The organism is Serratia entomophila (assembly GCF_021462285.1).
In the GTDB taxonomy this organism is placed as follows: Bacteria; Pseudomonadota; Gammaproteobacteria; order Enterobacterales; family Enterobacteriaceae; genus Serratia; species Serratia entomophila.
Map to the genome: position 1 here is coordinate 57,672 of NZ_CP082788.1, position 57,671 is coordinate 115,342.

The following is a 57,671-nucleotide window of genomic DNA, read 5'->3' on the forward strand; positions in this document are numbered from 1 at the left end:
TGCAAAGCGTCCATCATTTTGTATCTGAAGCAATACAAGTTGAATACCATGTAAATAGGTTTGTTTTTTCTTCTCATCGGAGAAGCCCTGATAACGTATGTCACGATCAAAATCAAAATGTTCTGACTGTAGCGTCGTGTTGGCAGGAATGTTATTATGCCATTGATGAGGGGGAGGGGGAGCCATATCCGCCACTGCCCGTTTACGTACTCGAGGTTGAGCAGCATCCTGGTCACTCTTATCAGAGAACGGCCTAACATCGGTTTGTTGCTGTAATGGTGATGAATGACTCACTGGCTCAACCTTCCTCTCATTCGCAGCAGCATTCCCCCATGCAGTGTCAACATTGTTGGCTGCCACTTGGCGCTGCTGTGCTTGAGAAAGTGTTACCTCATTGATTTCAATGTCGTTTTTATTTCTTCCTGATTGCCAGGCTCTTCGTCCCCCTTTAAAAGCGGCCGTAGTGGCGGTATCGAGCACTGAATCAAAAATCATCGACTTCACGGAGTCCATTTTTATTTTTTCACTTTGCTTTCCTTCCACCACGTGTTGATAAACCGCGCTGAATGTTTTCTCTCTATTTTCGACACGTAAATTATGCACGCCTGCACCTGCGGTTATCCCGGTGCCAGCCACAAGTTTCATCACGCCAGGCACGGGTGCCGTCAGTAAATTAAAGCCAAGTTGCTTAAGCTTTTTTCCCAGCAAGCCATAAATTGCCTTATAGGGCTTATCATGGCCCGGCATGGTATAATTATTAACCTTATTGACATTGTACGGTATTTTTATCGAGGCCTTCAGCACCTTATAAGGTAACCGGAAGAGCTTGGACACGTTGAACGATACCGTATCCAGAGCCTGCTCAAAGGACAACTCAATAACAATGCGGGTGACTCCTTGTGAGATCCGCCGTTGTCCCCATTTTACAATATACTCAACAAGTCCCTTCTCTAAAGCAACATATTGCTCCGGACTCATCGGTAATCGCAATTCACCATTACCGGCATTTTCAAGCTCACCGGCAAGCCGGGTGGCGAAAAGATACCCGGCCGGATCTCCGGTTGAAAGGGTCCCCGCTAATAGCCCCTGTTCCTTCAGGGAGGCAAGTACCTGCTGTGCATCCGGCGGCGGATAATTACCCACGCTCCGTTCTTTGGCGAGGTTTGCCCAATGTTTGGCAAGGCGTGCGCCCCGTGAATGTTCATCCAGCGGTCTTTCGGTCAGCCGTGCAGACGCTGCCGACAGACTTTCCTTCACCTTTGTCGCCCACAATTGTGCATAGCCGGCCTGTATTTTTGCTTCGCTAAAGTCGCGGGCGGGGTATTCGGCTGCCTGAAGGGCGTTGCTCAGGGCGGCGATACTCGCCGTGAGGTCACCTGCCAAATCCGGCAGTAATTTATCCACGGCCTTCAGAGAGGAAACAGCGGCAGGCAAGCGCTCAACTGACATTTTCAGGACAGCAACCTGCTGCCGCCTGAGCAGATTCTGAATACCCTCTTCCGCTTTTCCCAGACGTTCCACCAGGTTGCGGGCACTGGCGATATCACCGCCCAGCAGCCGCTCCAGCGTCACCACTTTTACCGCCCGCTGGTTTTCGGGGTTTTCCTGCTTAAGGCTGGCGCTCACCCATTCCCTGAGCTGTGCATCCAGGTCCTCCTCACCCGGAGGGTTGCGGCGTTCTTGTTCGTTTCCCAGCTCATCCGTCACGGCGTAAGAAGCCAGTATCCCCTCAATTTTTTTCAGCTCACCCACTTTTGACAACAACGCAGTGCTGGCGCACTGGATTTTGATGGCCGGCTGCTGCCACAGCCATAAAATGCTTCTGATGATGGAATCGGTAACGACCTGTTCGGGATCCTTCGCAGGGGTTTTGGTGGAGTGACCATGCTGTGCGATCCGGACAAGCCGGTGCGCATGCACTTTCATTCCCGCAACTGCAGTTTGCGCTTGTAATTTTGTCTTAACAAAATCCATATTCTGCCACATGTTAATCGGCACTTTTGCCAAATCGCTAGGGAGGCTCTGAAGATAGGCGGCGACATGACTAACGAAAGTCTGTGAATCGCCCTGAAGCTCACTGGCTTTTTCTGCTTCGTTCCGTATAGTCGAGGAAGAGGTGCTCTGCCCCATGTTAATCGACACTTTTGCCAAATCGCTGGAGAGGCTCTGAAGATAGGCGGCGACATGACTAAAGAAAGCCTGTGAATCGCCCTGAAGCTCACGGGCTTTTTTATTGGCTTTTTCTGCTTCGTGCTGTGAAGTCGCAATCATCGCATCGACGGTGGCTGACTTACCGGCCTCCCACGCCGCTGTCCGGGCCTGCATAAGGGAAGCCCAGGCGGCATGACCTGACGTCTCTGCCGTCATTCTCCCCAGCGCCTGTATCACCGTATTTTTATCACTGGAGGAGAACGCGCCGGTAAGCTCAGCGACCAGCATGTCGTGCCGTTTTTCCGGGGTACTGTAGTCATCCATAGCATGCAGGGTATGGACAACGCGGATCAGTGTCTGCATGGTTGACTCCAACCGTCTGGCCAGCGACTGAGCCCTACGCCGGCTCCCCAACTCGGTCCCCGCGGCTTCCCCTACGTTTTTTCGTGGCAGCTCATGCTTAACCCAGCGTTTTATTACTTCGTCAGAAAACTTGTCCGTCAGCCGCTCTATTTTGCCTATCTGTTCCAGCAGCCACCGAGAACCCAGCGGCCCCCCAACGCTTGCCTGAACGTACTGGCGGGATTTGGCCGCCGCCAGGTCGTCACGCAGCTGCGTCAGTAATCCCTCGTCAACCTCGGGCACCTGGCTGTTATACCCTTTTAGCCTGAATTCCTGGGCTTCTTCCAAGTGTGTTTCACGAATAAAAGCGAATAAATGGTCATTGTTACTTCCGGCCGACAAGTCTCCCCCCTCATCAGGCGGTGAAACACCCACGCCGCCCTGGCTGACCCGTTGAAATACTGGGTCAGCATTATCTCTTTCGGTTTCTTTTGAGTGTGTTTCTTTTTCCTTCGACTCACTGGAGTAAGGCATAAAACTGTCCTCACGATTGGATTATTGACGACTGGACTCTGAAAAGCGCTATGACCGAATGAAAGTTAAGTGTCTTCTTTTTACCATGCGGATAATGCAGCGATACGACGCGACAATATCGCACTCTGCCATCATCTCTTCCTGTGGCTGCATATTCAGTGTATTCGCTGGTATCTGACCTACGCTAATGTGACAAAACTATTAGTTACACTCTGACCTAAATACTTGACAGAGCCGAATTATCGAAAACGTAGATACCTGTGTTTCAGCAGCAGGCAGATTCAGCAAACGGGCAATTTCATACATATAGGAAGTGGTGCTGGACGGGCCGGAAAACATCGGCAGCTTTTTATCCATGTTCTGCTGACGCCAATTCACCACCAACGGTTTTTCTGCCCCTATTGAGGTCATCGACTTATCGTTGATAACGAAACCGCCGTACCCCGATTCATGTTCGTCGCGTTCCCTAAGGGAAAATGAATGGCGTCGATACAGCGGCGGCTTTATCGCCTGCAGCATGCCCTTAAACTTGAAGCCTGTACCTTTATGCTGGTCGCTGCTTGGCCGGCTGCCAATTAAATCCGTGGACGTTTTGATACCCAACGCTTCCGCGGCGTTCCAGTCGGCGTATTTTAGCCACACCCAGCCGTGAGGCTGAGTGGTGATCGGCTTCGACATGACCGGCGGCGCTCCCGCCGTTGAGCTGGCAAAAATATCCAGACGCGGGTTGGCTTCTTTGCTGTTCAGCAAAGACTCATTAGCCTCCCCTCCCAGCTTGCGCAATGTCTTCAGCGGGCGAAAAAAGCGGATATAGCTGTATGCCAGGCTGGTCAAAACGCGGGCGTTAACCTTGCTTTCATTCAGCAGCGCGTTCATTTGCTTTGCCCATTTCGCGTTATCGCTTTCCCACCCTTCCAAGAAACCTATCCCGGCATCCTGATTGGTTTTCGTTATAGTAAATGATGGATCTCTAGCTTGATAAATAGCCAGTTTTTCCAGTATTCTGCGTAAAAAAGAACGAGCAATATATTCTACTGCCGGAAATTCAAGGAGATCGTTACCCAAGTGGTTAAACTCAAACGCCTGGTTTTCCTCAGATATTTTTTCAACGCTCTGCGCGACCACACTCTCTTTTAGAGATTTATCTGCTGCTGGGAAAAGTGTGTGAACTTTATCGTAAATATTATTTTCAATATTCCATTCATATTCTGCAGCCCGTAATATTGCTTTATTAAATTCTTCGATCGCCAGCTGTAACTGTGGTGTTTTAGTCGGCATAAATATACCTCTTTTAAATAAATGACGGGGTGTAAATGCAAACTCACCACTGATTAATATTAATTAGCGTGCGGTATGCTTTTAAATTTTCACATCAGAATTTATTTAAATACCAGTCAGGTCTGTTTTATCAACCGCGTTGATATAAACACGGTAGCCATCGGGCGTGACCGCCGCAGCTTCACTCTTTTCCCATTCATTAAAAACAGTGTTCATCGGGGCAAGATATTCTGTCGGCGTCATACCGTAAACCCGCAACGACACCCTGATTTCAGCCGCACTCCCGTCTGAATTGGCAACCGGTGAGGAGTCCAGATTAACGTGCGTCATAGCAAGACAGGCATCATAATCGCCCCCTAGCGCCACCCTCAATTGCTCCCGCAGTGCATCTGTAATGACCAGTGGAGAAAGGGGCGCTTTTGGCTCAACGGTGGTAGACAAGGATTTCACCGGGGTCATTTCCTCGCCTTTATCACTCAGGCTAATCGGCACAGTGACACAATAGTTGAGCGAAAGACGTGGGCGATTGCCCAGCGACTGCCAGAAGTTACCCAGGCTATTCAGGTTTTCTTTGGGCGGCATAACCTGCGTGTAAGCCCCGGGGATATCGGCTAACTGGCGGTTGTTAATCAACGCCGCCAGGACCTGGGACATCACCTGGATAGCCTGGTTGTCGGGCTGGCTGTCCGGGTTGTCGGCATCCGTGGCGGGGCCGGTTGATTCCCAATACGTAATAAGGTAGTTGCACTTCACGTTGACCCAACCGGGTAATAACCGTCCTGCGCCGGCATTAAACCCGCGGGACTCTGCAGTACGCAGCTGCAGGTCTTCGTGGATATCATAAAGAAACACGCTTATCGCGGCATCTGCCTGCGTGGCATCCACATCCGGTAAATCAAAGCGGATTGCCACGGCCTCATTCACATAAGCGCGCAACATCTTATTCATCGCGTTATTCACGTCGACCAGCGTTTGATAATTAGACATACTCATTCCTCTGCATTAATAGTAAGTCATCACTGTCCATGATGGTGTTGTGTGTTCTGGCTGTTTAGGCAGCAGGTTACAGCGCAAGCCGCCCTGTTTTAGCCAACTCACGGGTTAACGCCGCGTCGATATGGCTGTGACTGACTTCTTGATTGCCACTTTCTTCAGCAAAGAAGGTGGCTAACAGGGCAATGTTCCTGATATTTGCGCCGGTGATATTTGCTCGCTGCGCTAATTTTTCAAAATCAACGTCCGGTGAAACCTTAATGTGCTTCGGCCATATTTTTTGCCACATTTTATGCCGCAACGTTTCATCCGGATAAGTAAAGCGGGTAATAAAGGTAAATCGCCGATTAAACGCACTGTCGAGGTGACTGCGGTTATTGGTGGATAAAATAACCAACCCAGGAAAATTCTCCAGCCGTTGTAACAGGTAAGACACTTCAATATTGGCATGACGGTCATGAGCATCTTTGGTTTCACTGCGCTTACCAAATAAGGCATCGGCCTCATCAAAGAACAAGATACCGGCATCCTGCTCTGCCAAATCAAAGATACGGGAGAGGTTTTTCTCGGTTTCACCAATGTATTTATTGATCACCGTGGAGAGATCTACCTTGATTAAATCCACCCCCAGGGTATGGGCGAGCACTTCCGCCGCCATGGTTTTCCCGGTTCCCGAGTCGCCGTAGAACAGCGCGCTGATCCCGACGCCGTAGCCCACCTTATCTTTAAAACCGCCGGCCAGGACTTTTTCCCGATAGCGGATGGCCGTCAACATCTCCTGGAGTTGCTGCAAGAGACTCTCTGACACCAACAGGTCGTTTAACGTCCGCTTCGGCGTAATACGTTGCGCTAACGCGCCAAAGTTCTGTTGGGTGCGTAAATTGAGCGCCTGACGAATATCACACTGTTGCAGAACATCCGCCGGGTCACGTTGCTGCCGATACAGTTCGGCCTCTTGCACAATCAGCGGCAGACTTTCCGGGGTAAAGGTGTAGCGCTGGCTTAAACTGATAAGATCAATATCCGCCGCGCGTCGTTCAGGCAGACAACCCATGAGCAGGTGCGTTTTTTCCTCCTGCGTCAACACCGGCATCTCTGTCTGCAAGGTGGGCGTTTTTTTCAGCCATAAAGGCGGGGCATAGGGTTCGACCAGGCACACCACCCTTAATCCCGGCTGGTTCAGGTGCTCAGATAACCTCTCCGGCAGTGACGTGCTCTTTTCCATCCGTGCCTGCAGGTTGCGGATCACCATTCCCGCGCCGCGCATACGGGCTTCGCGCATCAGACAGGTTAAATGCAGTAGCAGCGCATCGTCATCACTCTCGGTGCACTTATCGATATCAACCTGCAGCGTCTGCCGGTTTTCAGAGGCAAAAATGCTCGACACCGCATGGGCTCTGGCGCTACCCGGCATGCCGCGCAGCAACACCACGGGGCGCGGCTCGATATCGTCAGTCAGTAACACGCCTGCCAGCGCGTGTTTTAAGCCGGCAGGATAAAAAGGCAACGCCGGGGGGATTGGCCATTCAGCCCATGACGCTAACGCCGGCGCCAGATAATGATGCCCGAGTAAAAAATGGTACACACTGCTGTCGGTCATAAAGCGGGTGTGGCTCCATGCCGGATTTTTTTTATTCTCCTCAATCGTTAATAGCTGACAGCTCATTAACGGTGCCCGATGCAAAAAACTGGCTTGCTGTGCCCGTCTCTCCCTATCTGAAGGACAAAATAGCGTTAAGGCCAATGAAAAACTGGGCAGTTGACTTTGCTTTCCCCCCTGGATCCAGGAAAACAGCTCATAATAGCGACTGTCAAAATGGGGCAGCAATCCCAATAACACCGTGTCTCTTTCAAAATCAGTGAGTTCGAAACGATTAATCAGGTCCGTTAAGCCTTCGGTTAACAATGGCTGCCCGTTTTCCGTCCGGTAAATCGGCGGCGTGGCAGCGGCCCAATGAGGCCTGCCGACAGGGTGTTTCATTCGCGCCTCAACCTCCTCTTCGCTAAGCAGAAACGCGTTAAAATCCTCGTGACGTGCTGAATGGCGGTAATAATAATGCTGTAATAGCAGATCGATGCGTTCCAGCTCGCTGAATAATAGCGATAGCTGGCAATCACCCTGCGGAATAAACGCGGGCTGAAAGGTTGAAGAAAGCGTCATGTTGATATCCGATAAGAAGAGAAAATAGCGGCTGTTTTATCCTGTGAAATCGGTTAGCGGCCAGACGATAGTCAGTGGCTGTTCAGTCCAGGGGAAAGACGCCAGCGTCATTGGCCACGGCCAATCTCTGAGTAAGAAATCATAGGGTTCCGGCCGCACACTAATTTGGGGGAATGCTCCTTCCATGCTGATTTCACCTGCCCGCTGCAAGAACAACTGCCGAATATCCATCAGGCTCAATTTTTGCCAACCGGGAAGTTGTTGGCCGATAGCGGCCAGCCAGGCGTCAATCTGTTGCAGTTGCAGCAGACTCAGCGGTGTCGGCGGCGTTACGGAGGTTGAGCCGGACACCCCACATAACACCAGATTCAACATCAACCGGTCCTCCGTCGGGTTAACCTCCCCCCAGACCAATCGATCGAGACCGTACACGGCCTGCCACCGCGCCGCATCGCTGACAAACCGCTCTTCCTCCCGCAGACCCAGCAGGGAAAACAGCTGAGGCAAAAGCGGCCACAGAAGGAGCAAACCGGCATTGCTGATATCCTGACTCGGCGAGAGCTGTTCATTCGGCGAGCGGAGACCGCCTTCCCTCGGTTGCATCGTGCACCGAGATGTTGTCGGCATCTCCTCACTCCCCGGCAATGTGGCGTTATCCCGCAGTAGTGCAACCCGTTTGGGATCGGACGGCCTCTCCTTGCCCTGCGGCAACGTGGCATGATCCCGCACGGTATGCTCCTCCTCGCCCTCCAGCAACACGGTGTTATCGAGCGGTAGCTCAACCTGCTGGAGGTCTGGATGCATCCCTTCTTCCTCCCGCATGGCGTCATCATCCTGCAGTTGTAAACAACGACTCAGATAAGCATCAACCAATTGCACCCCCCGCCCTCCTTTCAGTCGATGAATCACCTGGCGCACGGCGGGTTGTCGCCATAGTGGCAACAACCAACGCATCACGACCAAGGGGGAATAGGCTCGTTGCTCGGGCAATGCGCTATCGGAAGGCCAATTGCCGGTCATTAACCGCGCAAGCTGTTCAGGTGGAATTTCACCCTGAGCAATCGCCTTTGCCCAGCTAATCACTTGACTGGCTGGGGGGGTATGCTGACTCAGCCAGTCATGTCCTTGCGCCTGATGCTGCAGGTAGCACAGCGCCGCTATCCCTAAACGGCTGGCGGTCACCCGGCTATAACAAGTATCCACTAACGCTGACGAGTGCTTATCTTCCCTTTGTAGCAGTCGTTTTAATAAACCCCGCAAATACTGGGGTTGCCCGTTTTGTAACAATTGCAGCAACGAGGTCTGTTGCAGGCAGCAAATAGCCAATGGGGTGAGCGCCTCAGGATTACTTTCAACGTGCGCCAGCAACTCGGCTGGTGTAGCATGAGCAAGCCGTGTGTTTTGTGTATGAGCCTGAGTGGCTAACTGTTCCATACATTGCTCTAACGCCTGCGCAAATCGTTGGTTAAACAGCGTCGAAAAGTGTCCTTCCGGAATAACGCCTAAATTAAGCACCAGTTTGGTAATATGGATGCTCTCCTCTGTCCGATGCTTATTTATAGCCAGGGATAATAATTTACTGATATTCTCCCTGGTAAATAAATAAGCATGTAGCCGGTGTTTCTCTGGCGACAGAGAAACCACATTAACACGACACTTTTGTATAGTAATACTGGGAGTATATAAAAAATTTCTAGTCATTATGGTGCGGAAACCAATGATGCGCTGCCACTAATACTGCTAGAATTTATTAAGCTCTTCCTTTGGTATTCTAATGAAATACCCTCAGCAGCTTTCGTTGATGTCCAAGACATCATGGTTACCGCTGATGATGAACCTCCCGTCATTGCTAATATTTGATTGGGAGAGACTGAATTCAATTTGATATCACCACTAACTGTGGACAGATAAAAAGCTCCTCGACCGTATACATATGCAACGCAGCCATTAGAATAATTACAAAAGAATGCGCAAAAGTAACTGCTGTACACATAGAAAGTGGCATTATGAAGTCCACACATCACGTTTATCCAGGCGGTGCTCTTTAGCCCCACACCGTTCGTATTGACCTGAATACCATTCCCGGCCTTGACGGCAACGCCAGTGCTGGTAACACTAATACCATTCCCGGCCTGTACGGCAACGCCGGTGTTGGCAACACTAATACCACTCCCGGCCTGTACGGATAAGCCCGCCGCAGCTAACGTCAATCCGCCGGCATTACCCGTAGTGACGCTAGCAGTCCCGTTCGCCAGTTTTACGTTCACGCCACTACCATTAACCGCAACGCCATTCCCGGCCTGTACGCCTACACCGTTGCTGGTGACCTGAAGCCCCTTACTTGCCTCCGCCTTGACGGCAACGCCAGTGCTGGTAACACTAATACCACTCCCGGCCTGTACGGATAAGCCCGCCGCAGCTAAATTCAATCCGCCGGCATTACCCGTAGTGACGCTAGCAGTCCCGTTCGCCAGTTTTACGTTCACGCCACTACCATTAACCGCAACGCCATTCCCGGCCTGTACGCCTACACCGTTGCTGGTGACCTGAAGCCCCTTACTTGCCTCCGCCTTGACGGCAACGCCAGTGCTGGTAACACTAATACCACTCCCGGCCTGTACGGATAAGCCCGCCGCAGCTAAATTCAATCCGCCGGCATTACCCGTAGTGACGCTAGCAGTCCCGTTCGCCAGTTTTACGTTCACGCCACTACCATTAACCGCAACGCCATTCCCGGCCTGTACGCCTACACCGTTGCTGGTGACCTGAAGCCCCTTACTTGCCTCCGCCTTGACGGCAACGCCAGTGCTGGTAACACTAATACCACTCCCGGCCTGTACGGATAAGCCCGCCGCAGCTAAATTCAATCCGCCGGCATTACCCGTAGTGACGCTAGCAGTCCCGTTCGCCAGTTTTACGTTCACGCCACTACCATTAACCGCAACGCCATTCCCGGCCTGTACGCCTACACCGTTGCTGGTGACCTGAAGCCCCTTACTTGCCTCCGCCTTGACGGCAACGCCAGTGCTGGTAACACTAATACCATTCCCGGCCTGTACGGCAACGCCGGTGTTGGCAACACTAATACCACTCCCGGCCTGTACGGATAAGCCCGCCGCAGCTAACGTCAATCCGCCGGCATTACCCGTAGTGACGCTAGCAGTCCCGTTCGCCAGTTTTACGTTCACGCCACTACCATTAACCGCAACGCCATTCCCGGCTTGTACGCCTACACCGTTGCTGGTGACCTGAAGCCCCTTACTTGCCTCTGCCTTGACGGCAATGCCGTCTTTATCAACCACAATCCCTTTAGTTGCATTGGGTTTTAATTCAAGAAGGCCCTCCGATGAAAGGGTAAACCCATTTGCCGGCCCGGTTTGCCCCTCTGCTCCGCCCACCGCCTGACGTCCCATATTGGCCAGATCAATCAGGTCCGCAAAGTCCGTCTGCAGCGGAATACTGCCCGCCTTAAAGCGCGCCTTCAGCGCATCGGCCTGGGGCAAGGCTCTGCTCTTTGGCTCGCTGTCACGCGCTGTGTCCGTTGTGTCGGCTAAGGTCGCCTGGGTATTCACTGGGGTTTCTGCCGTTTTCTTAGGGGTTTTGTCCGTCATTTTGCTCTCCAGATTCGTCATGATGTTAAAGGGTGGTTTGTACGTCTTTCGGCACGTAGAACAGCTCTTCTCGCAGAATAACGTCTTCATGCCACTGGCTGCCGTCACCGATAACCTCGGTGCGCTGCTCCTCGGTGGCGATGCGCATCAGGCCGATGTCCAGTTGGGTAACAGGGAGATGCCCCAGGGTCAGTATTTGCATCAGCGCAAAAGCATCATCGCCCAGCGGCATGCCACTGTTTTGCCAGCGCGAATAGGTCACCCCAAAGTTGTTAAAGGTGGCGTCATCAAGCCAGTGATTAATCAGGGACACGTGGGCCGGGAACTCCGCCATAATGGTTTCCTGTATCCAGGCAACCAGCTGCTCAGGCACGATATTGGGGTTCTCTATCAGACGGCGATTGAGCACCGCGCTGACCACAAAAGAGAACCTGTCTGTCGTCGCATAGTTCGCCTGGCTAAACGCCCACTGGTAGCGGAAGCTGCTCTCCGCTGAGGGAAAATCCTCTGTGCTGCCGGCCGCTTTTTCGATAAGCAACGTGCCCGCAATCGGATCGACCGCTTTAACGGTCGCCGCAAGCTGCCAGTCAGCATCAAGAGTGGCAGCACGGGTGGCGTTTGCCCCCGGCATGTAAAACTGTAGGCCCGCGGGGCGCAGGACAATGCCATCACCGACGCTGACCATGGCGGGATACGGGGATTGCGCGTTACTCGCCAGTAAGCGCTGCTGTGGATTAGCCGGTTGCAGTTTTGCCTCAGCATAATTCAGCCGGTAATCCATATCCTGCAGCCAGACATTGCTGTTTTGCCAGCGCAGGTTGTGACTCGCCCAGGCCGTCTCAAGCCGTGACAGGGTGTTGTGCAGTTGCTGACTGTTTTCCGTGCTGACGGTAAAACTGTCCCCCTCGGCCTTAATAACCAGCAGCCGGCTGACATGCAGTCGACTGCCCCCTTCAATCGCAATAAGGTCGATAAGCTGCCCCTGGACCACCTTGCCGACACTGCCCGCCTGCGTCAGCGTAATGTCGGGTTCGGCCACCGCAAAACCGGACGGGGTCTGTTCACTGTCAAAGGTGCTGTCCGGGGTCTGGGGCAGCAGCTGACGATGCTCAATCAGGTAAAATGGCAGTTGACCCAGGTCCGGATTATCAGCAAAGCAGATGCTGTCAAGGCCGATGCGCGCCGCAATACGCTTTTGCAGGGCGGAAACCTGGTCAATACGGATATTGATGCGGTCGTAACCTAAGGCGGGTTGCTGCGCCAGATACGCCCGCTGCGTCGCCAGAAAATCAGGCAAATCCAGCGTTAGCGGCAGGGCGGCCCGCTGGGTGCCAAAATACCCCAGCAGATACTGAAGAAAATCCAGTTCGCGGGCATAATTGCCCCCAACAGGCTGCTTATCCTGCGTGAAGATAGCCGCATCCTGCTGCGCAATTGCTTCCAGCGTTTTCGCGTAGGGCTGATGAATAGCCTGCTGCACCATCGCATTCGTATAGGGCCAGCGGGTCCCCCGAATGGCGTCGCCTCGGTTTTTAAATGCCAGTAAGGTAGGCAGCTGTGCCAGCTCTGCCGTACCGTCGGCCAGCAATTGGTCGACAGGCAGCAGAAACTGATGCACCGCGCGCGTCTGGTCGTCAATCACGGTATCGGGCTGCTGCAGGGCATAGCATTCGGGCTGACGCTGCCCGATGGGAATATAAAGCGTCTGATCACGAAAGCGGCCGGCGGGTAACACCGTGGGCGTTGTGACGATCAGGTCTGCCTGTGTCAGGTAACCCGCCATCGCCTCACTCTCCAGCGTGTTGCGAATACCGCCTTTCGACACCAGGGTTAACGGACTATCGTCACCCGCTAGCAGGCTCAGCGGCGGCGCCCCCCACAGCAGAGGGTAATAGCCGTCAGCCACTTGCCAGCGCAAGTTGTCCCCGGTAACGGCCGTAATGTGGCCATCGCCTTTATCGACAGACAAGGTGCTCAGGCTGGCCACGCCGGGGATAGCCAGCAACAGGTTCACCAGCGGGCCGAGGTTGAGGACGTAACCCCCGGAGGTGATCTGCGAGGGTGCCGTTTGCTGCCAGCCGTGTTTCAGCCTCGGCCCCTCAAAGATGGCGTCATCGGCATCACCGAGCGCACGCCGTTGTTCGGTGGTATAACGGGCGACCGCCGGGCGCAAAAACGCGTCAGTGACCTGATAAATCTGCGCCGCCACCTGATTGATATCGCCGATGTTATCGGCCAGTTCAATCGTCATCCGCGGGCTAAAGGTCGCCGGTTGCAGCCAGGTAATACGAGACACCACTTCGCCAAGATTACGGTGCGCCGCAAGAAACTCAGCCAGGCATTGCTCCACTGCCGCCAGGTTCTCGGGCGACAGGGACTGGGTATAGCGGGTCGGGACCAGCGAAAGCCACAGATTCCCCCGCAGTTTCAATTCGTTCACTTCACCGCTGTCTGTCGGCTTCCTGAAGCTGTATTCGCGTTTTTCCGCGTTATACCACCAGTGAAAACGGTGCTCTTTAGGTTCTTGAGTCAGGCTGACATCGCTGAATAAAAAATCCTGCTCAGGGGTGTCCAGGGCCTGAATGTCGCTGCTGTGCACGTCCAGTAAGGCCCGGCGGTAATCCTCTGCCGTCACCGTGTTACAGGTAAGCACCTGTTCAGGACCGAACTCTTCCGGGAACAAGGTGCTCTGGTCTTGATGGGTCAGCAGGTCATTCAGCGACAGTGACGCGCGGTAACTGAGGTCGGAACAGTTCCAAGTCGCGGACTGTAACAGAGTGACGCCCGGATCGTGATCGCCGGTATCCGTCCAGATCTCACCACTGAGCGCAGTGACTTTCTCGTGAGCCTGTTGCCAGAGCGCATCAAACACAATCGCGTCTTTCACCGCCGGGAACAGGGCGTTTTCTTTAGACATGGGTCTCTCCTTCCGGGCACAAAATCAGGACCTCATCATCCCTGGCGGTGACGGTACTTTGTGTTTCCATCGATGTGGGTTTTCCCGTTTCATCAATAACGTCGTGACTAAGAACCAGCGCGTTCACGGACTGCACCAGCGGTGACTGTTGCAGCGTGGCCAGCAGCTGGTAGTAGTCCACCTGATTGCCCGGTGTTACCGCCTGGCGTCGATCGGTCGCCCAGGGCATATAGTCGTGTTGTAACTGCGCCGCGAGCTGACGATAACCATAATCAGGGCGAATCCCCACCACGAACGTCACCCGATAGCGAGCCGTCACATCGATATATTTCGGGTTCTTGAGCGTCGGCGCCGCCCACAGCGAAGTGTACTGCGACAGCCATTGCGCCATCCGGCTCAACCTTCCGTTACTCAATGCCGGGCGCAGCGCGTCATCGTTATCACCATAACGACCGTCAGGGATAACCATCAGCGATTGCACCTCAAGCGCCGGGAGACGACTCAGTTTGTCCACATCGGGAAAACGGACATCAAAAATCTCTGGGTAGTGCTCCATCAGGAGGCTGCGCATATTGTTCCAGGTGATAGCCCGCTGCCGGTGGGCTATCCGGGGCGCGGCACGCTGCAACATCGCCATCTCCGTTTCCCGTGGCTGCCCGCCTACCGAGGGCAGGGGCTGGCGAACGTCGCTGATGGCGGCAACTGGCGTCACAAGCTGGTTGATCGTGTTGGCTGGCAGCGGCTGGGAAAAGTGGCTGTCATCAATCGCCTGCGCCACATTCAGGGTCGCGGTCATCGCATTGGCCAGCACGGCCTGCAGTTGCGGCATGGCCTCGGCGGGCGAGTTCTCGTCCTTTGCCTCTTTATTTTCTTTCAGCGTGCCTTTGATCCAGTAATACCCGGCCTCCAGCGGCTCGTCGTCCTGTGGCAGACCGCTCCCCGGCTGACTGTCTGCCGGCAGCCGCGCCCGCCACAGGTTGCTGACGGACAAGGACGCTGTATTGTCCTGCAGCTCGGCATCCAGCGAGGCCCATTTGGTCCCCTGGTAATACCACCAGGTGACATCCAGCGCCGATGAGGCGCGCACAGACCAGTAAAGCGACAGGGTGTCCTGCGCAGACGTCCCGCTGAACCCCAGATAAAGCTCGGGGGCCTTCTCTTTGGTGTCGGTCCCCTGTCCTGTTGCGGTAAAAAGACGCAGCCCCTCAGCCGGTAGCGTAACGCCCGTCGCGCTGTCGATGGCGGTATACCGTTTCCACGTCTCCCCAACCTGGGCTGTCCAGCACAACTGTTCCAGTTGCTGGCCGGTGATCAGCAGACTGTCGTCAGTCTGATAGGTGATGCTGTTCCCGGCGCTGTCCTGGCCGCCATCCAGCAGGCTGCCGGCGGGTAACGCATACGGGGACGAATTTCTTTGCAGCGTAAAGCTCACCGCCACGCTGTCCGGCTGCGGGGCGCGGGGGGCAAACCCCAATAAATCCCGGTAGTAAAGTGAACGGTGCCGCGCCGGCACCGTGTTCAGCATGGCTCTGGGCGTTTCGAGCAGATGCAGCAACGCCAGCAGGAACGCCTGCTGCACCGGCAGCTTTTTCTCTGCCAGCCCGGGGTACTGATAGATGTCACTCAGCGCTTCCAGCGTGCAGCCGGCCATCCAGAAGTCTTTCCAGTCAGCGTCGGTATGGCCGGCAAACGGCACGGCTTCGGTATATTTTGCCATCAGATTGAGCAGCCCCTTCCCTGTCCGTGGCTCCAGCAGGAAGGTCTGGTCTGTTAATCCGTTGCCCAATATCTGTTTCAGTTGCTCCAGGTCAGACATAATGTTGTCCATTGGTTATGTGATGATAAAGAAGACACGCAGGAGCCCGTTTCCGCCCTATCGGCAGCACGATGACTCACCCGGCGGTGACAAACGACTGGCTGTTGATAAATGTCCCAACCCCGGTGACAGCACTCAGATCCGTATCCGGTTTTCCTTGTGGATCCTGGGCCGGTGTTGTGGGCTGAAATTGCGTCGTAAACTGGCTGCCGACCACAATCATCGGCGCCGGTGCCGTCGCAAACTCAGCCCGCTGCTCGGACGCCAACGCTTTGATGGTGAGCGTCCCTTTTCCCGGGGAAGCGACAAAGGGAGGCTTGATATAGTCAACGGTAAAGGAGACCTGCTTTTCATCCCCAACAATGCAGATCTTTTTCCCCCCGATGCTGGCCTCACCGCTGCCGCTAATTCGTGGCTGGGGCGGTGGCGTGATCGTAATAGCGCCAAACTGCGGGTTGAATGTCAGCGCGTCACCGTCGATGACCACCAGGTTGCTCATAGTAACCTCAGCGTCTGGCCGTCATGAATGTTCAGCGTACCGTCCACCGTCTCGACCAGATCCGAGCCTGCCAGATACACGGTGATCTGCGCCCGAAGACGACTCGCTTCCTGTTTGTCCGGCTGGATAATGACGTCCTTGAGCAGCGCCCGAGGCTCATGGCGCAGAATGCTTTCTTCGATGCGGTTGTGGATGTTGGCCAGCAGTTCATCGGTGATATTCTCAAAGATAAAGTCATGCATACCCCCGCCATAGCTCTCACGCATAATGCGTTCGCCCGGTTCAGTCATAAACAGCACGCGCAGACTCTGCATCACTGCCTCAACGCCCGCCGTCAGGGACACGCCCGTGTCGGGGGAAAACCGCGGTGGAAATGCCCAGCATTGCCCCAGGGTCGCTTTCAAAATGTCGTTACTCATAGCAACCTCACCGTAATAGGTTATTTTTTCATGTTAATTTTCGCGCTGGTGATCTCCACCTGCTGCTTACCCGCAATCGACAGGTTACTGTCAGCCTGCAGACCCAACGTATCGGCCTGCAATTGCAGGGCGTTCGGTGTACTCATAGTAAGGTTCCCCTCGCCGGTTAAAGTGAGGGTATTGTCCCCCGCCATCAGCCTCAGCGTTTTCTCTTCGGTATCGATCATCAAGGCTTGCGTCTGGTCGGCTTGACTCACGATCAACCCCTTACGATTGTTCTTTTCATCCGGTGGGAACGGCGCGGTATTTTTCGGGTTGTGCAACGCCCCCAGGATCATCGGGTAACGCGGATCGCTGTCGATAAACCCCACAACCACTTCATCACCGGGTTCAGGGTAAAAACAGAAGCCACTCGCGTGACTGGCCCACGGCTTACTCAGGCGGGCAAAAATCAGCGAATCGGGCAGATTCAGGGCTGGCAGATGAATGGCAATCCGATCCAGATGCTGGGGATCGGCGGTAAAACCCGCTACCGTGCCAATATGCAGCGACCTCACCGGTGGCGCGGGCTCCAGCATTGACGCCGGCAGCCCAATCACCAGCTCACTGCGCCAGCCATACTGCGTATCAAACTGCTGATTGACCCCGCTCAGCATCGCCGTGCCGTCCAGCCCCGCCCCAAACCCACTCAGGGTGATACTCTCGCCCGGCGCGAAGTCCCGGGTCCCCGCCAGCACAATGTGGCCCTGTACGCCGGTCATTTGTTGATAGTTCAGCCAGGAGTTCGACAGGGTTTGCAGCGTAGCTTCAGGCAGCATGCTGAACGCCAGGGCGTAGTCTTGCCGCCCGGCGGAGGACTGGCCAACCTTACCTGCAGGTTTCCAGGGACGAAACGCGCCGGCCGGGCTTTTTTGCGCCGCCGTGAGCCGCTGTGCGGCAATATCCCATCCCTGCAGTGACAGGCTGTCTGGGGTAAAGCGGTTATCAAAATTCAAATTGATTTCATACAGCGTATAGTCGTGACTGTCGCGAGCAAGCGTCCGTGAGGCCATTGCCGCGTCGGACAGCGGGCGGATCACTACCGTGTCGCTGGCGGCATCAGGCAGCAGCCAGCAATTGGTGGACAGGAGCCGGCTGCGAATAAACTGCCAGTCACTGAGACGAAACTGGAGCAGTTGATCGTGCTTGCTGCTCAGTTGCGCCGCCGATTCTTGCGTCAGTTTCACCCCCGCAGACTGCAGCAACCCCTTCATGACGGTGCTGTCATCCTGCTGACGAAATACCCGGCTATGGGGCAAGAACGTCAGTTTCTGCAACGCGTGGCGGGCCTCCAGCCGCACGGACCATTCTTTCCCCTTCAGTTGCATCTTCTTTTGCACCAGATAACCGTCGAAAAGCGGCTTGTTATCCTGTGCAATCCCCACGCGGACGCCCAGGGTGAAACGACTGACTTCGTGTTGTACCGCGTTATCCGCTGCGCCATGATTATCCGTGGGAATATGCAGCTCCAGCTGCGCCAGCGGGATCTCATTAATAAGCTGCTGTACCCGCAAACGACGGATCCCCAATGTGCTGCGCTGTCCCGCTATGTCCAGGGTGATGTGGCTCATACCTCCTCCCCTTTCGTCGCCCGCAGAAAATCCCCGGTTTGAAAATCATCCAGATTATCCAAATCGTTATCCCAGGCCAGCGACAGGTAATCTACGCTGCTGGCCAGCACCCCGCCGGCGCTGAGCGCCAGCAGCGGCAACGAGGCCAGATCCGGTACGCTGACCAGTGCACGGTCGGGGGCGCTTTGTGTCTTAAGGGATTGCTGAATCACAAAGCTCTCATCCGCCACCAGACTTAACTGCACGGTGGCCCGCAGCGGCGTGGCGTCACGGTCAAACAGCGTGTAGGTGACCGATAAATCACGGGCCCGGCCGGCAAACCATCCTTTATTCTCCCAGCGCATTTTCCCCCAGGTGATGCGCAGAAAATAAGGCGATCCGGTGGCCGCATCCACGGCGCAGAGGGATTTCAGCATCGCCAACTGCGTCTCTATCGGGGTGGTATTCCCGGGCATCTGGCTGTCGAACAACAAGGTGAGGTTGAGGCCGACTGGCTCGGAAATCACATAGCGGTTGCTTTGCGACGCCGTGTTGATGGTGTCTTCGGTATCAAACCGCGTCTGATAATCCAGCTGAATAGTCTCTGGGTTATACATCGCGCTCATGCTGCCCGCAGGGATTTTCCCTTCGCGATCTTTCCAGGCGTTGAGGGTCAGCTTCGATAAACCCCGTTCAAGTAAGCTCACAGACACCCCCTTTCAAGCAGCTGTTCCAGCACCTCTTGTTTAATCCTCTCCACCCACCGCTGATCGTCCCACTCACGGTGCTGCGCAAACGGTAAGGACGGGGCAGAAGGGGCAGGCTCGGTGACCTCAACCTGGACGATCAACTCACGAATTTCGACGGTCATAGTTTTACCCCCAGCATGCGCATATCCTGATAGCGAAGCTCAAGCGTGTTGATGAGCACCTGGTTACTGCCGGCATCCAAATCGCCCATCTGCCAGCGCACCGGCAGGGCATGGCTCAGCGTCCAGGTGGTCACCGGTAATGAAAGCTCGTTCAGCAACATGATCACCACGTTGGCCCACTGCGTGCTTTCCCGGCGCAAGACGCGGTCAAACTGCAGCGTCAGGGGGGAGGCGTTCATCACCCCCCGCTCCAGCACCAGGCTGCCGTGATTCACCTGCTCGGCCAGCCAGAGGTTGCGGACATTCTCGCCCCCCTCCCGGTGCTGGCTCACTTCCAGTGTCCGCGACAGGCCGGATATGCGCTGGAACGCGATATCAAACGGATTGGGTATGTTGTTAAATAAAAAATTGACGAGAAAACGATGGGATACCGCGGGTGTACTCATCATGATTGACCTCCGGTTTGCGCGCTGGCCGTGCCGTCGCGCAGATCCAGCGTCAGGCTGATAGCAATAAATTCCGCGGGGGCCAGCAGCGCCAGACGTACCTGCAGGATCATCTTTCCATGGCGAATATCGTCTTCCGTCATGGTTTCATCCAGCCCGATACTGAGCGAAAAGGCCTCATCCTCCACCGTGCCGAAAAAGGCCCCTGCCAGCCATTGCTGACGCAACCACGTCCAGACCTGGCCCTTTAATTTCATCCAGGTCGGGGCCGTATTCGGCTCAAACAGGTAAGCGCGCGCCAATTTGCTCAGGTAGTGCTCCACGCTGCTGACCAGTAAACGGATCTGGATATAACGCCAGGCCGTGTTCTCCTCATTAAGCAAGGTCCGGCATCCCCACAGACGCACGCCTTTCCCGACAAAACTGCGGATCAGGTTGCAGGACACCCCCTGGTTATCCAGTAATGCCTGAGACGTCAGGATACTTTGGGTTGGGCGGCGGGTTTTGGCCAACGCGATGTTGGCCGGCGCCTTCCAGACCCCGTTATCGTGGGCACTGCGCTGAATGGCCGCCGCGACGGCCGGCAGGGGTGACAACACCACGGGCGCCGACGACTCGTCCTGGTAACTGGTTTCCAGGCGTGGCCACCAGGCCGCCCCGCGCTGACACTGGTCTGCTGAAAAAGACTGTTGGGTCAGCGTCACTGCGGACGCCGGATCCTCCGGTAATTCCAGCAGCGCAAAACGCTGCGGGGCCTGACGACACAGCGTCAGTAATACTTGCCAGCCCTGATACCAAAGGGCATCGGCGTCAACCTCGGCCGCGTCAACCCCCTCGGCGGAAAGCGAGGTCGAACTCACCTCATTGAGCTCACTCAGCTCCGGTACCAGGACCAGGCCGGTCTTATCATCCGCTAACAGCGTCTCCAGCATCTGCGGTGTCTGTAATGCGGCAATCAACTCTTGCAGACGCGCGGCGGGTTCTCCCTTCCCTGGCCCGAGGGGCAGCACATAGCACTGCAGCCCACCGTTTTCAAAGAAATGGCGCAGGGAATACGCCAGCGTCCCACGCTGTCCAAAGAGACTGTTCGCCTGCGTCAGTGATCCCACGCTGACGGGCTGCATCACCGTTACCGGTATCGCCGTATCAGGAGGGGTATAACCAATAAACAGGGGCATCGTCACCGGATCGTCGTTTGACGCCTGCGTTAACAGTGTTTCATTGTACGAAACCCCAGGAAGAACCATAGTCATCACAGTATCCTTATAAAGAGTCGGAAAGGGGGGCCCCCTTTACTGAGACATGTCCTGAGTAAACTTAAGGATGATGAATTCGGCCGGGCGCACGGCGGCCATCCCAACCTGAATGATCATTTTCCCCTGGTTAATCTCGTCTTGTGTCATGGTGATACCTTTACCGACGCGCACAAAATACGCCTCTTCCGCCTTATTGCCGGCCAGGGCACCTTGTTGCCACAGGCGGTAAAGGTAGTTATCAATCGCCGTCTGCACCCGTTTCCAGGTCAGCTGGCTGTTGGGTTCAAACACCATCGGCTGCAGGGCCTTTTTGATGTCGCGCTCTGCCGCATCGAACAGGCGGCGCACCGGGATATACCGCCAGTCATCATCATCTTTCTGTGTGCGGCTACCCCACACGACGAGCCCGCGATCGCTGAAATGACGAATGACATTGATGCCTTTCGGGTTCAGCTCCGCCTGTTGCTCATTGGTGACCCGGACGCTGACATCGCTGACGCCGTTGAGCACCACATTCGCCGGCGCTTTCCACACCCCACGTTCACCGTCTGTCTTGCCGTACACCCCCGCAATCAATGCTGAAGGCGGAAGCGACAGCGGTGCACTCAGGTCACCGGACAGGGATTGCGCAATTTCACCGGCAAATTCAGTGTTAACGACTCGGAGCGCAGCCAGTGTGGTGACAGCCTTTCCTTCATCGTCGAGGTAACCGTCGATGGCAACCTCTGCGTCATCCAGTTTACGGGTGTGCGGCACTTCTACATTCGGGTAATACACCGCCACCTGGGCGGAACCACCGACCGCACTGGGCGCGTCGCCATTGACGCTGTCGGCCAGCAGGAAGTACCCTTTGTGCTGATCTAGTGAGGCAGCCAGCGCGCCATACACCGCAGTACGGTAAGTCTCATCGGGATCCGGACTTGCCAGCAGTGTGATCTCCCCGACCTCGTCGATGAGGTCCGGCAACGCGGCCAATGGGCCGTTATCGTCTGCCTTTTCCAGCGGATAGAGGTAGCAGGGGCCGCCGCCGTTCTGGAAATAGAGCCGCAGGGCGACGGAGGCCGTCGGATCCACGACCTCAGTATCATCAATCTGGTAGGTATATGTCGTTGTCGCTTTAGACGACGCTGTTTCCAGCGCATCGAATTCAGGGGACGGTTCAACCGCCGTTGACGACACGGTAACGCGTGCGGAAGAAGGCACGTTGCTGTCAAACAGGATGGTATAGTCCAGCCAGCTGCCGATGCGGGTGATCACGCCCGCCAGTTCTGGCTTGAGAGGGGTAAAACGAGCGACAAATAACGGCACGGCGGTCGCACTCGCGCTCACCGACATCGCTGGCGAGGCATCTTCTTCAATATAGACACCCGGTACAGATGTGACAGTAGCCATGTTCTTTTCCTTCAGTGAATTATTGCGCGATATCCTGGCTGAACTGCAGGATGATGAATTCTGCCGGGCGAACTGCGGCCAGGCCGATTTTTATGATCATCTTCCCCTGATTGATCTCTTCCTGGGTCATGGTGAGATCTTTGCCGACCTGAACAAACCAGGCATCAGCGGGGGTATTACCGGCCAACGCGCCCTGCTGCCACAGACTGTGTAGATAACTGTCTACGGCGGCCTTGACACGCTGCCAGGTCGGCTGGCTGTTGGGTTCAAACACCAGTTTATTCAGGGATTTTTGAATATCCCGCTCAACCGCGTTGAACAAGCGGCGAACCGGGATATAGCGCCAGTTATCACTGTCCTCCAGCGTGCGGGCACCCCACACCACCGTTCCCTGGCCCGAGAATGTGCGGATCATGTTCAGCGCCTTGCCCTGGTTATACTTACCCTGGAAATCATCGCTGACAGCAAACGCAGGGGTAACGCCATTCACGGCCTGGTTGGCCGGCGCTTTCCACACACCGCGCGTACGGTCGGTTTGGGTAATGGAGGCCGCGGCGATGGCGCTCGGCGGCACCGCCGCCCCCGATGCCAGGGTGCCCCACGGGTAAAATACCGCGCCAAACGGGGAGGTCGGATATTCTTCCATGACCTCATCCGGCTTCGCCGTGCCGGCAATTTTCTCTTTCGGACCGTCAAACAGGCCAAAAATACGGTAGCCCTGGCCCACTACTGTGGTGAACGCGGTATAGGTAGTGGTATCTGTCCCTGCCGCGACAATCAGCGTAATATCATCGTATTGCGCCACCGCGTCGGCGATATTGGCCTCGTTAACCAGATAACATTTACCGCCACCGTGCATAAACCACAGGCTCAGGCTGGTATAAAAAGCGTCTTCCAGCGGCGTTGGGTACTCGACGGTAAATTCCGCCCAGTTGCGGAAAACCTGAATCGGTTTATTAATGGTGTTGGTATTTTCACTGTCGTACGCAAACAGGGGCACGGCGGTGGCGGCACTGTTGACCGAGAAGCTCGATACGGCATCTTCACTGAGATAAACGCCGGGATAAGTGGTTGTCACAGTCATGGCAACATGTCCTCTTGATTAGGCAGTCTGAATGGTCACGCGATCGGCCATGAGCGTGATTTGCTGTACCGCGATTTCGTTGCTGGTCGCATCAAATGACGGGGAGGTCAGTGAGGTCGGGAAGGCGTTGCTCACATTCCAGCTGACCAGCACTTCCGTGCCGGCTTCATTGGTCAGGCTGATCATGATGTCTTTCTTTTCAACCTGATTAAGTTGAATGGCGTTAATCCATTCATACATCGCATTTTTGCCCGGAAATACTCCTTTACTCAGCGTAATGTTAGGGGCCTGTCGCTGGCCGGGCATTTTGAACCAATTGCCGGTCCCGTCCCGGTATTCAATGGTGTCAAAATTAATATCCAGACCAGAAGCACTGGTAAACGGCACCTGCTCATCGCCCAGGGTCACAATAAAGCGATAAGTAGGGATTGGATATTGCACTGCAATGTCGTCTGCGGTAATAGCCATGAGTTAAATCCTTCTTTTTACAATCAATAGTGGGTGCAAATAATCCTTTTAAATTATCTGCATGAAAAACAATTTAATTAACTCCGTTTCCCCTGAAAAAAAGCATGCTACCGCCCCTGATTTACACCAGTTGTTTTTTCATGCTTATAAATAAAAAATACGTCTAACTGTGTTACTTATTTCAGAAAGAGTGCGCTTTCGGCCTCTCTTCTGCGTACCAGGCCGGGCAGCGCTTTACCGCCGGCATGGATCCAACGCCCAAATTCCTGGGCCGCGCCGTCATAATCACCGGCATTGAGTTTTTTCAGCAGCGTTGAGGTTCGGAAATTCCCGACGCCCAGGTTGAAAACAAATGAAACCAGGGCATCAAACTGATTTTGCGTAAGCGGAACATGCACATACTGATTTACTGCCCGTTCACTCTCCGCTACATCCTGACGCAAGAAGGAAATAGCCTGCCCTTCGGTAATAACATCATCCGGACCGACGCCGGCAGTATGACCATATCCAATGGACCATACGTTGGCCGAGCATTGATAAGCACGGAGCCTTAGCCCCTCAAAATGTTTAATGAGTTTAAGTCCATTAACATCGATTATCATTGTAACCTCCGTACCAACAGGTTTATCTGACAGCTGATCGCAGAGATAAAACTACATCACTGAAATATCGCCACAGGCATCCATCCATATTCGAAAATGTATGCATTCAATACAGAAAGATAAATGAAAATATCGACAAAATTGACATTGAAAGTATTTACAGGATATGTGATTTGAAATCATGAATATAAAATATTACAACGACGGCGACATCTACTCTCTAAACCGGATCACTTCATAAAAAGGATCTTGACGTTTGAAATTAATCCCCGCCATATTTTAAAAACTCACTATTGAGCGGATCAATTTAAATCCAAAAAGGAAAAGGCGCCCACATCTGTAAGGTATTACGCATCAAAAGATACTAAGACATACTGACACCCTGTAAAAACAAATCCGCATCTATATAGGGTGCCATAAAATGATGTTTTTGTAGTTATCAACCAATTTATTATAAATTACATTTTTATTTATCTGGTTAAATTTAAATATATATCACTGAAACACTAGCAGTGCTAGCCAACTTGTCGCCACAGCTAGTTTTTAGAATAATTTTCTTTTTCTAATTAATTAGTTAATCGCTTCCATAATAAGTCCAATAAGTGACCACCTAATGCCCAACTCAAACCGGAGAAGGCCATGGTTATAAACTCGCTGTATCCTTGTTCATAGCCATAGATCCCCGCTAAAAGCCCCGAAAATCCGGAAGTAACGACTTGCTTGAAAACCTCAAGCCATGAAATTTTCTCCCCAGACTCTTTGTTTTCCATTAAATATCTAACGATACCGCCTCAAGCGGAGAATCCTCCTACAATCAACCAAGAGAATACCATGTCACTATCAGGAAGCGGTTTTGGTAACGAAAAAATAATCATTAGAACTCCAATTTTAGTTAATATTATAAACTCACGTTAATCGGCTCGTAATAATTAGCACGTACCATATATTAAAAATATATATATTTTTAATCTTTAAGACAGAACTGCCGAATATAACTCTGAAGATACATCAGTTTTTGTTGGTCTCTGATGATGCCTTCCCGGATAGAAAGAATACGCTGTCCAGTATCTGCAGAGAGTTCGAAGGGGCCGTCATAGCCCAAGCTGCGGGTTGAGGGGGATGTTCTGTCTGGACAGGATATTTGTCCAGAGACGAGCATCCTGCGATGGCCACGGGCAAGCTGAGTGCGCAGGACCGTATTCTCTTGTTCAGCCTCATTCAGTTTCTCCGTGTGGTGTTCATCTAATTCAGCTAGTTTGCGATGCTGACTTTGTATCAATTCAATTTGATTTTCATATTTCCTGACTGATGCGTTTGCTTCCTTCGATTTTTCCTTCCAGATGATTGACTGTTGATAATAATATCGGGTTGACCAAGAAAAAGCTGCAATTACGACGATGATTCCGCACAACATAGCTATTCGCATTTATAAATAACCCCTTCGAACATTCTTCTCTATTGAAGTGATAACATAATAAAAAACCAAATATAACATCACGATTAATAAAATAGAAAGTAAGAAATATTGAGATAATTGACATAATAGGAAGTATTAAAAACACGCCTAGCGACTATTAATCAATTTTTCATCAAAAATCTTAAACGACTGCTTTCAGGTTCGCTCTCTTGTTTGTCTGAATTAACTATAGGATCAATTCAGAACAAATAGAAATCGTTAGTAACGATCGTTACCAATCCAATTCATAGTTATGGGCTATCAAAAAAACAATAACAATCGGGAAAAGCTTTCAATTAAAATGGTAGTGATCATGGTTATTAAAATATGCATATTATATACATCGATACAAGCACGGTTGTTCTGCGGCCTAAATCGCACTAACGTTGGGCCATGTATCTCGATTGATGCGCTGGGGGTAAAGCAGCAGACATCGTTAGCCGTACGTTTGGTCAGCAGCGGAACCTACACCAGATGGAGTGCAAGTACGCCAGCGCCAGTTGATGATCCTACCGCACTTGCTGTGGCGCCATCCACACCCCCGCGCATAAATTAACCCCTCTATGACGTGAGCCGGCTCGCGCCACGCCCTTTTCCTGTCTCCTGTCATTAGACTTTGCCTCATGGATATTACCCGCCCCAGCAAAGCTGCTGTTCCAGCATGACAATAAACATGGCGATACCCTCAACGACTGGACCAAACTCGCAACGAGCGCATTATTACCTGCGGCACCTGCTTCATAGGCGCACGCCGCTACGGCTACGCCTGATAGGACTGCGTACCCATGACCGCTACCTCTGGCCGTTCGTCAACAACAACAGGCCGCTACTCCACGACCTGTTTCCCTGTTTTATCCGAGCCCGTCTGTCGCGGTCTTGCAGCTACGACATTATCGCGGCAGCGCCATGGTCCATCCGTATTACGATCACAGGGCACAACAGCACAAACGTCAAAAAATCCATCAAGAGGACATACTGCAGCGCTATGTCAGCCATATCCCAGCCTGACATTTTAAGATGGTGCGTTACTGCGGCACGCTACTACCGAAGGTCTACTAACTGCGGTAGATGACGGTTCGAGAGAACCCCAAATGGGCAGGGTTTGCGGTGCTGATGAAAGGCTTCCTGGGCACAGATCCGTACCAATGTATCTTGTGTGGCAATCGGTTGCGTTTGCCAGCGCTCAGGCGGGCGAGCACACCATAAAACGGTTGTCTGACAGACTTCACTAACTGGCAAAAAACGATGGCTCCAGATGCCAGCATTGGCTCAATGTAGCTGAAAAAGGTGTTTTAGATTAAAAACAAGTCAAAGTCAGTATTTTTACACACAACCTATCGCTATACCCCGCAATCCGGGATTGTAATCCGCTACTGTACAAGGTTAGAAAGCTAAAAAAAGGGAAATTGAGTTTCCAAACTATCGAACGATTAAGCAGTACGGAAGGTAAAGCTTTAAGATCAAACACATCCGGAACAAAACAATTTAAATAAATGAATATTTTAATCCTATTCATTAGATGATAACATCAACTTTTTTCATTCTTTCTTTGTCTTGGAGTTGAATTTAGAAGAAACCATATATCGGATTCTATCCACGCCAAGTAGCCCAATAACACCACCGACGATGCCAGCACTGTTCGGAGGTAGTCCAAAATGCTCTAACATGCCAGAAAAAGACAGGGCAAGAATACCACACGCGAGCATTGAAGTAACAACCTCTTTAATTTCTTTATTATCTTTCAAACTCGTCAATGCAGAAACACTCAGTGCACTTAAAGCAGCATAGACCGAAGATATATATAATTTTAACCAGTCTATAGTCATATCAAGAAAGCCAGAATAATGGTTCACAATGTCCCCATAGCCAATTAAAATTGACGCAATTAAAACCCCTGAATTAACAAAAAATGGATGGCAATGTGTTTTTTACAATCTGTTAAATCACATTAACTCAAGGATTATTAACGTTTTATACAAGCTTATTCCTAATGATTGTTTTCCCTAGCTCGCTCTCTATCATTGACAATAAAGTATCAACCCGCAAGACTTTATTTTCACATCTTATTAATTTAATTACATCTTTATCAATCCCTGACAAGTAATCATTTTTCATTATTTTTCCGATAACAATATCGGGTATTGAATTTATCCCCCCACCAAACCTGACAAATCCTTTTACACCGATGGCATGTTGAATTTTTGATATTGGAATGTGATCAATGTCAAACCTCACAAAAAGGTAAGGAGGGAAAATACACCATCCTTTTGAAAAATTTTTTTTATTGTCAAATAAAACCTTCAACTCAGCCGGACTTAATCTTGGGCAGAAACACTCAACACCCATAGCCTCCAAGCTTTTTTGCCCTAAGTCAATTTTCCCGTAATTACATCTAATCAAATACCATTTTTTTTTCATTACGATTCACCAATAATTAAACTATAAGAAACTGGTGTAAGGCGAAGCTCCGCCAAAAACTCAACAAAGAGAATGTATATTCTTAAGCAACATGATCAGGATAATTCATGAACATCAACAATCAACACCACTCAACAATCGATAAAAAAATAAAATAACAAAACAATAAACCAGAAAATAAATAAAAACTAGAATATTATATCATTAAAGTTTACAATGTAAGTTTAATAGATCATCACCACCCTTTAATTCAGCAGCATCAACAGACCAAATAATAGTAAAAAAGCAACAAAACAAAATAAATTAAAATTTAAAACCAATAAATCTTAAAAAGTAAGATTTAAACACCAAAACAAAAACAAATATCAATAGAAATCAATTAATAATAATTATATAATTCACCTGTAATGCAGTCGAGGTAGCGCGCACGGCAGTATTGCTGCCTCAACCGTCTTTAAGACCCCGCATCACATCAATGCCGTCTGCATCATATATATTCACTACATGCAAAGTTGCGGCACCAGCATGACAATGGCTAGTGCCGGTTTCTCAACAACATGGCGATATCACCTGGAACTGGACCAAACTCGCTTGCGAACACATACTTTCCTGCGGTACCAGACTTCAGCCTGGAGGAATTTGCGGTGCCGAAGGAGCAAATCATCTACTCACGTTTGTTGTAAATTTTGCTATTTCCCATACCCGAGCCTTTCAAGGCATCCTTATCGTCTTTTTTTAATCTTTAGCTCTATTTCATCGATCATCTGCTGGATCATTTTCACCAAGTCTAACGTCAGCTGTTCGGCTGCCTCAAAACTCAGTTTAAGAATGTTGATTTGCCCTTCACCCAGCACATTTGTAAGCGTCAGCCGAAGGCCGTATTGATCATTTCTCGGAAGGGATATCGATATTCCAGGGTAACAGTTCATGCACCCGGTTTGATGGCCAGTCTGCAATAACCGTCAGCACATGCCGCAGATAAGCTTCCGGATCCACATTGTTCAACTTGCAGCTCCCGAGCAGGCTATACAACAGCGCACCGCGCTCTCCACCCAGGTCGGAGCCGAAGAACAGGTAGTTCTTGCGACCGAGGCTCACCGTTCGCAGCGCATTCTCCGCCAGATTATTATCCGCTTCTGCCCACCCATCATCGCGGTAGTACGCCAACGCCGCCCACTGGTTCAGCGCGTAGTTGAACGCTTTCGCCGTTTCTGAGTGCCTCGACAGCGTCTTCACTTTTTCGCGCAGCCAGCCCTTGAGCTCAACAGGCAACGGCTTCGACCGGCGCTGCCTTTCCTCAAGCCGCAACGCGGCAGGCTGCCCACGGATCTCACCTTCGATGACGTACAGCTCGCCGATGCGGTGCAGGGCTTCTTCGGTTGTCGCCGACGGCGTGCGGACGTGTACGTCGTGATTTTCCGTCGGGCGTGCGCCCAGCACGCCGCCTCCGTGATCGTTCCGGCCTCACGATCGGGTTTATACAGTTCGTTGAACCCTGCGTCCGCGTCCGCCTGCAGGACCCCGCTAAAGTCAGACAAGTGCGCCTGCGGGTGGCATCCCTTTCTGTCCGGAGAGTAGCCGAACCAGACCGCCGGCGGTTGCAGTGATCCGGCGTGGCGGTCATCCCGCACATACACCCACAGCCGCCCAGTTTTGGTCTTCTTATTCCCCGGCAGCAGAACCGGCATGGGCGTATCGTCAGCGTGCACTTTTCCACATCTCAGGACGTAATGACGTAAGGCCTCTTCCAGCGGAGCCATCAGACGGCAGCAAGCTTCTACCCAGCCGGCCAGCACCGAACGACTCAGCTCCACGCCCTGGCGGGCATAGATTTCAGACTGGCGATAAAGCGGCGCGTGCTCGAGATATTTTGCCGCCATTAAACGGGCCAGCAGGCCGGGCCCGGCGATACCGCGCTCTATCGGACGCGATGGCGCGAGTGCCTGAACGATACGGTCACATTGCGTGCAAGCATGTTTTTCACGTTCAGTACGGATGACCTTGAAGGCGCAGCGTATCAGCTCAAGCTGCTCCGCCGTATCTTCTCCCAGGTACGACAGCGCCCCGCCGCAGTCCGGGCAGCTTTTTTCCGCCGGCAACAGGTGGTTTACTTCACGGGGGAGTGACTCTAGGAAGGGTTTTCGCGTGCGGGTCTGCCGCAGGGCGCGCGGCACGGCCGGGTCGCTGACCCGCCCCGCGACCTCGTCGCTGCTCTGTTCAAGGGCGACCAGTTCAGCTTCCAACGTCGCAATTTGACGTGCGCGTTTCTCTGAGCTGCGACCGAACTTCATCCGTCGAAGCTTATCGAGCTGGGCGGTGAGCACTGATATTTTACGTTCGTGCAGGGCCAGTTGTTCTTCTAATGCCAGAAGGCGGTCAGTTTGTTCCTTACACATCACCACCTTATAAATAGGGCCATGTTTTTTTTACAACATAGTCAGCGAGTTAAGCAGCCTTTTGGGCTGACGCCAGTCGATGCCTTCCATCAGCATCGCGGGCTGATGGCCAGGCAAAACAACCTCGATCCAGCCGTTTGGTCAGCAGACACAGCCCATCACCGGTGAACCAGAGGAGTTTTAGCTGGTTACCACTGCGTCCCCGGAAGATAAAGACGTGACCGGACAGCGGATCGTCTTTCAGCGCAGTTTGCACTTTGGCTGCCAGGCCATTGAGGCCGTTGCGCATATCGGTGATACCGGCAACCAACCAGATTTTTGTACTCGCCGGAAGCGGGATCATCGCTTGAGCTCCTGTATCAGCATCGCCAGCATGTTTTCGCTGACGGAGCCATCCAGGCGAAGTGTCCCGCTCCGGAACGTTATCTCACAGGATAGCGGAAGCGCTGTCAGCTCAGCAGGGGGTAATGGTAGTTGATTAGTAGGTTGGGTTTCGGCATCAAATGTAATCGGAAGCAGTAGGGGCATATCCGCTTCAGGTGATATCGGTAACGGGATTTTCCCCAGCCGCCAGTGTTGACGCCATTTAAACAATAAATTGGCGTTGATACCGTTCTCCAGCGCCAATTTTGAGACAGAGACACCGGGCTCATAGGAGGCAACAACAAGCCGCTGCTTAAATTCTGGGGGATAATTTCGACAGCCTTTTCGTCTGCCGGCGACAACATTTTTATGTATATCTGACATTTTGGTTCCCACTACTATTTGGTGGGAACTACTTTGTCGGATGAGTCAGAAAATCACCAGACGGTACTCGTTGCACGCTTACGCACATTTTGCAGAGTGACTCGTTTGAACCCATCCAGGTGACGTCTTTGTTTCAATAACAGAGCAATTCGCTTGGTGATTATCTTTGCTATGTCAGGGTATTCAAGGTTTTCGAATACATGTAGGTGACTTTTTACCAAGGGCTCCCAGGAAAATAAAATGTCATATCGAGTAACAAAACGAGCTTGTTTAGGAGGAAAGTGCCATAGCACAATAAATGGCATGCTATTTCTCATGCACAGTTCGAAATGGTGCTGCCAAACGTTGGGAATGGCTCGACCTTCACACAGCAGATAATAATCAGAAGGTTTAAGAGTGGTAACACTCACTGGTAATGGATCAGATAGAACGGTGCCAATCCGTGTTTGCAAGTGTTCACGCAACGCTTCACCCATTGGCGGGATGATGATACATAACCAACTGAGAGGGATGTATACGGCAATAGAAGGGTCAACAACCCCCTCTTCAGAACTTAGGTATACCTTACAACTCTCAACTATTTCGGCAGCTCGAGGGTTATCTTGGTGCGTTTCTAGCCAAGCGATAAATGGACTCGGAACGACATGGCATAAATTCCCCCAACTGCGACCGTATTTATAGAGTTCCCAACCCGTTTGTCGGATGTAGTGATGCTGCACGTATCGCACTAATTGCTGAGTCAAAGTATCCTGAATGGTTGTTTTGAGTCTGAATCTTTTACGCGGTTTGATAAGTAAATCAATAAACAACGTTGCCATAAGTGCCTATCAGTCTGTAAACCATGACTAAACCTCTAATGTTACTGAACGTAGCGCCCCTATGGGGCGAGCACGGCAGTGCTGCTGCCTCAACCTTCTTTAGACCCAGACTCACATCAACGCCGACGCTGGTTGATCGCACCAAGACCCTCACGGTGGTGCATGCACCACCGCCGCGTTGACACCCGCATAAAATGAGCACGACTGTGGCGTGAGCCGGCTGGCGCCGATACCCTTTCCCTGCCCGCTGACCCACTGTAGACTTTGCACCATGTATATTCCGCGCCCCGCAAAGCTGTTGTTCCAGCACGATGATGGCTGGAGCCGCTATCTCGACAAACACGGCGACACCCTCAGCGACTGGACCAAACTCGCCGTCGAACGCATGCTTGCCTGCGGCATGGGCGTTCGCCGTTACTGTTGCGCCTCATCCGACTGTCCCCATGCCCGCTTCTTCTGTCAGAGCTGCAAATCCAAGGCCTGCAGCAGTTGTGGCCTCAAGGCCACCGAGCAGTGGATTGCCGAGCAGCAGCACATCCTGCCCGACTGCGACTGGCAGCACATCACGTTCACCATGCCCCACCTGCTATGGCCGTTCTTCAATAACAACTGGCCCCTGCTCAACGACCTGTTCCGCTGCGCCACCCGCGCCATGCTCCGCTGGGCACGCCGGCAGGGCATCGAGGCCGGCATTTTTTGCGCGCTCCACACCTAAGGCCGGCAGCTCAATCAACATCCGCATATCCACGTCTCCGTTACCCGCGGCGGTCTTGACGTCAAACACCACGTCTGGCGGCAGCTGTTCTTTAAAAAGAAAGAGGTGGAAGCCATCTGGCGCAATGCCGTCGTTCACCTGCTGCGCATCAATCCTGGCGCCCTGCCGGGTCTCGGCCATATCCGCAACGAAGACCCTGCATGCGCAATACCGCCGCCCCTGGAAAGTGAATTTTGCCAAAAAGACCCGCGGCGCCTGGCGCAGCGTGAAATACCTGGCCCGGTACCTGAAGCGCCCGCCGGTGGCGGCTTCTCAGCTACGCCACTACCGCGGCGGGGCCGTGGTGCATCAGTATTACGATCACCGTACGCAGCAGCACAAACGCCAGAAAATCAGCCAGGAGGAGATGCTGCAGCGTTACGTCAGCCATATCCCTGCACGGCATTTTAAAATGGTGCGTTACTATGGTTTTCTGGCCAACCGCAAACGGGCACGCTGCTGCCGAAGGTTTACGACGCGCTGGAGATGACGGTACGGGAGAAACCGAAACGGCCCGGGTTCGCGGTGCTGATGAAAGGCTTCCTGGGCACCGATCCGTACCAGTGCATCCTCTGCAAAGGCCGGCTGCGTTTTGCCGCCGGTACCGTAGCGGGCGAGCACGCCACAAAAATGCTCTCTGACAGGCTACATCGTACGGCAAAAAAACGATGGCTTCAGACCCCGTAGCTGGATAAGTGCGCCTGAAAAGCAGGTTTTGGATTAAAAACACAGCAAAACATGAATTTTTAAGCATAATCGCTCGCTAAGCCACGCCATCTGGGAGTGTGCAACTCTACGATCTATGGTTAGGGATCTCAAAAATGGTCGATTCAATCTCCTAACCATCAAGTCCACAATAGTGTTCGAGTACAGACGGCGGTAATGCCCGGGGCTTCCAGCGATCACACCGGTGTGCGGTATGGGGTTTCTGGAAGGCCCAGAGTGTGCGATATACAGTGGTGATGGAAATACCATACAGCAGTATTATTGCGGCGATCTGGGCCGCACGCTCCGGACTTTTTGGTGGCAGCCGATCAACTCACGTAACCATCAGCATGTTGCCTGGCCGCAAAAAAGCCAGCAGAAGCTGCAGTTCATTTCGTCCATCCCGGCTGCTGCCGCTGGCTTTTTTCGCACGGATAATTTCGCAGCAGGCTGCGCGAAGTGTCTGTATTTACAGAGTAAAATCCGGACCGTCGGTTGAAACGCGAACATAACCGTAAAGTGCCATTTTGCTAAAAATGTCTCGTTAGACTTTAGATGAGGGAAGACATAACATGCAGATGAGACAAAAACAACCCAAATGAGACAGAGAAAATGTCTCACCGGGCTGTATACTTTGGGTAAGGCAGGAAATCGTTACGATTAGTACATGACTCGTCGTTTATCAAGAAGTTCAGCATGCCGAGGAGTTGCGACTATTCCTTTCCCTCTGTCCATAAAATCTTGGGACCAGTGTTCAGGAAGAGGTGTATTTGTAGATTTATAGAAATTAAACAGTTCTTCACTGTTGTCAAAAACAGTCCATTCCCCCTGATGTACCATCGCTACCGGGAACGGCCCCGGGCTAGCTACCACCCCCAGATAACCATTATCATTAACGACTTTATCGTGCTCATGTTCCCACATATAGGGAACAAAGTTCACCTGTGGTCCATGGCGAATAACATTCATCGCTGTATACTCAAAGGGTCTGGAAGGATCGACCTCCGCAACACCTTTATTAATTAGATCTTTTACTCCTCTTTCCTCACTACTTTCCGCTGTAGGCACATGCCCTTTCCCATCAGAGAATTTAATAATATCGTGCATGTCATAATCCCCGGTGTAGGGCGTGATGATTTTAAATTTTATCCATGCATTAACAATTTCATTGGCAGAAGTATTCTGCAGGCTGACAGGATAAACCAAATCCTCACCACCCGGTCTGTTGTGCGCATAAATTCCACGTACACCTGATGCATCCCACTGTCCTACTCGGCCAACGAGACCGCTACGTTTTGCCAGTCCAAGAATTGACTCAGCTTTATCACCATAGATAGCCTTCAGGGAACCGGGTTTAATGGTTTTCTCTAGAATATTATGGCCTTTTGCTGCTGCACCTTCACCCAGCGCTGAAATAGTATAAATGCCAGCTTCCCTTACGCTCATTGAAATCTTTCTCTCTACAGAAATTCTTTCAAAAACAGGCATGTGTAACGGATGAACAAATGCTTCCCCCACTAATCGTCTGGCCTCCTGACCAGTACTGATCCGCCCGTTGCTGTCAAACAGCGTGACGGGATTATTCCGCACCATGCGGAACAGGTTCAGCCCGTCCACCGTGCCTGCCGGGTCCGTGGAGAGCCAGCGCCCTGCCCATGGCTGGTAATACCGATAACCGTAATAATCCAGCCCCGTCGCGTCACGCTCCTTGCCTGAGTATCGGATAGTTTTGTAGTCAGCCTCAACCTCACTTCGCGCCGTCAGAACAGCCGTTCCGCCATACGGGTAGAACTCCTCCTCACTGATAAGGTAACCCTCTCTGTCCAGCTCCAGCTGGCTGCTGCCCACCAGGTTATCGTAACTGTAACGCACCGAGTCCTCATCGAGGTCATCCGGCTTGCCGATCTCCCAGTGCAATACGCGCACTTGTGCCCGCCCAGCCTCGCCCACCGTAATAACCTGCAGGCTTTCTTTTTCCGTCACGCCATTTGCCATGATACGTAACTCCAGCCCCGGCAGGTACACTACCCGCTGTGTCTGAACGTTGTTGCCAGTTTGCCGCGTGCCGGTTTTGATAATACGCTGACTGCCCGCATCATACCGATAGCTTTCGCTGTCGTCCGCCCCCCCATCACGCACCACCGGTGTCACCTTTTGCAGTTCTCCACGTGGCGTCCACACCAGTGCTTGCCCCGGCTGCAGGTGCTTCTGGTGACCTCCTGCACTGAACAGCATATCAACATCTGACGGCACTTCCGCCAACGTGCTCAGTACCGCCCTATTGCTGCGGTCACTAACCGTGATGTCTGTCGTATAATTATTGTTCGTGGCAGGGGCACTGTGGCGCATCTGCGTCAGGTTGCCACCACGGTCATAACGGTAGGTGCGCGTGTAATTGGTGTAGGCAGAGCTGTCTGTAGGAAGGGGGGCTGTAGCGGATGGTAAGTCGTTGCCCTGCTGGCCGGCATTGGCCATCTCACGCCCTGTGGCGCTGACCAGCTGGTACAGGCTGTCGTAGATGTACGTATTCTCCGGTACCACTTTCTGGTTACGCCAGAAGCGGGTCTCTTCCGCATCGTTATTGACGCTGAGTACGTTGCCTACCGGGTCATACGTATAGCGCAGGTCCTGCAGCACTTTTGCTCCGGCAACGTGCCCAGACGGACGTTCCGTTTTAATCCCCGTCAGGCGCTGTGTTTCCGGCTCGTAAATATACGAGGTTACCACGCCGTTGCCGTGTTCTTCACGCAACTTTTTCCCGGCGGCCGAGTACGTCAGGGAGGCCACGATGACCTGCTCCGTGCCGTCCTTCAGCGTCAACCAACTGCCCGATAGCAGCCCAGCCACATCATATGCCACACGCTGCAGATTACCTTTTGCATCGGTGATGCTCAGGACGGCGCCGGTCGCATCAGCGTGGGTCTGGGTGAAGAACGTCTCCCCATCCAGCAGGTCATTCCAGGCCGAGGCATCCTCACCCATCCAGTTGGCCCCCGCCGCGTCGGGCAGCAACTGCCGCGTGACGGCGAGCGGCACGCCGCTCAGGGCGATGCTGTCCGTCTGCACCAGTCCGGCGGTATCGTAATGACTGACACACTGGCCAGCCAGATTGAGAATCTTCTCGGCATCCGTATTGCCAGCGTACACGAAGCGTTCCGTAATTTGGGCGGCTTCACCGGTAACCTGCTCGGTGATGCTCAGCGGGCGGCCCGGCAGGGTATCGTCTTCATATTGCCAGGTGCGGGTGACCGCGTCTTCCGTCCCAGCCCCGGTGACGGCCAGAAACGCCCGCCCGGCGGCATCGCTCAGTTCCAGCGACGTACCGGCATCGGCGCTGACGCTCTGCAGTACTGTCCCGGTCAGGCTATTCAGGTACGTGAAATTTGTCAGACCGGCCGCGTGTAACCGCGGGTCGGCGCTTTGTGACAAGCTGCCGCGCTCATCGTGCTGATGGCAGGTGATACGCTCGTCCGTCTCCTCCGGTGTATCCGGATGGCGGTAGTACTGCAGCTCCCGCACCAACAGGCCGCGGTTGTCGAGCACCGCGACCGACGGGGTGCTACTGAACAAGGATGTGCTCATGTGATCTCCTGTTAATATTAATCGCGAAAACACCGTCACTTTTCCTTAACGGCTAAATCGCCTTATTTTTCTGCTTCGTGCGTAGCCGCCTGATAGGCGCGCCCGCAGGCCTGCCATTTCACTCTGGTCCTGTCAGCATACGCTGCCAGCTCTCCCGCTCTCTGGTCAGCGCGGCGGAACAGTTCGGCAAACAAAACGCCGGGTTGGCCTCCGAGGTCGTCTGTACCGATAGCGGTAGCTGCGGAAAGGCGGCGGGTTTCACGACTGGCAAGTTGCCGCTGGAGGGTGGTAACGGTGTGCTGCAGGCGCTGACCAGTGCGCTGAGCATCAGCGGCAGCGTCACGCGCAGCAGCCAGTTCTTCTTCAGCATGTATAGCCACCTTGTTCATGTCAGTCTGTCGTTGCTGCTCCCACTTTCTTTCCCGGGTTTCTGCTGCCAGGAGGGCCAACGCATCGGCCCTTTCCTGTTCGGCCTGGCGTTGTTGCCATTGAGTATCTGCCGCGTGGTAACCGACGGTGTAACGCCAATGGGAAAGCCCCCAAACCATAACACCTGTCAGCACAACCGCCGCAACCTGATAGTGTATTTTCATCTTTGTCTCCATCAGGGCAGCGCCTGTCAGGGGCGACGGACTCATCACCGTCCCCCCCTCCTTCCCAGTCAGGATGCGTCGTTTAGCCCAACGGTATCATTCTCGTCTTCACTGACCACAAACCACGGGGTATACAGCACCTGTCGCCGTTCACCTTTTGCCGTAATAACCTGCCATTCCCGTGCCGTCGGATCGTAAAAGTGCGTGTCGGCATACAGGTCCTGGCGGGCACTGTCATCACTGACATATTGCCAACTGTCCAGAAAATACGGCTGATAAACCCGAACAGGCAGACCTTTATTGTCATACTCCGCCCTCCCGGTGACCGCCCAGCGGAAATTCGTTGCTACAGTGACCGGCAATCCGTCACTGGCCGTCACCAGTTTGCCGTCGCGTCCTCGTTGCCAGGCGTTGCCCTCGGCCTGCCGGGTTGCCGATTGCAACTCACGCCCAAAACCGTCACTGAATGTCACCTGTTGGCGGACCTGCTGTCCGGTATCACTGTCATAGCGATCGGTAGCCAGCACGACCACGTGCGGGGGCATTTTCTCATTGTCGTCATCTCCCCAACTGTCCGTGACATACACCAGACACTGTGCTACTGGTAGGGGCGCCGTCAACGCCAGAGCGGCTGCTGCGCCGTCCGGAACGGACAACGTGGCATCACTGTAACCGGTGGCAATACCATTCTCCGTGCCCCAGAATCGCAGGGTGGTCACCCGGCCCAGAGCATCCAGAGTGACGGACTGCAGATTATCATTGGGGTCCGTCACCCGGACGGGCGTCAGGAAGCGCCAGTCATAGTCGGCTGTGGTGACAATCCCTGCGGCATCCTGCCACTGCGTGATGACGCAGTCGTACGCGTCACGCGTCACGGTAACTGGGCCGGTCAACATACTGTCCCGAAAGGATAGCGGTAGCCAGAAATGCTCTGCGCCGGCATAGGTAACATATCCCTGACACTGGGTCCACAATGCCTGTTCTGCTTCCCTGCCTCGAGGGAAAAGGTATCCGGATTGCCGGTAACCGGCTTGCTCGAGATGTTCATCCACAATGTAGGCAGCCAGTGAACTGACCATACCCTCATCCAGCACGGCCGTTTCGATAAAAGCTACCTTGGGGGGGAGTGGCGGAGCAGCGACGGTGGCAACGTCTTGTGAATCCAGATACCAGACTTGCTGCTGACCCGCCAGCGTACCGACCTGACTATCCGAGACCAGGCTTTCGGGCGCCAACAGGTGTTCCAGCGTCAGACCCCCTTCCGGCACGTTGTCCGCAGAGTACGTGAATACATCGTCCCGCGACGCCTCCGCCAACCCCAACAACCAATGCCCCTCAGACAGTGAAACAAGGTGATGTGCACTGCTCTGTTGCAACCCCAGGCGTAATATCTGCTGCTGCTCGTCATAACTGTTGGCGAACAGCGTCGCCGGTAAGGACGCCGGATATGGATTGTCCGCCGACGGAGGGCGTCGTGGATAATTGACACTGACCTGACGCAGTGGGAAACCGTATTCATCACTGAGGAGTACCGCCTGCTGTTGGCATTGAGGATCATTGTGGTACCGTTCATAAACTGACGTACGGCTTTCCGCGCCCATCGGCCACACCACCGGGTAGTCTCCATTCGCTTCAACTAGCCGTACCTGCGGGCGAGACTCAGTGACGCTGTAAGGGATATCGGCCTGGCTGCTGCCATCGGCACCGTATAACTCACTGCGCAGCAGGATGCCTTTCAGGGCTCGCTGCAACCAGAATGTCTTGCTGTCGTCCGGAGTATATGTCTGCTCATCCTCTCCTGAACCGACAGTGAAACGGGTCGCGAAATCGGCAAAAGCGGCGGCATCGTTTTGCCAATACGTCTCCGGCAGACGCTCGTCTACTGCCGGTACCCCGGTGGCATACCAGTTCCGGCTCACAGAAGGCATACTCAGTTCCGTCGCCGTACCCTGGCTTGCCAAGGTATCGGTATCCCTGATCTCAACAAAACCAAACCCCCGAAACTCGCGTTCCTGCCCGTCCCAGACGCCGTGGCGATAAAGCACGTCGCTGACCAGACGGTTACCGGTGATCTCATCCTGCACCACCGAACGCCACAGGGTATGCAATGTAAATGGCAGGTAGCAGGCAGGGGAACTGCCTGCCGCCAGTGCCTCGGCTTTCTCATCCAGCCAGAACTGCACCGAACTGCGATAGTGCAGTGCATGCCGGGCCCCCATATTGTTGTTCATGCCATTCAACAACCAGGGTTTGTCTGCCGATAAATGGCACACCCAGTGATGAGGCGCGACATGGGGGACCGTCAGTAACAGGCTAGGCACCCCCAGCCCCTGGATATCCGCCACTTGCAGACTGCAGGTGCGATCATAGCGCACACCTTTCGGCAAGAGCAGCGTATGCGGCTCGGCGAAATAATTACCACTCTGGTTGAAATAAATGACTAACCGGTCACTCATCGCATAAATCAGGTCCGTGGTACCGGAACCGTCGGTATCGGCCAGCAATATCTGGTCAGGGTTAAACGTAGTCACTGACTGGCTAAAACCGGGAATATTCACCGGCTGACCGAAACGACCGTGCCCCAGGTTTGGCCAGTAACGTACTCCATTAGCACGCACCTCCGTCAAATGCTGCTGTCCACTGCCAGCCATATCACTGAACGCCACGAGGGTACGTGGGTCAACCCCCGGGACCGGCAGAGTGAGTCTTTCCGTTTGCTGCACGGTCTCCCCTTTATTCCAACCATCGTTTTTGCCGGAATAGAGGCGAACACTGCGCGGCCCGATAAGCACCATGTCCGTTAACCCAGCCCCCAGGATATCGGCGAGCACTGCTTTTGGATGCGCATATTCTACGGGCAAGGCTGACAGGGGGGTGAAATGCAACCAGTCGCGGCCGGGGGTGCGATCATACATCCCCGCCACACCGGGGGCGGTAACGACCCACTCCAGCCGACCATCCCCATTAAGATCCGCCAGGATGCCGCTGTTATGCAAAGCGGGCATTGTCGGCAGGGCCGCAGCCGCCCCCCAGGTCACAGCATCCGGATCATCCCCCGACTGGCGTACCGGTTCACGGTACCACCAGGCACCGCTGTCCTGATACAGGATACCCACCACACCTTCGCCGTTAAGGTCTACAAGCTGATAGGGTTGAAGCAAACTCAACTTGCCCATATCGTCACGCGTCTGCCATGCCGACAATGTCGGCGGGGTAAAGGTTTGCCACCCCAATGCCAGTGCCGGCAAGGCACAAGACGTCCCGTCCGACTCATAAGCCACCTGGTGCACGTTCTCGAGCAGACTGAGTGAAGGACTTTCCCTGTAGTCCAGCAACAGGCGAGAAATCAATGCTGGCGCATCATTCGCTCCCGAACTCCCCGCCAGAACACCTAGGTAATGGAACATCAAAACCTGACGGCACAGGCGGCGAGTCCGCAGGTTAAAACCAAACTCATACCCGGAAAAACAATCCTGACGACACAGCCACTCCCCACTTCCTGGTGTTTGCCAGGCCGGCGCTTCAGACAGCACCGAGCTACGCTCACCATAATCAAACACCAGGATAAACAGCCAGCTATCCATTGATGGTGTCGACACCAGCGCCGGTAGCGTCCGAGCCGCCTGACGGTTACCATACCAGACCGCCACCGGATAACGTTGGGCGCCGGCCTGCGGGTGCGCGTCGCGCTCCGCCTCGTCACAACCGTCATCATCTTCCGCACGGTATTGGTAATACATCTGTTCGCCGGTAAGTGATACCGAGGACTCCATCAGCCAAACCGCCGTCTGTGTTGGGGCTGTGGGGTTGCTGATGCGAGCCTGCGCATTTCGGCCCAGCAGAGCCACCTGTCCGTCAGGGGTATATAACACCCAAAATTCCGTTTCTGTCTCGTCGGCGGGCAGCCAACGCTCAAGGCGGCTGAGACTACCCTCCGTACGTGAACGGTAAACCTGAACGTTGAAGCTTCCGCCTGGGTTTATCCCCAGTAGTGAGGTGGCCTGCCGTGCTTCTTGGGTGCCAGCAGCCGTGAGTGCCGGCACCAGCACCTCACCGTCCGGACCGGTGAATTCATCAGTATCATCGTAGGTAGGTGCTCCGTTGCGCGTACGACGCTGGACAGCAGCACCGCCGATACCCCAGCCAATGCCAAAGGGGCCGTTCCCCGACCGGCTGTGATAATTAAGTGCCCCAGTGGGGGCGTAACCCCGACCGGGGCTAACCGGCAAGGGAATACTCAGGGTCGCCGCACCATCCGGCCCTGCCGCCGCGATATCACCCTTGAGCCCGGTGACCGCACCGCCCCCGGAAGGCAACGTGGGGGCAGTAATGGCCATGTCTTGATGATTTTGCATGCTCAGTCTCCTCGCAGGCCCTCGTTCGGGGGCCTGCGCTATGTTGATACCTATCAGCTGATAATGGTGTAACGGATATGCAGGATGATGTCGCTCAGACTGAGGAGCATCGCCTGTTGTTTGCCGTCAGCATCCGGGAAGCTCAGTGTCAGGGTCCCTGTGTCATCAACTGGAAGTCCTTCAAACGGCAGGTAACGCGGGTCATTGAAATCCAGTTGGAATTGGCCGCTGTCGTTCATTCCGTGTGAGACCGCCAGCGCGCTGCAACCCCGGGGCATGACCATACTTCCGCCGTAGCTGAGAACCGCACGGACGTCCTGATAGGGGCCGACCAGCGCCGGGAGCGTGACGCTTATTTGTTTGATGCGCCTCATGGTGCCAAGGGAGACCGGGTAATCGTTGCCGATACCGAGGTCAGCCAGTTTCAGGGTGGCCTCGAGTTGCTGTTGATCCATCTGTAATCCGTTGCTTTTCGTACCCGCACTGCCCGAACCGTTACTGACCAGTTCCACCACCTTGTCGGCCAGAGAGAATGCCGCATCCTCCGCGAGGCTGGTATAGACCTCCGACAGGCAGACCGTCCGCGTCACCTCTATTGCCCGCTCATCCCCCGTCAGCCAGGCCTGCTCCATCTGCGCCAGATTCAGCATCAGGGTTTCCCCGGCCAGCAGACCGGCATTTGCCCCCATCCAGGCCCCCGGCTGGATAAACGACCTAGTCTCGAATTTATCCCACTGCCAGGCCTGTTGCGCCATCAGGCAGCGGGATACTGCCAGGTCATAGAACTGGTAATAAATGGCGGACAACCTGCCCCGCAGCCAGCTGTACAGAGCCGTATTGTTGAACTTACTCTGCAGGAATGCCAACTGCGCCTGTGCCTGGGTCTGCTGGGTCTCAAGGTAAGTTTTCTGCAGCTCAGCCCCTTCCCGGCGCACTGCCATGGCCGCCAGCTGGGCATCAATCTGCGCCACGTCAGACTGCGCACTATCACGCTGGATTTCCCACTCCTCCCGGCGACGGCGGTACACTTCCGACTGGCTGATTTTGTCCGCTGATATGCGGGTGGCATCGGAGGACACCTGGATGCCGATGGCGGTGGCTTTAAATAGTGCCCCATAGCGGGAGCCCCCGACGGCCAGCCCGTAAATATTGGGCAGCATATCGGCCGCGGCCTCGGCCAAAAAGAGCGCGGCGGTTGATGCCGACAGCACGGACGAACTGAGGTACAAGTCCATGGCCTGTTTTTCGCCGGTGTTGACGTCCGCCTCGTACAACACTTTGTAACGTTCAAAACGCATCTGCGCGCCGCGGCGGCTCTCCTCCAGGGCGGCAATATCCGCATCGATTTCCTCGAGGACGTTATCCTGCTGGCGAAGGCCCTGGCGTATCAGTTCACTGCCCTGGGTCTGCAGCAGTTTGGCCAGCGCCTCCGCATCCTGACGCTCGGTAATACCGAGCAGTGTGTTGCCGAACCCGGTCAGCAGGCTCACCATCCCCCGGGCGTTCTCCAGCATGACCGGGAAACTGTAAAGCGGCATCACCGCGGCCGGCAGTGCTGCAGCACCCTGCGCGCTGTTGACGACGGCACTCTGCAGGGCGGACGGTTCGGACGGCGTGGCGTAGACGGACAGGGAAAGCGGCTGGCCGTCAATGGAGAGGTTGTGGCGCAGGTTATGGAGCCGCTGTGCCAAGGTTTGCCAGTAGCCTTTGAGCACCTCGTTCTGCTGCGGGAGGAACAGTGCCGTCAGGGAATTCGCCGTCCGTGTCTCGGGAGCGGGCACCAACCGGCGCACGGCCAGCAGGGCCTCCTGGTAATCGCGTCGCGTCACCTCGCTGGCTGCGTCACCCAGGGTCAACGCCGACCAGTCGGCGTCAAAGGAAATATAGGGCTCGTCGCCCAGAAGGTTCAGGGCCTGGACGTACCACATCCGGGCCTCGTTAAGGGTGTCCCGCTCGAGCAGCCGGTAGGCGGCATCACCGCGGGCAATCAGCAGGTCGAGGTACGACATAAAGGTGGCGACCTTGTAATGCATGGGGTCGTACTGGGCTATTGCATCGGGGTCAATGGAGTCCAGCGGCGAGTCGTTCCAGCCGGTGTCCTCCTCCAGCGGACGGACATTCCAGGTGTAATTCTGCAGCACCCCGTTTACCACGTGCCCGGCCGGGTTCCAGACATACTGCAGCCAGCGGGTGGCTTCCGGGAAGTGCTGTTCCTGCAACAACCGCTGGAACACCATCATCGGCGTGTAATAGAACAGCTCCCAGAAATAGAGGGCATTGGCTCCGGAGAAGTCCATAAACACATCACTCCCCTCTTCCAGGGCGGGTTCGGTAAGCCTCTGGGTCTCCATGGAAAGAATGGTGTCAATCCCGGTATTCGCCCGGTCGACCAGTTGGCGGGCAAAGAGGGTGTTGAGGCGAATAAGCGCCACATCGTTACCCGCAGTGAAACGAATATACTGCGCGCCACGCGTATTTTTACGTAATGCGATAACGGAAGTGTCATTATTAATGTTTCGAATGACGGTTAATATGGCCGTCCGGGCGGCCAGCACGACGTTATTCTGATCGACAGCGGTGAACGTAAACGTCACGTCAAACTCATCTTCAACAATATCACTGGTATTAACGGTAAAACTCAGCGATTTGGTGTTGAAAAGATTATTCCCGGATTGCAGACTCAGCTTATCATTATACCATTCAGCGGAAGGCCAGGATTTAATTTCAGTCCCATTTACGCCGGATGTCAGTATGATATCATCGATTAATTCATATATCTGAAGTGCCGGCATGAGCGACTTTACACTCCAAAAATCTTGAGAGCCAATAGACGACACGTAATTAACTTTTGATGTACTGCCGCTAATTAAAGCGGTTATCATTTTATCTGACAAAATTCCGCTGAAGTATTTATTTGATGAATCAATAAATAACTCAACAGAACCACTAACGCCAGTGACGGAATAAGATTTTACAGTGACACCAACTGCTTCTTTTCCGACCTGGTATACTTTTGAATTAGAAACATCCACTCCCACAAATCCGTCAAATCCGCCGGCGGCCTGGCCTGCATAAAAATTAATTTCCTCAAATTCTATCCCTGCCTGAACGAATTTTTCTATGGTAGATTGAGTGGCGATGCCAGCAGTACTAACAAAACACGAAACATTTGCTGTAATATGAAGCTCTGGCGTCAAAAGAGAGGAATCTTCATTAGTAAAAACAGTACTTGTAGTTTTAGAATTAAGGAGTGAGAAATCGCTGTGGATAACATCATCAATTAAACTCGTTGCACTGACAAAATAATTAGCGGAAGGGTCTGAAAAAACATTATTAATAAATTTCTCAGTGCTCGTATTAAATTCGTGACTGACGCTCTTAAAAATCCCTATATCTGAGATGACATTTAGCGTCATATCATTATCCACAGAAATCAGCTGAGCGTTATCAAAGTCCGGCTTGCTGGTGACGGAGTAAAACGCGCAATAGAGCTGCTCAGTCAGGGGATTACAGGTCACATGCATGCCCTGCGTTTCCGGAAATGCGATGTTGCCGGTAATGTCGAACGACACCGGGGAACTCCATGTACCGTCGTAGCGCCGGAACGACAGTTTCAGCGTGTAGCTCTGCTGCGTGGTTGTCGTGCTCTCTGCCTCCGTATCAGCAGACTGATTCTCTTCGACCCAGACGACATAAAGGCGACTGTTGAAAAACACCGAGCACACAAGATCTGACCACGGATTCATTCCGCAGTTAATTTTTGTCCATCCGGTCCAGGCATTCGCGGGCATCATTGAGTCTTGGATTTTGCTGTGGTTGGCGCTGCGCCAGTACCAGTTAGTCTGATCTGTGATGCTGCGACCCACATACCATGTAGTCCCCTGCGTCATGCTGGCGTTATCGTGATATCCGCTGACAGTGTTCAGATTGGCAATCTGCTCAAACGTGGTCAGATAGGTTTTAAAGGCATCCTCCACGGTATCGCGGTTGATACTGCTCTGGCTGACAGACTGCAGCAGGGTGTCCATCATGCCGGTCTGCCCGATACGGACCGTCGGGTCGAGGTAGTTTTCCGGATAGTAAACCAGCTCTGAGACGCCCGCCCAGGTGCTGTAACGTTTGTTGAACGTATCCCAGTCAGTGAAAAACTGACGCCCCCTCACCTCTGCCATGGCGCTGAGTTCTATTCCGTTAAGGGCCCGGTTGATATACAGCCGTATGCCGGCGATGGCCTCCGCAATGCGGGTGGTTTTTACCTTGGCTGACACCTGATTATCCAGCAGCAGATACCCGAAGAGGTCATCGCGCCCGGATACCATGTTCGGTGCCAGATTACGCAGATAATACGCACAAAGGGCGCTGCTGGTCCCCTCCTCCAGATAATCGTGCAGCGCCGAGCTCTGGCTGCTTTTCAGCCCGGCCTGCAGCAGACCGGATACCACCTGCCACTGGCTGTACAACGGTGCACTGTCATCGGACACATTGATGTACTTCAGGGCAATCAGGCTAGCCAGACCGGATGGCGTAATGGACAGGGTCTCACTCATGTCCAGCCACTGCTCAGCCTGGTCCACCTCTTCCCAGGAGGTGAACACGCTGTTGTCCTGTTCACCGGCCCCCCTCACCTGCGCCAAGGCGCCGGTCACATCCTGCTCATTCTGTGACAGGGCCCGGGCCAGCAGGGCTGACGACAGTTCTCCGGTCTCAAGTGCGGTCAGGACCTCCCCGGCATGGCTGCCGCTGCGGTTAACGACGGCATGAAAACGCGTAATGTCGCGAAGCGCCGGCAGGTCATGGGGCAGATGGTGCCATCCTGTGCGGAAGCGTCCCGGCTGGCTGACCAGCAGCGTCAGCTCGCGCGTGCTGAGGCCGGTGCTGCGGATGATCAGTGCCAGTTGCCACAGGGCTTGGCAGAACCCTGCCATCTGGCCCGCCTGCTCGTCATTTGGGGCGGCATTCATCACCAAAAGAATAAATTCCGTCAGCGTCAGCCCCTCTGGCTTCAACTGGTCCGCCCAAGTCAGCATCGCCTTCGCCGTATCCGTGGCGTCCAGCTGCATGGCGGCGGCAATAAAGGGAGCGCCATCGCCGGGGAGCGTTTCCGGGAACAGCTCACGGCCCGACAGTCCGTTGCGCAGGGAAGCGAGCAGGTTCTCAATGTCGGGGGTCAGCAGGGTACCGTACTGCGTCGTCAGCATCAGGAACACATCGCTGACCGTCCAGCCCTGCTCCGTGAGCCAGGTGGTGGTCTGGTACAGAAACTGCGTCAGCTCATTATCGGACAGCGAGCCGGCGGCCACCCCGCTGAAAGGGGAGACGGACAGCAACATTGACAGCTCACCAGCGGATAGGTCGTGGATGTCAGCCAGGAGTTTCACTCGGTAGAGTGCGGCGATATTGTCAGCAGAGCAGCTAAACCCAGCGCTGCTGTCACCGCTGGCCAACTGCCAGAGCGTGGAAAGCCCCGAGGCGCTGATGTTAAATGCGCGTTTCAGTACGCTGAGACGGAAAGCATCCTCCGGTGCTTCAGAGCGTAAGTCGAGGGGGGTATCATCTGCAGAAAACAGCTGGCCGTTCAGCGGTGGGGTGTTGAACAGCGTGGTGAACAGGCCGGTTTCGCCGCTGAACGCCTGGTCACTGATGGTTCCGTTGCACAATATCAGTGACCGGGCCACATCAAGCTGATAGTGACGCATCAGGTAACGGACCAGGAAGATTTTACTCAGGACCGCATGGTCAATGGTGAGACCGTTATTAAGAATATTGGTGATTTGATATATTTCCGCCGTGGTCATGCCCGTGGCCTTGTATAGGCGGATAACTTTATTTAATTTAAGAATGAATATCGCAGGATCATATTCAATCAGAGTGAAGTTTACTGTTGAGTAATATCCCCCCCCTTTCCTACTCAATCCTATTGTGATCCCATCATTTAACTTTCCTTCATCTATTTCAACAGGAATGCTATAGCGAACCCCTTTTTGAAGCTGATAATCCCCAGAGTAAAGATTGCTACTGTTAGAACCTAACGACCCTAGTTTGAAACTATCCTCTGATATCGTTGACACCACGCTGAAATTATAAAGATATGTTCCATCCCCATAAGGTATAAGCTCAGGGTTAATCTGCTGTGAGTCTCCGCCTAGCGTTCTTAAATAATGATGTATAGTTATTAAACCAGTGCTTTCATTCAGAGTTACGACACTTAATTGACTATTAATGTAGTATTCATTGTTTGGATTTGAAAAGTCCAGCCTTAATGACAATAACGAAGTTAGCTCATCGTAATCAAGATCATAAAATGTTGCAAGTGCATCATAAGATAACAGTGAGGAGGGAGGCATATCACCAAAATTCTTACTCCAGAGTGCTTCGTAACTGTCTGTCGTAATTTCTTCGGCCAGTATCTGATACAGCTCCGGTGAAATATCGGCTTCAATGGCCAGCATGGAGGCAGGGTCCATAAGCTGCGCCACATCCGGATTACGGCTGAACCCCATCAGCGTCGGGTCCTGCACCAGAATGGCTTGGCGGGCCGCCTCGTACGCCCAGTGATAGGGGGTCAGGCCGGTCAGGCGATACCCGGCGAGCAGCTCCCTGACGCTGTCGTCGTCAAGCCCTTCCGCTGCCCCGATACCGCGATACAGTAGCTCATTGGACAGGCTCAGGGTGGAGAGCTCGTCGTCCATATTATTCTGGCTAAGGGCCAGCGCCGCCAGGTCGGGACGCCGGATGTCCAGCCGGAACAGCGAGGTGTCCGGATGCAGGTCCTTCGCCTCACGGTACAGCTCGGTCAGATACGCCGCCGGTGAGAACATGGAGGCCACCGAGCCGGGGCGGGCGAAACGGTCTGCGCGGGAGCCAAACCAGTCATCATAGCTGCGACTGCCGGCTGCCTGCCGTATTCCCAGGCGAACGGCATTCACCAGTAGGGGATTCGCCCGGGCCAGAATACGGGATTCGGTGAGCCGGTTTTCTTTCTGTTCGTGCTGCGCCTGACTGTACAGATAGCAGACCTCTCCCCATGACAGGCTGTCGCCAGTGATTTTTTTGACCTCGGGAAACGAACGCGAGAATAAATCCGTCAGCGTCACCGCTGTATCGTTTTCTTCTGACAGGCGTGCTCGTGGAGCATTCACTTTCTCCAGAATATCATCAATATTATACATAATGTCTTGCCTCATTCATTACGTTGATGGTCCCATCCGTTGTGAAGGACAGGCCGTACACAGTCATTTATTCATTGTTGCGCCACCGCTCAGTACGCGGTGTTATCTTCATCTTGTGGGTACGTCGCAAAGGGTTATGCACCCAGTTTCTCAAACAACACCCGTTCAGCTTCGCGTCGGCGAATCAGTCCGGGAAGGACCTTCCCATTGGCCCGGGTCCAGCGTAAAAACTCGTTCCCGGCGCCGACATAGTCCTGTTTGTTGAGTTTTTTCAACAAGGTAGAGCGTTTAAAATTCCCCTGGCCAATATTAAAAACCAAAGAAACCAGGGCATCGTATTGCGACTGATTCAGAGGAACCGCGACGGCCTGACTGACCGCCCGTTCAAATACGGTAATATCGTTTGTCAGCATCGTCTGGGCTTCATCGACCGTGATGATGTCACCCTTTGTAACCCCTGCCGTGTGGCCATAACCGACAGTCCAGACGTCAGCGGCGCAGCGATAAGCGTGTAAGCGCAGACCTTCGAACTCTTTGATTAATGCGATACCTCGGGAACTTATCTTCATTTTTTCTCCCCCCACCGAAGGATTTCGCCATTGCGTATATAAACAGACAGGAAAAGCGAAAGGTTAATGATCGTCTCGGACCAATCCGCATAGTAATACTCCCCCGTCATCGTCCTGATGGAGACAGCGCCGCACGCCGTAATAATGAGAAAAGCAATAAAAGAGACGACAATGTTTTTCATTTTATGATTGATACGCCACAGGAATAATCTGACGGCAATAGCCAAGCAAATCACGGCATTAACATTAAGAAGTATGATTTGGAACATGGCGGTTATTCTCCAAGATATTTTCTCTCTATCTTGCTCATAATGATAACAAAAAGCTTCACCGTCACGGCGCTGGTAACAAAGGCACCAAGGTCATTTCCTATATGTATATCATTCGGGATATAGAAGTTGATAACGGAAGCTGTTGTCTCTGAAAATGTCAAACCGAGTAAAAAAGACACAAAAAACAATAACACCCGTCTGACACCAATGAAGTTATCTTGCGTAATGATGAATACCATCGCCCCAGAGAGTGCAGCGATAACCCTTGGCGCATATAACCAGTCAAATATTCCTATTAACATAGCGACAGTCTCTATGGTCGTTCCGGACAATAGAAACAACAGTAGAACATAATGAATGAACACGTTAATTTAACATCAAAGCAACAAATGACATGAGTATGATTACCCAATACATTCCCCCTGAAACCTCACTGGAAGAATAAAAGATTAAACACCAATCAATGACAGATAACGATCACATATAACGACTTTAATGACCAATCCAGCATCATAAACTGGTTTTATATAAAAATACAGATTTAAATATCATATTTATAGCTAACGGTAGAAGTAAAAAAAAGTCAATAAGTGTTACTGGATGTAATCGGCGATACCTAAGGCTATACTTTTGTTTTTTTTATTATTTATCACCCGTCATCTTCCTTCGTAAAAAATGGCAATAATCAAGTCCTGTCGAGGTCATCCTCAAGTAGGATTGCTGCTAAAGGTTTTAGATACTTTTTTTACAATAATGAATCCGTGCCACTCATCTAAAACATGGTCATACCAACAATTAAATTGAGTAAAGTAAATTATCACCCATGTTAACATTCATCTATAGTAAAATCATTAATAAAATCATTAATAAAATCATTAATAAAATCATTAATAAAAAATAAAAAACTTACCGCATGGGGTGTTTTTATCTGATAAGTGGCAGAGGTGCAATTAATTTTTTCAGAAACAATCAATTCACTGATCAGCATAAAAATGCCGTGTTAGGTTTCTGAAAATTTATTAATGGAACGTTTTCATATCATGAAATTAGCATTCTCGGTGTGATATTACTTTGATGATAAGTGAGATACTAATGTCTGCCGTATGTAGCGATTCAACGATTGGGATATTAAGGAAACACACTAAAAAGGTTAAATGCACACTGGCAGGATATCCAATGCGGGTTATTGAGGATTGATTTCCCCCTGCTCCATGAGTTGAAAAGGCTGCTGATTTCCCCCGTCGGCATTTCAACTCACGGAGCAGGTCATCAACTTGGGTGTCTGTAAATATGATATTTGTATTTCCATGCATCTTTTGATGATGCCGGCTAAATGATGCACCAGTTCAGAAAGGAAGCCCACCCAACCATTGGTGTAAAAATAAATCCTGGCTTTCAGGTCGACCAAATAAGTAACCCTGCAGATGAACCGATTGGCGCTGGCAAAGATAGGCACGTTGCGCTTCTGTCTCCACCCCTTCAGCCACAGTGGTGATATCCAGACATTCAGCTAAACTCAGCAGGTGATCGACGATATGGCAAGAAAGGGTATCGGCGCCAATCTGGCTAATAAATCGCCGGTCGATCTTCAATATATCTATCTGATGATCTTGTAAATAAGACAAGCTGGAATACCCCGTACCAAAGTCGTCAAGCGCGATAAGTACACCTAACTGATGCAGCGACTGGATAATATGGATAGTTAATTCGTTGCTGACCAGCACCTGACGCTCTGTGAGTTCCAGCACCAGTTTCACCCGGTGCAAACCGAATGCCTTCAGGAAATCACGGCAGTCATCAATCAAATTGATATCATTAAAATGATATGCGCTGATATTAAATCCGAAATGAAAATCTCCAGGTAGCCTGTTTGCCAGAGGGGAAAAACACTCCCTGACCTGAGCCATAAGATCGCGAGTCATAGGTACTATCAGCCCACTCTCCTCAGCCAAAGCAATAAAGTTCGCCGGGGACAAAACCCCCATTTTCGGATGTTGCCAACGAACCAGCACCTCGGCGCCGGTCAGTTCTCCAGAGCCCCCCCGAACTATCGGCTGAAAATAAGGCATAAATTGTTGCTTGCGTAATGCACGCCGGAGCTGAGCCAGGGGTGAGGTTATCCTCCACACCATGCGCAAAGTTGTTATTCCTGCAATAATCGCCAACACAGGAAGTAACGCCAAACTCACGCCAACATAGTCACCGATAAGAGGGGTCTGAGAAAACTGAGTGGCTACTGCCGTAACTGAATAGGGATAGCGCGATGAGAACAACTGGCGCTCAATATAATTTTCGCGCGCTACCGTGGTCACGTTACCCGCCTCGTCCAACTCTATATCATCTACCCGCAGGTGCAGGGTGCGACGTGGACGATCATCGAGCATGATCGTCCGCTGGGCCAGTTCAAAGGTCTCGTCAAATTGTACGATAGCCAAGGGCGGCCGCCGATAAATATCTCGTTCTACACTTGCAGATATTTTCCTCGAGGCCGTGAGGACGATGCTCAGCGTCACAATAGCCAGCACCGCCAGGGTGACAAATAGACGAAAATACGAATAACGCTTGTAAACCATTTGTAGGTATTCTCAACATTTTGGGATGCTTGGAAAAGCGAGTTCTTCGCGAGGAATAATGCTCTTGAAAATGCACTCGTCTTGAAAAAATAAAATCCGCATTAAGCATGACTAATAAAATGGAATATATCAGTCGTATGTCATGGTCAAAACAGAGTTGCCGCTGAACATCCCGCTGGAAATATTGCCGTTGCTATTCAAGGTGCTGACCACACTAAGAGTGGCAGAGCTATTAGCATCAATATCGTAACTCGTTGATGTACCGCTGCCATTAAGAGCCAAAGAGGCCTTCAGGCTACTATCATTTTTAAGGCTAATTGAGACATCGTTTAAAGACAGAGAAACCATAGTGCTACCAACCATACCACCGCTACAGGTAAGAGTAGCCGTCGTTGTCATTGACCGGCCATCAACCTCATGAGACAAAAGCGTCCCATAATCATGAGTTATGTCTCCAGATGATATAGTACAAATAGCACCAGTAACAATGGGCGAAAAACCTCCTGACTGACAATACTCAGACATATTATCTATAATAATAGTTCCGACAAAGATGTAAACAGAACTAGCACGTGGAAACGTAGAGGTATATGCTACCAACCACGGCAATAACGATTCAATGGCCCCGATACAATTCCCACCCAAAACCCCTGGAACCTTATCTGAATATTCACTGGTATTTTCCTTCTGATAGTCAAATATTGGCCCTTTAGTAACAACCATGTAGTTGTCGGTATATTCAACATTAAAAATATCACTTATGGAAGCAGTGTTGGCTGCGTAAGAATTATTTATATAAAAATAAATATATTACAGATTCCAAGCACGTGTAACAAAATTAATTCTCCCATAAAAACCCGCCAGTTTAACAATGGTAGATCCGCCGATATTTGTATACTATTTAGTAGTATGTCATAGTCAAAACAGAACTGCCGCTGAATGCACCGCTCGAAACGTTACCGTTCGTATGCAAGGTACTGGTCAGGCTAATATTAGTTGAGCCATTAATATCTATTGTCGCAGTGGTTGACTTGCCATTACCGTCAAGATTTAATTGGGCGTAAAGGCTATTATCGTTTTTAAGATTAACGTTTTCATCCCCCAACGAAAGCGCAACGGAGACTTCGCCTTGAGAACTACCACCTGTACATGAGATGGTTGCATTTGTCGATATAGACTTTCCGTCTACTTCATCAGACAGAATTGTTCCATAATCAAGAGTAATATCTCCGGATGAGATATCACAGGTGGCGTCTTTTATGGAAGAAGTAAAATCAGAACTTCCATAGCACCTCATCGATCCTTTGAAGTGATCTAAGATCGTTCCGCCAGAAACGCAGACAGAATTAACTTTACCTATGAACGAAGTTGTAACAGGAAATAGAGAACCTACAGCGGTGAGACAGTTACCATTTGAATTACCATTTGTTGTCCCAATCTGTTTTTTATTTGCTGATCCAGAACTGCTGGCTATATAACTGGATTCATTTGAAATACTCAACGTCGCCTTATTGAGAGAACCACAATAGTTCCAATTATTTCCGCTAGAGGCGTCAGAATCATAATCTTCACCTTTTGAAATTGTCACAACGCCACCGCTGCCATATTCAATTCTGTATAAATCTACAGCCTGCGCCTGCGTTGCTTTGAATAAAAAAATAAATCCAATCATTAAGATATTATTGATATTCGGCATGTAATGTCGCAGTTGCATTAAACTCTCCTTCAGATAGGGTGGAACCATCACGCTTTACTAATAATGCAGACAGTGTAGGAATGCTGTTGATATTGATGTTGATATCTTTACCCAGCTCCAGCGGCGTTCCATTTTGATATATCTTCACCCCAAGATCGCTTTGCTCAGCGGTACGAATCGTCGCATTATCTTTATCAAAGTCGACTGCGTTCCCGGTGAGTTTTAATGTGAGTTGTAATGAATCCGTGGTGTCATCGCAGGTAATAGTATAAGGGATAGATTGCCGGTAATTTCCTCCATCAATCTTATTTACACCGATGCCGCCACCAAAGTTGACCACAATAGTTTCGTTGTCGCTGATGCTGCAACTGGGTTTACTGACAATAACACCGCTAATATTAACGTTAACCGTTTCCGTTTTCTGTGTCGCACCATACGCACCAGTCAAGGAGAACAGTCCTAACCAGAAAGCCGAGGAACGGCTTAATAACTTACGTTCACTTAACATAGATTTATTCCATCAACTGCCGAGAAGAATATTACCGTTCACCACCGCTCTCAGCGATGTTATTAACCCTACAGCCAAACTGATTATTGCACTTAAATGAAACGTCTACCCTCGCGCCATAATCATTAATGGTTGACAACACCAGTGTATTCACGAGCACACCTTCATTCCAGTTAACCGTCACGGTTTCATATGGGGAAATAAGGAAAGGCTCGAACTTATCAACGTTACTGCCAGACAATATTTTCCTGGCCGATACCACCGTAATAAAATAAGGTGTTGGGTTGGTAACCTGGTATCTTTTTCCCTCTTTCCTTATACTTAATTTCTCCATCCCAGGCACCGTGCGGGCATTGCGCTCAACCTTTAACTGTTTAGGTCGATAAAAGACCTTTAAACGCGTCTGTAACGCCAACTGCAAACTATTTTTCTTCTCACTCTTCGGCGGGACCTCGCGCAGGTTAAAATAAAATACGCTTTCTCGGTCCGACGGCAGTTGAGCATGACTATTAATGTCTTGCACCCGCACCGAGGTCTTGCTACCCGCCTCAATACGCTGAATCGGGGGCAACGCAACCAACGGCTGAGATATTTTCTGGCCGGACGCATCCTCCAGCCACGCCTGAGCCAGGTAAGGTACGTGATTATTCTGGTTATGAACCGTGATGCTTACCGCCTTTTCCCCCTCATTGAGGATCAGGCGCGAGTGATCGACCGACAGTGCGGCCAATGAAACCGAAGTGTAAGAGGAAACGATTACTGATAGCATCATGATTGCGGCTTGCCGTATCATCATTTTTTTATTCGCTGTCTGATTCATGGTTAACGCTCTCCGGGGTCACGTAGTTCAATTGTATTCCAGTGAAAACATCACTGTAGAGGTAAAACTACCAGCACTCACCAAGCTGAACTCCGGGCCGGATACCGCAGCCTGGAAAGAAAAACTATTCTCTGCTTCTGCCAATGAACTGGCTGACATCGCCTTACCCGGCTGGACTTTATTCCCTTCATCATCCATTAATACAATAGCAATACCTTTCGCCTCACCGGCTACCGCAAACAGGCCAGGTTGATCAGCATCTTCATCCCCGGTAAAAGTAAAAATAACGCTCTGTCCAATACTCAGGTCACAGTCGATTAGACGCAGATTGAACGAATTTGGCGACGTCTGGCTGTTATTAATAAATTGCCTGGCGGCAATGGGGCCGAAGTCCACGATCTGATCCTCCGAGTCTGTCGCTAATTGACAAGGTTCGGCAACCAGTATGCCGCTGAAATGAATATCCGTATCCGCCCACGATGCGTGGTTCAGCAAAATAAAAAACACAGGCAGCAGCCGACCCAAAATACGTATGCAATAGCATCCCATTAACGGTACTCCAATCCCAAATAGACGACGGCCCTAAAATTCCCTGGCTCAAGTTGCTGGCGGGTTCTTATCAGTTGCGCCTGAAAAACCAGGTCGTTATGCCCTGGCGTCAATACCTGCGGCCAACTGCGCTCTCCCGGCTGCAAAACGTGCCGTGCACTATCTTCAAGCAATAAAGCTACACCTTTCGCACTGCCGGACAGGCGAATCAAACGGTGATTTTCGGGTTCTTCTTCCGCCACCAGACGCACCATGACAGCCATTTGTTGAGGTATATATGCAGCATTATCACCATGCTCAGGCGAACGAAGAAACCCGTCCCCCACACCGCAGTCCTCTAGATAAAAGTGCACCAGAGTCGGTTCTGATACATCACCGGGTTTAGCCAATTGCCATAGCGGCATCCCCCCCAGTTTTATCTCCTGCTCTTCGGACTCGGCGCTAATAATACAGGGAGACTCAACCAATTTTCCGCTGATATACAAGGCACCATGCAAACCGTCCACAGCCCAATTATCATTAGGAACATCTTGCACCTGTTTGGCGACGATAACACCACTGTATAAAAGCGAAGCTGAAAGTACGCCGACAACACCCCAGCGCAATGAATTATTGAACATCATTTTATCATCCAGGCGATAAATGCCGACAAACCGCGTCAGCGTTGGTTAACGTCGGCCCGGCAAATATCCCCGCTGCAGCGAAACGCTAACGTTGGTTTGCCGCCAAAGTCATTAATGGTTGTCACATGAGGAGCGGAAAATGTCTGGCTCTTGATATTAACGCTGGATTTAGGCTCAATCATAATGGCCTCAAAATCTTTGGCGACCGCCTGCTTTTCCGCGCCGGCAATACCAATCACCGTCATATAATAAGGCGTCGGGTTCTCTACACGATAGCCATTGCCTATTTTATGCAGAACCAACTGGTCGTCCCAACGGGTCATTTTTTCTGGGATAATACTTTCCGGTCGATAAAAAAGCTTTACCTTCGTCTGCAGGGCAACTTGCATGACATTTGGTTTATCGCTGCGTGGGGGGATTTCCCGCATGCTGAAATAAAAGACGGACTCCCTGTCCTGAGGTAGTGCTTTCGCCTCAGGTGTCGCCGTTATCCTAATCACGCTTTTTTTCCCCGCCTCAACTCTTTGCAATGGCGGCACTACCGCAAAGGGGCTATTGATTTTCTCGCCACGCGAGTTTTCCAGCCAGGCCTGCGCAAGATAAGGCTGTTTTTTGTTCTCATTACTGATATTCAAACTG

At 52.3% G+C, this 57,671-nt stretch carries 41 protein-coding genes and 5 pseudogenes (2 of these 46 cut by a window edge); 2 read left to right on the forward strand and 44 right to left on the reverse strand.

From position 1 onward, the window contains the following. The 21 genes from KHA73_RS24125 to KHA73_RS24225 all read right to left on the reverse strand — a co-directional run. Positions 1–3,027, reverse strand: partial view of a hypothetical protein gene (locus tag KHA73_RS24125; protein WP_010895820.1) — the 5' portion only. Its footprint begins 4,074 nt before the window's first position; 3,027 of the gene's 7,101 nt are visible here — the first part of the coding sequence; its start codon is at positions 3,025–3,027; its stop codon lies off the left edge, out of view. Positions 3,028–3,228: 201 nt separating this feature from the next. Next, complete coding sequence (locus KHA73_RS24130) at positions 3,229–4,305, reverse strand: hypothetical protein (protein ID WP_010895819.1); 1,077 nt, start codon at positions 4,303–4,305, stop codon at positions 3,229–3,231. 105 nt (positions 4,306–4,410) lie between these two features. Continuing rightward, positions 4,411–5,292 (reverse strand): DUF4255 domain-containing protein, encoded by an 882-nt coding sequence (locus tag KHA73_RS24135; protein ID WP_169558220.1) that lies wholly within the window; start codon positions 5,290–5,292, stop codon positions 4,411–4,413. 76 nt (positions 5,293–5,368) lie between these two features. Further along, on the reverse strand, positions 5,369–7,459 hold the full coding sequence (locus tag KHA73_RS24140) for an ATP-binding protein (protein ID WP_010895817.1): 2,091 nt from the start codon (positions 7,457–7,459) through the stop codon (positions 5,369–5,371). Positions 7,460–7,495: 36 nt separating this feature from the next. Beyond that, the gene (locus tag KHA73_RS24145) at positions 7,496–9,160 is read right to left on the reverse strand and encodes a contractile injection system tape measure protein (protein WP_010895816.1); all 1,665 of its coding nucleotides are present in this window, start codon (positions 9,158–9,160) and stop codon (positions 7,496–7,498) included. Beyond that, positions 9,160–11,070: a beta strand repeat-containing protein gene (locus tag KHA73_RS24150; RefSeq protein ID WP_169558218.1), complete on the reverse strand. Its 1,911-nt coding sequence runs from the start codon at positions 11,068–11,070 to the stop codon at positions 9,160–9,162. The genes KHA73_RS24145 and KHA73_RS24150 overlap by 1 nt, the downstream gene beginning before the upstream one ends. Positions 11,071–11,095: 25 nt before the next feature. Further along, positions 11,096–13,987 carry a hypothetical protein gene (locus KHA73_RS24155; protein ID WP_010895814.1) on the reverse strand — a complete coding sequence of 964 codons (2,892 nt, stop codon included), beginning with the start codon at positions 13,985–13,987 and terminating at the stop codon, positions 11,096–11,098. Further along, complete coding sequence (locus tag KHA73_RS24160; RefSeq protein ID WP_010895813.1) at positions 13,980–15,803, reverse strand: baseplate J/gp47 family protein; 1,824 nt, start codon at positions 15,801–15,803, stop codon at positions 13,980–13,982. The genes KHA73_RS24155 and KHA73_RS24160 overlap by 8 nt, the downstream gene beginning before the upstream one ends. 76 nt (positions 15,804–15,879) lie before the next feature. Then, positions 15,880–16,302: a hypothetical protein gene (locus KHA73_RS24165; protein WP_010895812.1), complete on the reverse strand. Its 423-nt coding sequence runs from the start codon at positions 16,300–16,302 to the stop codon at positions 15,880–15,882. Then, entirely contained in the window at positions 16,299–16,721 is a 423-nt protein-coding gene (locus tag KHA73_RS24170) for a GPW/gp25 family protein (RefSeq protein WP_010895811.1), read from the reverse strand. The genes KHA73_RS24165 and KHA73_RS24170 overlap by 4 nt, the downstream gene beginning before the upstream one ends. Positions 16,722–16,741: 20 nt before the next feature. Next, a complete protein-coding gene (locus tag KHA73_RS24175; RefSeq protein ID WP_010895810.1) occupies positions 16,742–18,331 on the reverse strand; it encodes a phage baseplate assembly protein V in 1,590 nt (529 codons plus the stop codon). After that, on the reverse strand, positions 18,328–19,017 hold the full coding sequence (locus KHA73_RS24180; protein WP_010895809.1) for a CIS tube protein: 690 nt from the start codon (positions 19,015–19,017) through the stop codon (positions 18,328–18,330). Before KHA73_RS24180 ends, KHA73_RS24175 begins: the two co-directional genes overlap by 4 nt. Next, entirely contained in the window at positions 19,014–19,181 is a 168-nt protein-coding gene (locus KHA73_RS24185) for a DUF5908 family protein (protein WP_010895808.1), read from the reverse strand. The genes KHA73_RS24180 and KHA73_RS24185 overlap by 4 nt, the downstream gene beginning before the upstream one ends. Then, positions 19,178–19,630 (reverse strand): phage tail protein, encoded by a 453-nt coding sequence (locus KHA73_RS24190; RefSeq protein ID WP_380740010.1) that lies wholly within the window; start codon positions 19,628–19,630, stop codon positions 19,178–19,180. The genes KHA73_RS24185 and KHA73_RS24190 overlap by 4 nt, the downstream gene beginning before the upstream one ends. Further along, entirely contained in the window at positions 19,627–20,880 is a 1,254-nt protein-coding gene (locus KHA73_RS24195) for a phage tail sheath family protein (RefSeq protein WP_010895806.1), read from the reverse strand. The genes KHA73_RS24190 and KHA73_RS24195 overlap by 4 nt, the downstream gene beginning before the upstream one ends. A gap of 39 nt (positions 20,881–20,919) precedes the next feature. Continuing rightward, a complete protein-coding gene (locus tag KHA73_RS24200) occupies positions 20,920–22,275 on the reverse strand; it encodes a phage tail sheath family protein (RefSeq protein WP_010895805.1) in 1,356 nt (451 codons plus the stop codon). Positions 22,276–22,294: 19 nt separating this feature from the next. Then, positions 22,295–23,359 (reverse strand): phage tail sheath family protein, encoded by a 1,065-nt coding sequence (locus KHA73_RS24205; RefSeq protein WP_010895804.1) that lies wholly within the window; start codon positions 23,357–23,359, stop codon positions 22,295–22,297. A gap of 18 nt (positions 23,360–23,377) precedes the next feature. Further along, on the reverse strand, positions 23,378–23,827 hold the full coding sequence (locus KHA73_RS24210; RefSeq protein WP_010895803.1) for a phage tail protein: 450 nt from the start codon (positions 23,825–23,827) through the stop codon (positions 23,378–23,380). A 176-nt stretch (positions 23,828–24,003) separates the two neighbouring features. After that, on the reverse strand, positions 24,004–24,429 hold the full coding sequence (locus tag KHA73_RS24215) for a lysozyme (protein ID WP_010895802.1): 426 nt from the start codon (positions 24,427–24,429) through the stop codon (positions 24,004–24,006). A 566-nt stretch (positions 24,430–24,995) separates the two neighbouring features. Continuing rightward, positions 24,996–25,214, reverse strand: coding sequence for a phage holin family protein (locus KHA73_RS24220; RefSeq protein ID WP_256451889.1), 219 nt, complete (start codon positions 25,212–25,214; stop codon positions 24,996–24,998). Between the two features lie 179 nt (positions 25,215–25,393). Beyond that, positions 25,394–25,855 carry a lysis protein gene (locus tag KHA73_RS24225; RefSeq protein ID WP_010895800.1) on the reverse strand — a complete coding sequence of 154 codons (462 nt, stop codon included), beginning with the start codon at positions 25,853–25,855 and terminating at the stop codon, positions 25,394–25,396. Positions 25,856–26,746: 891 nt separating this feature from the next. On the opposite strand from KHA73_RS24225, the pseudogene KHA73_RS24730 reads away from it, so the two are divergent. Then, positions 26,747–27,167, forward strand: a pseudogene (locus tag KHA73_RS24730) (transposase); the annotation flags it as partial. A 256-nt stretch (positions 27,168–27,423) separates the two neighbouring features. Here the strand turns inward: KHA73_RS24730 and KHA73_RS24230 are convergent. From KHA73_RS24230 to KHA73_RS24255, 7 genes and pseudogenes are all read right to left on the reverse strand, one after another. Further along, positions 27,424–27,738 (reverse strand): phage holin, lambda family, encoded by a 315-nt coding sequence (locus tag KHA73_RS24230; RefSeq protein WP_234591443.1) that lies wholly within the window; start codon positions 27,736–27,738, stop codon positions 27,424–27,426. Positions 27,739–27,856: 118 nt separating this feature from the next. After that, positions 27,857–28,303, reverse strand: coding sequence for a transcription termination/antitermination NusG family protein (locus KHA73_RS24235; protein ID WP_010895796.1), 447 nt, complete (start codon positions 28,301–28,303; stop codon positions 27,857–27,859). Between the two features lie 885 nt (positions 28,304–29,188). Then, positions 29,189–29,401 (reverse strand): transposase domain-containing protein, encoded by a 213-nt coding sequence (locus tag KHA73_RS24690; RefSeq protein WP_380740080.1) that lies wholly within the window; start codon positions 29,399–29,401, stop codon positions 29,189–29,191. A 6-nt stretch (positions 29,402–29,407) separates the two neighbouring features. After that, a pseudogene (tnpC, locus tag KHA73_RS24240) lies at positions 29,408–30,699 on the reverse strand (IS66 family transposase); the annotation flags it as partial. 61 nt (positions 30,700–30,760) lie between these two features. Then, positions 30,761–31,042: pseudogene (tnpB, locus tag KHA73_RS24245) on the reverse strand (IS66 family insertion sequence element accessory protein TnpB); the annotation flags it as partial. Continuing rightward, a complete protein-coding gene (tnpA, locus tag KHA73_RS24250; RefSeq protein WP_010895793.1) occupies positions 31,039–31,446 on the reverse strand; it encodes an IS66-like element accessory protein TnpA in 408 nt (135 codons plus the stop codon). The pseudogene tnpB and the gene tnpA, both read right to left, overlap by 4 nt. Before the next feature lie 53 nt (positions 31,447–31,499). Next, complete coding sequence (locus KHA73_RS24255) at positions 31,500–32,264, reverse strand: hypothetical protein (protein WP_010895792.1); 765 nt, start codon at positions 32,262–32,264, stop codon at positions 31,500–31,502. Positions 32,265–32,535: 271 nt separating this feature from the next. Between KHA73_RS24255 and KHA73_RS24695 the strand changes: the two are divergent. Continuing rightward, a pseudogene (locus KHA73_RS24695) lies at positions 32,536–33,705 on the forward strand (IS91 family transposase). Between the two features lie 274 nt (positions 33,706–33,979). On the opposite strand, the pseudogene KHA73_RS24700 reads toward KHA73_RS24695, so the two are convergent. The 16 genes and pseudogenes from KHA73_RS24700 to KHA73_RS24345 form a co-directional block, all read right to left on the reverse strand. Then, positions 33,980–34,192: pseudogene (locus tag KHA73_RS24700) on the reverse strand (recombinase family protein); the annotation flags it as partial. 191 nt (positions 34,193–34,383) lie between these two features. Next, on the reverse strand, positions 34,384–37,305 hold the full coding sequence (locus KHA73_RS24280) for an RHS repeat domain-containing protein (RefSeq protein ID WP_010895736.1): 2,922 nt from the start codon (positions 37,303–37,305) through the stop codon (positions 34,384–34,386). Between the two features lie 62 nt (positions 37,306–37,367). After that, a complete protein-coding gene (locus tag KHA73_RS24285; protein WP_169558214.1) occupies positions 37,368–37,898 on the reverse strand; it encodes a DUF2514 family protein in 531 nt (176 codons plus the stop codon). Between the two features lie 68 nt (positions 37,899–37,966). Beyond that, positions 37,967–42,253: a SpvB/TcaC N-terminal domain-containing protein gene (locus KHA73_RS24290; RefSeq protein ID WP_010895735.1), complete on the reverse strand. Its 4,287-nt coding sequence runs from the start codon at positions 42,251–42,253 to the stop codon at positions 37,967–37,969. Positions 42,254–42,306: 53 nt separating this feature from the next. After that, the gene (locus tag KHA73_RS24295; protein ID WP_169558213.1) at positions 42,307–49,422 is read right to left on the reverse strand and encodes a Tc toxin subunit A-related protein; all 7,116 of its coding nucleotides are present in this window, start codon (positions 49,420–49,422) and stop codon (positions 42,307–42,309) included. A 134-nt stretch (positions 49,423–49,556) separates the two neighbouring features. Next, positions 49,557–49,991: a lysozyme gene (locus KHA73_RS24300; RefSeq protein WP_010895739.1), complete on the reverse strand. Its 435-nt coding sequence runs from the start codon at positions 49,989–49,991 to the stop codon at positions 49,557–49,559. Further along, positions 49,988–50,260, reverse strand: a complete 273-nt coding sequence (locus tag KHA73_RS24705) for a phage holin family protein (protein ID WP_010895738.1) — start codon at positions 50,258–50,260, stop codon at positions 49,988–49,990. The genes KHA73_RS24300 and KHA73_RS24705 overlap by 4 nt, the downstream gene beginning before the upstream one ends. A gap of 5 nt (positions 50,261–50,265) precedes the next feature. Beyond that, a complete protein-coding gene (locus KHA73_RS24305) occupies positions 50,266–50,565 on the reverse strand; it encodes a putative holin (protein ID WP_010895737.1) in 300 nt (99 codons plus the stop codon). A gap of 1,044 nt (positions 50,566–51,609) precedes the next feature. Beyond that, complete coding sequence (locus KHA73_RS24310; protein ID WP_010895790.1) at positions 51,610–52,836, reverse strand: EAL domain-containing protein; 1,227 nt, start codon at positions 52,834–52,836, stop codon at positions 51,610–51,612. 129 nt (positions 52,837–52,965) lie between these two features. After that, positions 52,966–53,559 (reverse strand): MrpH family fimbial adhesin, encoded by a 594-nt coding sequence (locus tag KHA73_RS24315; protein WP_010895789.1) that lies wholly within the window; start codon positions 53,557–53,559, stop codon positions 52,966–52,968. Between the two features lie 178 nt (positions 53,560–53,737). After that, a complete protein-coding gene (locus KHA73_RS24320) occupies positions 53,738–54,550 on the reverse strand; it encodes an MrpH family fimbial adhesin (protein ID WP_010895788.1) in 813 nt (270 codons plus the stop codon). Beyond that, entirely contained in the window at positions 54,516–55,040 is a 525-nt protein-coding gene (locus KHA73_RS24325; protein WP_010895787.1) for a fimbrial protein, read from the reverse strand. Before KHA73_RS24325 ends, KHA73_RS24320 begins: the two co-directional genes overlap by 35 nt. Before the next feature lie 31 nt (positions 55,041–55,071). Further along, positions 55,072–55,860, reverse strand: a complete 789-nt coding sequence (locus tag KHA73_RS24330; protein WP_010895786.1) for a fimbrial biogenesis chaperone — start codon at positions 55,858–55,860, stop codon at positions 55,072–55,074. 27 nt (positions 55,861–55,887) lie between these two features. Continuing rightward, entirely contained in the window at positions 55,888–56,367 is a 480-nt protein-coding gene (locus KHA73_RS24335; protein WP_234591448.1) for a fimbrial protein, read from the reverse strand. 41 nt (positions 56,368–56,408) lie between these two features. Beyond that, positions 56,409–57,032, reverse strand: coding sequence for a fimbrial protein (locus KHA73_RS24340; protein ID WP_010895784.1), 624 nt, complete (start codon positions 57,030–57,032; stop codon positions 56,409–56,411). A gap of 35 nt (positions 57,033–57,067) precedes the next feature. Beyond that, a protein-coding gene (locus KHA73_RS24345) for a fimbria/pilus periplasmic chaperone (RefSeq protein WP_169558210.1) crosses the window boundary here: on the reverse strand, positions 57,068–57,671 show its 3' portion. 83 nt of this gene lie beyond the right edge of the window; only the last 604 of its 687 coding nucleotides appear in the window; the start codon falls outside the window, past its right edge; it ends in the stop codon at positions 57,068–57,070.

Excerpts from the sequence above, each read along its gene's own strand:
- KHA73_RS24300 (WP_010895739.1), bottom strand. The coding sequence starts at position 49,991 with ATGAAGATAAGTTCCCGAGGTATCGCATTAATCAAAGAGTTCGAAGGT.
- KHA73_RS24340 (WP_010895784.1), bottom strand. The coding sequence starts at position 57,032 with ATGATGTTCAATAATTCATTGCGCTGGGGTGTTGTCGGCGTACTTTCA.
- KHA73_RS24165 (WP_010895812.1), bottom strand. The coding sequence starts at position 16,302 with ATGAGCAACCTGGTGGTCATCGACGGTGACGCGCTGACATTCAACCCG.
- KHA73_RS24140 (WP_010895817.1), bottom strand. The coding sequence starts at position 7,459 with ATGACGCTTTCTTCAACCTTTCAGCCCGCGTTTATTCCGCAGGGTGAT.
- KHA73_RS24280 (WP_010895736.1), bottom strand. The coding sequence starts at position 37,305 with ATGAGCACATCCTTGTTCAGTAGCACCCCGTCGGTCGCGGTGCTCGAC.
- KHA73_RS24705 (WP_010895738.1), bottom strand. The coding sequence starts at position 50,260 with ATGTTCCAAATCATACTTCTTAATGTTAATGCCGTGATTTGCTTGGCT.
- KHA73_RS24190 (WP_380740010.1), bottom strand. The coding sequence starts at position 19,630 with ATGATGAGTACACCCGCGGTATCCCATCGTTTTCTCGTCAATTTTTTA.
- KHA73_RS24285 (WP_169558214.1), bottom strand. The coding sequence starts at position 37,898 with ATGAAAATACACTATCAGGTTGCGGCGGTTGTGCTGACAGGTGTTATG.
- KHA73_RS24205 (WP_010895804.1), bottom strand. The coding sequence starts at position 23,359 with ATGACTGTGACAACCACTTATCCCGGCGTTTATCTCAGTGAAGATGCC.
- KHA73_RS24145 (WP_010895816.1), bottom strand. The coding sequence starts at position 9,160 with ATGACTAGAAATTTTTTATATACTCCCAGTATTACTATACAAAAGTGT.
- KHA73_RS24195 (WP_010895806.1), bottom strand. The coding sequence starts at position 20,880 with ATGACTATGGTTCTTCCTGGGGTTTCGTACAATGAAACACTGTTAACG.
- KHA73_RS24175 (WP_010895810.1), bottom strand. The coding sequence starts at position 18,331 with ATGAGCCACATCACCCTGGACATAGCGGGACAGCGCAGCACATTGGGG.
- KHA73_RS24210 (WP_010895803.1), bottom strand. The coding sequence starts at position 23,827 with ATGGCTATTACCGCAGACGACATTGCAGTGCAATATCCAATCCCTACT.
- KHA73_RS24150 (WP_169558218.1), bottom strand. The coding sequence starts at position 11,070 with ATGACGGACAAAACCCCTAAGAAAACGGCAGAAACCCCAGTGAATACC.
- KHA73_RS24185 (WP_010895808.1), bottom strand. The coding sequence starts at position 19,181 with ATGACCGTCGAAATTCGTGAGTTGATCGTCCAGGTTGAGGTCACCGAG.
- tnpA (WP_010895793.1), bottom strand. The coding sequence starts at position 31,446 with ATGTCAGATATACATAAAAATGTTGTCGCCGGCAGACGAAAAGGCTGT.
- KHA73_RS24130 (WP_010895819.1), bottom strand. The coding sequence starts at position 4,305 with ATGCCGACTAAAACACCACAGTTACAGCTGGCGATCGAAGAATTTAAT.
- KHA73_RS24310 (WP_010895790.1), bottom strand. The coding sequence starts at position 52,836 with ATGGTTTACAAGCGTTATTCGTATTTTCGTCTATTTGTCACCCTGGCG.
- KHA73_RS24305 (WP_010895737.1), bottom strand. The coding sequence starts at position 50,565 with ATGTTAATAGGAATATTTGACTGGTTATATGCGCCAAGGGTTATCGCT.
- KHA73_RS24225 (WP_010895800.1), bottom strand. The coding sequence starts at position 25,855 with ATGCGAATAGCTATGTTGTGCGGAATCATCGTCGTAATTGCAGCTTTT.
- KHA73_RS24155 (WP_010895814.1), bottom strand. The coding sequence starts at position 13,987 with ATGTCTAAAGAAAACGCCCTGTTCCCGGCGGTGAAAGACGCGATTGTG.
- KHA73_RS24200 (WP_010895805.1), bottom strand. The coding sequence starts at position 22,275 with ATGGCTACTGTCACATCTGTACCGGGTGTCTATATTGAAGAAGATGCC.
- KHA73_RS24330 (WP_010895786.1), bottom strand. The coding sequence starts at position 55,860 with ATGAATCAGACAGCGAATAAAAAAATGATGATACGGCAAGCCGCAATC.
- KHA73_RS24215 (WP_010895802.1), bottom strand. The coding sequence starts at position 24,429 with ATGATAATCGATGTTAATGGACTTAAACTCATTAAACATTTTGAGGGG.
- KHA73_RS24295 (WP_169558213.1), bottom strand. The coding sequence starts at position 49,422 with ATGTATAATATTGATGATATTCTGGAGAAAGTGAATGCTCCACGAGCA.
- KHA73_RS24325 (WP_010895787.1), bottom strand. The coding sequence starts at position 55,040 with ATGTTAAGTGAACGTAAGTTATTAAGCCGTTCCTCGGCTTTCTGGTTA.
- KHA73_RS24160 (WP_010895813.1), bottom strand. The coding sequence starts at position 15,803 with ATGTCTGACCTGGAGCAACTGAAACAGATATTGGGCAACGGATTAACA.
- KHA73_RS24315 (WP_010895789.1), bottom strand. The coding sequence starts at position 53,559 with ATGGTTGTTACTAAAGGGCCAATATTTGACTATCAGAAGGAAAATACC.
- KHA73_RS24255 (WP_010895792.1), bottom strand. The coding sequence starts at position 32,264 with ATGGCAACGTTGTTTATTGATTTACTTATCAAACCGCGTAAAAGATTC.
- KHA73_RS24320 (WP_010895788.1), bottom strand. The coding sequence starts at position 54,550 with ATGCAACTGCGACATTACATGCCGAATATCAATAATATCTTAATGATT.
- KHA73_RS24235 (WP_010895796.1), bottom strand. The coding sequence starts at position 28,303 with ATGAAAAAAAAATGGTATTTGATTAGATGTAATTACGGGAAAATTGAC.
- KHA73_RS24290 (WP_010895735.1), bottom strand. The coding sequence starts at position 42,253 with ATGCAAAATCATCAAGACATGGCCATTACTGCCCCCACGTTGCCTTCC.
- KHA73_RS24135 (WP_169558220.1), bottom strand. The coding sequence starts at position 5,292 with ATGTCTAATTATCAAACGCTGGTCGACGTGAATAACGCGATGAATAAG.
- KHA73_RS24170 (WP_010895811.1), bottom strand. The coding sequence starts at position 16,721 with ATGAGTAACGACATTTTGAAAGCGACCCTGGGGCAATGCTGGGCATTT.